The organism is Mangrovimonas aestuarii (assembly GCF_028767185.1).
In the GTDB taxonomy this organism is placed as follows: domain Bacteria; phylum Bacteroidota; class Bacteroidia; order Flavobacteriales; family Flavobacteriaceae; genus Mangrovimonas_B; species Mangrovimonas_B aestuarii.
Map to the genome: position 1 here is coordinate 171,027 of NZ_JARACK010000002.1, position 57,671 is coordinate 228,697.

Here is a 57,671-nt window from a genome sequence, read left to right on the forward strand (position 1 = left end):
TTTTCATTGTAAGCGGTAAAATTTTGAACATAACGTCCCATGTCCATAACTTGATAGGTTCCTGGAGCTGTAGCTGCAAACTGGAAAATGTTGTTTTGAGCTGTCAGGGATGGTGGGGTGACCTCAACTTTGTAAGTGTCGTTACTTCTATCGGTTAAGTTTACTTCGAAGCTTACTGATGGAATAACTTTCTCTGTTGTTTTAGTTGATGTAGTTTCTTTCGTGGGACTACAAGAAAAACAAATAAAAGCTACTAATAGTAGTGAAAACTTGTAAAGGAATTTCATGATTTTTGATTAGTTTATTGGAAATAATAAATTTAGGTATAGAACTTCATTTTAGTCGTTAATATAGTCTTAAAAAGTTAAATAGGGTATCTAGTTGATAATATTCAAAAATTTCAGCCCAAAAATAATAGCATCGTTTTTATACCCGCTTTGGTAGGATCTAACATAGTCCAGTCTTAAGAATCTAAATTTGCCTAAACCTACATTATTCAGTCCTACCGTAAACTCGTAATAAGGATTGTAACTTTCTGAAGATAAAGCGTGGGCGCCGATTACCAAATTGTAGTTTAGTTGGTTTAATAGTGGAATCTTATTCATAATGTATCCTTTGAAATTATGTTCAAGATGGGCTTCAAAGTAAGATTTGTTTGTGCTTAGGCTATAGTAGGGTAAATTGTTGAATACGTTATTGTAGCTATCTGCTGTACCGATATGTGTTTGGTTTCCGTTAAAGTGTTGGTAGTCCATAAAGGCAATATCGTCAGCGTTGAAAAAGGTTCCGGTTCTAAGATTGTAGCTTAGTTGTCCTTTATTTCCTGTATTTAGGTTTTGTTTAAGTATTATTTTCAATTGGTCGAAATTATAGGAAGTATTAGATGCAGCAAATCCTTTTTCGTACCCTAGATAAAGAGTGGGATATTTTTCGTTTTGAATGTTGAACTTACCGTCTGGGTAACTCATGTATTTTTGCCCGAAATTGATCTGAGCCAGTAAATGGAGTTTAAATAAGTTATGGGTTGAAAACGGAGCGGTTCCATAGGCTGTAGGGTCTAGAGGGTTGTTACTTGTGTAAGTGTCATCATTTTCATTTATAAAGGTGTAATCTGTTGTGTTGAATAATGGTTTTCTGCGTTGATAGTTAAGGCTTGCAAGACCTCTTAAGCCGTTAAATATTTCTTGGGAATATCTGGCCTCAACAAAACTTTTATCGTAAAGTTTCATATAGTTGTCCTCAAAAAACAATGAGCTTACAGCATTTATTAAAGGGGAGATAGGAGGGCTAGAGTTAAATTGTTCGACGGTAACTCCGCCAGAAAGGATCAGGTAAGGTTTTGTGATGTTGTTGAATTTATAAGTGTATTGCAGGTTTCCCCTTAATCGCCTATCGCTAAAACCATAATTCAATTTTGCGTTTATTCTGTAAAATTTGTTGAAATCATCAATGTTTTTTCTGAAGTGAGCATTAACCGAAGTATTGAATCCTTGAACTGTGTTGAAGCTTAAATCAGATAAAAGTGAGCTATAGCCAAGGTTCCATTTTTTGTGAGAATTGTTGTAGCTGTAGCCAAAAAGGATATCGCCTATCTTGAATTTGTTGTTCTTAGCGTCTATAGAATCTAGATAGGTTTTTGATTGACGAACAGTTTGTATACTGTCTTTTTTTGTGTAATCGGTACTTTCTTCTATAGTTAATGGAATGGGACGAATACTTTCCCAGTATAGAGAATCTTTTTTATTGGCTTCGTTTTCAAAGGATAAAACTTCATTGGTAAAGCTCTTTTTGGTGAATTCAGGGGCAAAGTTATAGTCACTATAAACAGCTATAAACCGTCCTTCACCGGTAATACCAAACATGCCATAAGAGAACTCAATGGTTTGGGATATTTTTGCCCAAAGGTTATACTTTTTTGAATAGGTGTAGCTCTGTTTAATACTAATACTGTTTGCGGCCGAAATCTGTGCTTGTTCTCCTGTAACAGTAAGTTCCAGACCATAAAAGGCCCAATCGTCTTCTATAATGTAAACATAACCTTCAAAAGTTCTGTCTTTTTTGCGTTTTGGTGATACTTTTATTTTGTTGATTAAATGTCCTTTATCATCGTAAAAAACTCCTTCTAAAGAATATCGGTAGTAACTAAAGGCGTAATCAGCTATTGGTGATACAATCTGACTACCGAGTTCAATCGTGTTGTTGTAAAAGTTAAAATCAGCACTTCCTGCGCTGTTAAAGCTAAATCCGTTATCATCACCACTAATTTTTGATGCAGTGATATGTTCTTTAAGGGGTAGGGGGTGTTTGTATTCTATATCTGAAATGGTTTCTGATAGATAAATAATTCCGCTTCGGGTTGAATCTAAGTTACCATCCAAATCGCCTATTTCCTGACCCATAAATTTTTCGGGAACATCTTTAATTTTTATAAGTCCACGGCTATAAAAATGAGCTTTGTAAGCATTGATTTTATCCAGAATGTTTTTCCTGTTGGCAATAGCTTTACGGATTATAGTGTTTGCAGGGTTGTCTTCTGAATTAATAACAACTTCCTTTAAACTGATATCTTCTTCTCCCATCTCGGCATTCAATGAAAAAGGAAATGCAGTTACCGTAATTTGTTTCTTTAAGGTTTTGTATCCTAAGTATTGAAATACTACAGTATATTCTCCTGTTTTGTTTAGGTTGAGTTCATATAGCCCATGTTCGTTGCTTGTGGTTCCTATGAAGGTGTTCTCAATATATATGTTTACAAACGGTAGTGGGGTATTGTTGTTAGAAGCGACTTTTCCGGTTATTTGTGCAGAAGCAAATAAAGAGCTTAAGAAAATTAGGGGTAGAAGTAAAGCTTTATACATGTTTGGTTGGTTTGTTGCACCAAACATAAATAAAAGAAACCTTACAATTGGTTAGAGGTTTCTTAAAGTTACCTAAAACTTTTTTTTATGCGATCTAAGCTTCGTTTGTTGTCTCTATCCTTGATGGTTTCTCGCTTATCGTATATTTTTTTACCTTTTGCTAGAGCGATATCCATTTTGGCGTAACCATTTTCGTTGATAAATAACCTTAAAGGGACTATGGTGAGTCCAACATTTTGAACCTCCTTTATAAGTTTTTTAAGTTCTTTTTTGTTTAGGAGTAGTTTTCTTTCGGCCTTAGGACGGTGGTTGTAATGCGTGCCATACTTGTACTCTTCAATAGTCATATTGATTACAAAAAGTTCTCCTTTATCGTTAAACTCGCAAAAACTTTCTGCGATAGAGGCTTTGCTTTGTCTTATGGATTTTATTTCTGTACCGGTTAAAACAATGCCAGCGGTATATTTGTCTAAGATCTCGTATAGGAACTTGGCCTTTTTGTTTTGTATGTTGATGGTTTTTTGCATGGTTGCCAAAGGTAACTAATTTAACAGTAAACAAACAAAAATTGTATGTAATTGAAAAGAGGCATGTGTATCCTTTTTATTGGTTCTTAAACCTGTGAGGCAACATCCAGGGCTATGCTAATCATATCCTTAAACGCTGTCTCTCGGGCCTTGCTTTCCATGCGTTCTCCAGTTACTAAAGAGTCGGAAATGGTAAGGAGGCTAAGAGCTTTTACTTTGTATTTAGCAGCTACAGTATATAATCCTGCAGTTTCCATTTCCACACAGAGCACTCCGTATTTAGACCAGGCTTTGTATGCTTCCCGATTATCGGCGTAGAATTCATCGCATGTCAATACGTTTCCTGCTTTTAAGGAAATGCCTTTGTTTTCTGCTGAAATGACTGCTTTTTTGAATAACTCGAAATTCGCTGTTGCAGCAAAATCGGCACCCCCAAAGCGTAGTTCATTGATTCCTGAAGTTGACGAGGCTGCCATGGCAATTACGATATCCATGATTTTGATGTCGGGTTGATAGGAGCCTGCGCTTCCGACACGTATTAGGTTTTTTACGCCAAACTCACGGATCAGTTCATGGGTGTAAATTGAAATACTAGGAATTCCCATGCCTGTGCCCATAACCGATAGACGTGCTCCTTTGTAGTGACCTGTATAGCCCAGCATGCCACGCAATTTGTTGAAACATTTAGGGGATTCCATATAATGTTCGGCAATCCATTTGGCTCGCAAAGGGTCGCCTGGTAGGAGTATGGTATCGGTAATATCGCCCTGTTTTGCTTCTATATGAACGCTCATGGTGTCGGGTTTAGGATGTGGTTTTGGAAGATAAGCCTTCAATGATTGCTATTCCGGATGATGTTCCTAGCCGGTCAGCGCCATGGTTAATAAAAGCTAATGCTGTGTTTGTATCCTTGATACCTCCGGAGGCCTTTAATTTAATGCAGTTTTTGGCAACGCTTGTCATTACTTTAAGGTCATTAAGGGTGGCGCCTCTTGGTCCAAAACCGGTTGATGTTTTAATGAAGTCGGCACCACTGTTTATGGCTAGTTCGCTGGCTTTAATGATTTCCAGATCGGAGAGGTAACAGGTTTCCAGAATAACCTTTAGTGTGTTATGTGGCATTACTTTTTTTACCGCTTCAATATCCATCCAAACTCCGTCGAAATCCATGCTTTTTAAAAGTCCGATATTCATTACCATATCTATTTCGTCAGCCCCATCTTGCAGTGCTTGTTGGGCTTCTTTAACTTTCGAAGCTGTATTGCTTGCTCCCAGTGGAAACCCTATAACGGTACAAATTTTAATATCACTATCCTTTAATTGGGATTTAGCTAAAGTTACATAGCAACTATTAACGCAAACGGAATGAAATCCATATGTTTTAGCTTCCTCACAAAGTTTGATGATATCGCTAAATGTTGCTGTTGGTGTTAATAACGTGTGGTCTATGTATTGGTTGAGATGCATGTTTTAAATCTAAGGTTTACTTAAAGTTACAACAATGATTGATATCATAAAAAAAAAGCAACGCTATCTTTACATTAAAGAATTGCGTTGCTTTTCAAACTAACCAACCAAAAATTAAGATTTTGTTATATAACGGAATTTCAAAGTTTTTCTTGTACTTCCTTTTCTTGATTTCTAAATACCAGTTCATTGTCAAAGGCATCTAAAAGAATAATACTGTCGGTTGTTACTTTACCGCTAAGTATTTCTTTACTTAAAGCATTAAGGACTTCTTTTTGAATAACCCGTTTTACTGGTCTGGCTCCGTACTCAGGGTTATATCCTTTTTCTGCTAGATACTCAATGGCTTGTTGGGTGGCATCAAAGGTTATGCCTTGTTGGGCAATCATTTTGGCTACACCCTTCAGCTGAATTTTTACGATATCTAAAATGTTCTTTTTGCTTAAAGGTGTAAACATTATGGTTTCATCTATTCTGTTTAAGAATTCTGGACGAACACTTTGCTTTAACAGTGCTAATACTTCCACTTTAGCACCTTCTATGGCTGAATTAATATCTTTTGTTGCCTCAAAGCGTTCTTGGATGATTTGACTTCCTATATTTGATGTCATGATGATAATCGTGTTTTTGAAATCGGCTACACGTCCTTTATTGTCTGTTAATCGACCTTCGTCCAATACTTGTAATAGTATGTTGAAAGTGTCTGGGTGTGCCTTTTCAATTTCATCCAATAGCACTACCGAGTAAGGTTTGCGTCTTACCGCTTCGGTAAGCTGACCGCCTTCATCATAACCTACATACCCTGGAGGGGCACCTACCAATCGGCTAACAGCGTGGCGTTCTTGGTACTCACTCATATCGATACGGGTTATTGCGTTTTCGTCATCGAACAGGTATTCTGCCAAAGCTTTTGCTAACTCGGTTTTACCAACACCTGTAGTTCCCAGAAACAAAAATGTACCTATAGGCTTTTGAGGGTTTTGAAGCCCTGCACGGCTACGTCTTACGGCATCACTAACCGCTTGAATGGCTTCTTCTTGCCCAACCACTCGTTTGTGTAGTTCGTCTTCAAGTTTTAAAAGTTTTTCACGTTCGCTTTGAATCATCTTAGTTACAGGAATGCCTGTCCATTTGGCAACCACTTCAGCAATGTCTTCATAGGTGACTTCTTCTTTAATTAATGAGTTTTCCTGTTGTTCTTGAAGTTGGTTTTGATACACTTCAAGTTGCTCTTGAGCATTTTTTATTTTACCATATCTTATTTCTGCAACTTTACCGTAATCTCCATCACGTTCGGCACGCTCGGCTTCCAGTTTAAAGTTCTCAATATCCGATTTTGTATTTTGAATATTATCTACCAGTTCCTTTTCGCTTTTCCATTTGGCGTTAATCTCATTGCGTTCTTCTTTGAGGTTTGCCAAATCACTTCTCAGAGCTTGCAGTTTGGTTTCGTCTTTTTCACGCTTAATGGCCTCGATCTCGATTTCCAACTGCATTATCTTACGATCCAGCACATCCAGTTCTTCTGGTTTAGAGTTAATTTCCATGCGTAGCTTAGAGGCTGCTTCGTCCATTAAGTCAATGGCTTTGTCGGGTAAAAAGCGGTTAGTAATGTAGCGGTTGGATAATTCCACAGCTCCAATAATCGCTTCGTCTTTAATACGTACTTTGTGATGTGTTTCATATTTTTCCTTAATACCGCGTAGAATTGAGATAGCACTTTCTGTGTCAGGCTCGTCTACCATTACTTTTTGGAAACGACGCTCTAAGGCTTTATCTTTTTCGAAATATTTTTGGTACTCATCTAAAGTAGTTGCACCAATAGCCCTTAATTCACCACGCGCTAAAGCTGGTTTAAGAATGTTCGCGGCATCCATAGCGCCCTGACCCCCACCGGCACCAACCAATGTATGAATCTCATCGATGAACATGACGATGTCTCCTTCGCTATCTGTCACTTCCTTGATCACAGCTTTAAGGCGCTCTTCAAATTCCCCTTTATATTTAGCGCCAGCTATAAGGGCACCCATATCCAATGCGAAAATTTGTTTGTCCTTCAGGTTTTCTGGTATATCGCCATCAACAATTCTATGGGCTAAACCTTCTGCAATTGCTGTTTTACCAGTGCCTGGTTCACCGACCAAAATTGGGTTGTTTTTGGTTCGTCGAGAAAGAATCTGAAGAATCCGTCTTATTTCTTCATCGCGCCCAATTACAGGGTCTAACTTCCCGTCGCGAGCCAATTGGTTTAGGTTTTTGGCGTATTTGTTCAGGGCGTTGTAAGTTTCCTCTTGACTTTGAGAGGTTACACGTTCTCCTTTACGTATTTCTGTAATTGCAGCTTCAAGAGCTTTTTCGGTGACACCTTGATCCTTTAGCATTTGAGCAATCTTGCTTTTCGATTTGAAGATGGCTAAGATTAAATGTTCAATGGAGATGAAATCGTCTTTCATCTTTTTGGCAAAGATGGCAGCTTCATTAAGTGTTTTTCCCAGTTCTCGAGATAGCATTATTTCGCCTCCCGAAACCTTAGGGTAGCTCTCTAATTGTTTATCTAAAGCTTGTTGTAAAACAGAGATGTTTACATTTAGCTTTTTAAGTATAAACGGTAATACGTTTTCATCAACTTCGAAAATAGCTTTAAAAAGATGCTCATTTTCTATTTGTTGATGACCGAAACCTTGTGCAATCTGTTGGGAGAGTTGCACGGCTTCTTGTGATTTGATGGTATAATTGTTAAGGTTCATATGTTTAAAATCGTTTTCTTAGTTTTGTAGCCTTAAGTCAATAACCTTTCCAATCAGAATTAACTGACTAATTGTCTTGTTTTTCTGATTTTAAACTGTCGTTTAGTCAGTATTAAGTTTTGAGTTGGAGATAACGAAGGAAATATTATAATAGAAGATGGGACTGTTAGAAAAACTGTTTAAAGATACTAAAGCAACAGAAGAAAAGAAAACGCTTTTATGGATTCCCCTGATACAAGAGTCTCAATTAAAGCGTATTAGTGATGCGTCGTTTAAAAAGCCACAATTGTTATTCAAACATTCAACACGTTGCGGAATTAGCCGAATGGTATTAAACCAGTTTGAGCGTGAAAATATAGGTCATGATATGAATTATGATATGTATTTTTTGGATTTATTGAACTACAGAGGGATTTCTCAAGAAATTGTTACTCAATTTAGTGTGGTACATGAATCACCTCAGATGTTGGTGATAAAGAATGGTGAAGTAGTTTCTGATGCATCACATGGGGCAATTAATGAAGTGGACCTGGCTAAGTTTATCTAGTAATGATAAATAGTAATAAACAAAAAGGCTTCCATTTGGAAGCCTTTTATTATATCTGAGGTGAAAAACTTTTTATAATTTGTTTAAGTCGTAATTTCAGATTTTCCCCTGTGTCGTAAACCATTTGCTCGTTTGAAGGGAATGGAACGGGCCTGCCATTAATAAGTCTGCGATCTTCATCAGTGAGGGCTCTAGAGTCTCCTTGATAACTAGCGTATATATTCTCGAAGATAAATTCGCTTGCTAAAGGAAAGTTGTCCAAAGGCTGTCGAGATTTCAAGTCTTGATAAATTACTCTACCTTTAACTTGAGAGGATTTAAATTGGCTAACTTCAATAATGTTGCATTGTACGCGTACAATTTTATCAATCTTAATATCATTTCCAAGACTGTCCTTAACTACGTTTCCGTTCCTGTCCAATAAGTATTCCCAACCATCAACTACTTCTTTTTCTCTATTGTAGGAGCGCTCGCGAATTTGCTCAGGAGATATGTTGATGTTCTTAAGTTGAAGTTCCATGCTATAGTCGTAGTCAACATCAGAAGACGGCTGCGCATGATAAGCGGTCCAGAAGTCGTTGAGATTATAGGTGTTCATATTCAACAGATCCTGCTCTAAACGTTTAGGGATAACTTGCTGAGTTTGATTGCTTACAGAAACAATTACAAAGTTAGTACCTAAGAAATGTGCCTCTTGCATAAGTTGCTTAACATCTTTATAATTAGGATTGATTCTCTGAATATAATTGAAGGTATTGTATGCTTCACGACTATCGAACTTGCTGTTACTGTTCAGCAATTCTAGGCCTTTATTGTAAAGGTAGTTGGAGGCTTCGTTTTTAGCTTGAACGATTTGAGATGTGTAGTCGTTAAATTCAAACTTAACCATTCTGCCATTAACGTAAAGCGGAAGCAATGGTTTTATGGCTTCTTGACGTGCGTTTAAATCGGCATAGATTTCAAAAATAGATTTGTAAAATTCTGGATTACCGTCCTGTTTAAGCTGATTTATTCTATTAAGGTCACGATTTGTTGCTTTTTTGTAAGCCGCTTGAAGCATTACAATAAAGTCTTCTTTACTTTTTTTGTCCTTGTTAGTTGCCAGTTTTTTTAGAGCAGTACTAATGGCATGATCATAATTACCGCTGTTAAGGGCTTTTTCCATTTGCTTTCGGCTGCTGCATGATATTGCCATTACTATCAGAGCAACTAAGAGTAGCATTCGTTTCATAAGCTAAGGTTTTTTAGGGTTGGTTTTGTCTAAGGTTCAAATTTGGTGCCAAACAGAACAAACCCTTAACACGAGAGGTGTTAAGGGCTGTAGAATTATCGGTTAGATTTTAAAATCAATTATTTTTTAGGCTGATATACAGGTAAAAGCTGAGTTCTTACTTCACCAAAACCAATGCGAGTACCATCATTTTCACAATAACCACGCATAATTACAGTGTCGTAATCGTTTATAAACTTACGCTCAGAGCCATCTTTCATTTTAAGAGGCTTGCTTCCTCTCCAAGTTAACTCTAACATAGATCCATAAGAATCTGGTGTTGGCCCGGAAATGGTACCACTACCCATAAGGTCGCCTGAGTTTACAGGGCAACCGTTTACTGTGTGGTGTGCCAATTGTTGGGCCATATTCCAGTACATGTACTTGAAGTTAGAACGACAGATTACGGTTTCTTTAGCTTTTTCTGGTTGAAGGGAAACCTCTAGGTTAATGTCGAAACTCTTTTTTCCTTTGTATTGTAAATATGGTAATTGTTCTTTGATAGGTTTTGGTCCATCTACTCTATATGGTTCCAAGGCATCTAAAGTCACAATCCATGGAGACATTGAAGATGCAAAGTTTTTCGCTAAGAAAGGCCCTAGTGGAACATACTCCCATTTTTGGATATCACGAGCACTCCAGTCGTTGAACAATACCAATCCGAAGATATATTCTTCAGCTTCATCTACAGGTATTGGTTCACCAAGATCGTTAGCATCGGTAGTGATAAAAGCCATTTCCAATTCAAAGTCTACCAGTTTAGATGGTCCGAATACAGGGACGTCAGAATCGGCAGGAAGTGTTTGTCCTTGTGGACGATGAACAGGAATTCCCGATGGAATAATAGACGAGCTACGTCCGTGGTATCCAACCGGTATGTGCAACCAGTTTGGTAATAATGCGTTGTTTGGGTCGCGGAACATAGTTCCTACGTTGGTAGCGTGCTCCATGCTTGAGTAAAAGTCGGTATAGTCCCCAACTTGTACTGGCAATTGCATTTCAATTTCGTCCAAACGGAACAGGACGATATCTTTATGTTGTTTGTTGTCTTTTAATTCTGGGTTCTCAGCATCGAAAATCTCTGCGATACGGTTTCTTACAGCTCTCCATGTTTTACGACCATCTGCAATAAAATCGTTAAGTGAGTCTTGAAGAAAAATATCGTCAGTTAGAGCGATACCATCAAAATACCCGAGTTGATGCAAGGCGCCCAGATCGATTGCTGTATCTCCTATTCGAGTACCAATGGTAATCACATCGTCGCGAGTAAGGAATACCCCAAACGGAATGTTTTGAATTGGGAAATCGGAGTTTTTGTCTACATGCAACCAGGACTTTCTATCTGGATTGTTTGCTGATATTGGCATAACTTGAGTGTTGATTTAGTATTTGAAAATTATTTTCAAATATATGTTTTTTGTGCTATTTAACTAATCAATTTCCTATTTTTGACGGATATTTAACGATAAACATTTGCTATGCAACGTGACGAACAAATCTTTGAATTAATAGATGCCGAGAAAGACAGACAGTTACACGGTTTAGAGCTTATCGCTTCTGAGAACTTTGTTAGTGATCAGGTGATGGAAGCAGCCGGGTCTGTATTAACCAATAAATATGCTGAAGGCTATCCAGGAAAACGCTACTATGGGGGGTGCGAGGTAGTTGATGAAGTAGAACAGATTGCTATTGACCGAGCCAAGACTTTATTTGGTGCTAGCTGGGCCAATGTACAACCTCACTCTGGAAGCCAGGCTAATACGGCTGTGTTTGCTGCTTGTTTAAAACCCGGAGATACTATTTTAGGCTTCGATCTTTCGCATGGAGGTCACTTAACCCATGGTTCGCCGGTTAACTTTTCAGGAAAGCTTTACAATCCGGTATTCTATGGTGTTGACAAAGAAACTGGTTTGATTGATTATAATCACGTAGCGGAAGTTGCTGAGAAGGAACGTCCGAAGTTGATTATTGCCGGAGCTTCTGCTTACTCGAGGGATATGGATTTTAAGCGATTCAGAGAAATAGCAGATAGTGTAGGAGCATTGTTAATGGCCGATATTTCACATCCAGCGGGATTGATAGCAAAGGGAATTTTAACCGATCCAATCCCACATTGTCACGTAGTAACAACAACTACACATAAAACCTTAAGAGGTCCAAGAGGAGGAATGATTATGATGGGGCAGGATTTTGACAATCCATTTGGATTAAAGTTAAAGAACGGAAACCTTCGAACGATGTCGTCTTTGTTTGATTCTTCAGTGTTCCCAGGAAATCAAGGAGGACCATTAGAGCATATTATCGCAGCAAAGGCAGTTGCTTTTGGAGAAGCCTTGACAGACGATTTTATGTATTATATGCTTCAGGTAAAGAAGAATGCTCAGGCAATGGCAAAGGCATTTGTAGATAGAGGCTATAACATTATCTCTGGAGGAACAGATAACCATATGATGTTAATCGATTTGAGAAATAAGGATATTACTGGGAAGGATGCTGAGCAAGCGCTTGTAAAGGCAGATATTACGGTAAACAAAAATATGGTACCATTTGATGATAAATCGCCATTTGTTACTTCTGGTATTCGTGTTGGTACACCAGCTATTACCACCAGAGGTTTAAAAGAAGATGATATGGAAACTATAGTAGGTCTTATTGATGAGGTTATTACCAATTATCAGGATGAAGACAAACTTGAAGCCATTGCTGGCAAAGTAAACAATATGATGGAAGGTTTACCTTTATTTATGTAATTAATTATTTAACTAAATAACAAAGCGGTCTACTTAAGTGGATCGCTTTTTTTATGTAAAGACTTTTTGAATTTTAACATTGTTGAAATTTTGGCTTTTTAACACTAACAAAAGCTCTAACTTGGTCAATTTTTAAAGGGTTCATAATAGAAAAACAGGAAAATGAAAATAATAGATTTATCAAAACCGATTCAATATAACAAGCAAGATCCGTGGTTTATGCGGGTTAGGATAAAGCACAAATCCCATAAAAAAGCGAAGTGGCTTATCAGATTACTGGGGTTACCCTTTAAGCTGTTTCCTAAAGGTTTTAATGGTTGGGCAGACGATACCATTGAAAAAATGGGTGTACATGCCACCACTCATATCGATGCGCCTTGGCATTACTCACCAACCACTAATGGAAAAAAGTCCAAAACCATTGACGAGGTTCCTTTAGAATGGTGTTTTGGTGAAGGCTTGGTGATTGATATGAAACATAAAGTAGATTTTGACCCGATTACTATATCAGATATTGAAACTTTTCTTAATGAGAATAATTTATCCGTTAAGTCTGGAATGATTGTTTTGATAAAGACCGGCCGTGACAAGCTTAACGGAACTAAGGATTTTCATAAAAAAGGAACAGGAATGAGTGCTGAGGCTACCTCGTGGCTTATCGATAAAGGCATTAAAGTTATGGGGATTGACGCTTGGGGATGGGACTTACCTTTGCCGTATATGATGGAAAAGGCAAAAGAAACCAATAACCCCGAATTATTTTGGGAAGCACATTTAGTTGGGAGAGATAAAGAGTACTGCCATATGGAGCAATTGGTAAATCTTGATGCACTGCCTTATCAAGGGTTTAAAGTTGCTGTTTTCCCATTGAAAATTGTTGGAGCTTCGGCGGCTCCGGCTAGAGTGGTGGCTTTATTGGACGATTAACTGCTAGATTGGTTGACATGAAAATCTCAAATATTTAAGGTTTAGTTATTTGCGAAATTGTAAGAGAAATATCTATAGAAAGGATAGGTTGTAAAAGGGTGTTGTGCTATTTTCGCACGCTAAACTAACAAAACATCCAGCGATTATAATGAAATCTTTTTTTTCAATACTTTTTATCTTCTTTTCTTTTATTAGTTATTCTCAAATCACCTTTCAAGAGGGGTATTTGGTAACTAAAAAAGGTGAAAAGATAGAATGTTTAATTCAGAATAATAAGTGGTTATATAGCCCTGATAATATACATTACAAACTTAACGAGACAAGTGAAGTGCTTGAAGCTAATGTTAAGGAGTTTAAGGAGTTTTATATATACAATACAGAGTTTAAGTATGTTCAAGCCACTGTAAAAGTGAATTTAGGACTGCAGAATGAGCATTTGGAGTGGCGTAATGCATTTGTAAAATGTATTTTAAAGGGAGAAGCCTCTTTGTTTGAATTTAGAAGCAGGCAATACTGGTTATTCTATTTAAGAATTGGAAATGGGGATTTTATTCCATTAATGAATAATACAGATGTAGATGGGGAATCTGATATACACAATGTAGGTAGGTTCAAGCAACAGATTTTCAATGCTTTGAAGTGTTCTGGGGTAAAGCTGCAGAACATTAAGAGGCTAAAGTATAACCAAAATGATTTAAAAGATATAGTTGGAGATTATAACGATTGTATTGGAAGCAAATATGAAATTTTTGAAACTGAAAGAGCAAAGGGCAAATACTATGTTTCAGCTTTCGCAGGAGGGTCATTGTTCTCTTTTGGAAATGAGGATGTTTCTATGGGTAATCAAAAGGTTTCTATGGCTTCTAGTGCTACCATTACTATTGGAGGTGAATTGGAATACCGTTTCCCTATCCCAAGGAATAAGTGGGCCGCCTTTGGTAGGGTCAATTTTTCAAAATTGACAGCTAATGGTAGATACTCAAACATGACGAGTGATAATCGTGGAGAATATTTTAAATTCAATACAGAATTCAACACTGTTAATATTCCAATCGGAGGAAGATATTATGCCTTTATCAATGGTAAAAATTCAGTTTTTTTTGATGCAGGGTTGTCCTATGGAATATTATTACAGTCTTCTATCAATCTTGAATTCGCCACTGCAATGAATGATATTTTATTAGAGGTTTCAGAATTTGAAAACAGTTTAGGGTATTGCTTAGGTGTTGGTTACAAATTCGATAAGAGAATTGGGGCACGTGTTCAAATAGTCAGTAACCGGTTTTTACAAATTCGAGATATGAAAGGTGCTAGTAACTTAATAACATTTAGTTTAGAGTACTCGATTTGATTCTATTATAAGTATGTTGATTTTTAAAAGGAATTTATAGATTTCAAAATGTAAAAGTGCACTTTAAAAGATTAAACTTACAAAACGATTCTATCTGATGTAGTTTTTGAAAACTCCCTTAATTCCTCAAAAAAATCAGTGAATTCTGTTTCAAAATCGCTGTAATAGGTTTTTAGTTCGTACACGGCCAAATCCATTTTAGAGCGGTTTTGAGTACGGCGGTTCATCCCCTTTAAAACTGTACCAATTCCATCAATAGTAGCGTAACTAACAAGCCAGTTATCAGCTATCATATAGGGCATAAGGTGTTTTGTTCGATCTGTCAATAACTCGTAATGCCTTTCCAAGGAATTGTAAAAACGCTCTGCATATTCCTCTAATGGTGTTGAGCAATATGAGCTCCAATTTTTGGCTAAAAAATGGTCATACAGAATATCTACAATAACTCCGGAATAATGCCCATAGGGTTCATGTAAACGTTTGGTACTTAGCCTGACTGTTGGATGTTGATCTGTAAAGGTGTCAATCTCCCTATGCAGCAATATGCCTTTTTGTATATCCTTTGGATGGTTTTTATAGGATTTCCCTTTTACACTGTCTGCCATAAAATTACCGATACGAACCAATTCGTTGTTTCCGGAAAGATAAATATGCGCGAGAAAATTCATAAGTGGAATTTACAAATTCATAATTTAAGTTTCGAGATACGAGTAGTATATTTGTGGAAATTCAAGAAACACTATGACACTTATAAAATCCATTTCAGGAATTCGAGGAACCATTGGAGGCGCCATTGGTGATAATTTAACCCCAATCGATGCAGTGACTTTTGCAGCGGCTTATGGAACTTGGTTGAAACAACAGCGTGATAAAGACAATTACCGTGTTGTTGTAGGGCGTGATGCTCGCATATCTGGCGAAATGATACAGAATTTGGTAATGAACACTCTGGTAGGTCTAGGTATCCATGTCATCGATTTAGGACTGTCTACTACTCCAACGGTTGAGGTTGCAGTACCAATGGAACATGCAGATGGAGGGATCATCCTAACAGCAAGCCATAACCCCAAACAATGGAACGCTCTGAAGTTGTTGAATGCAAATGGTGAGTTTCTGAGCGCAGATGATGGAGCAACTATTTTAAAGATTGCCGAAGAAAATAATATGACTTTCATTGAGGTGGACAAACTGGGAGAAATATCTATTAACGATGCCTATATCGACATCCATATCGATGAGGTTTTGAAAATGGATTTGGTTAATCCAGATGCTATTAAATCGGCAAAGTTACGCGTGGTAGTCGACGGTGTAAATTCTACTGGAGGAATTGCCGTTCCGCGTTTATTAGAGCGTTTAGGTGTTGATGTTACAGAACTTTACTGTGAGCCTAGCGGACATTTTCCTCATAACCCAGAGCCATTGAAAGAGCATCTTACAGACTTGGCTCAATATGTAGTGAAAGAAGGTGCTGATTTAGGAATTGTAGTCGATCCCGATGTTGATCGTTTGGCCTTTATGGATGAAAAAGGTGAGATGTTTGGAGAGGAGTACACTTTGGTGGCCTGTGCCGATTATGTGTTGGAGAAAGAAAAGGGAAATACCGTAAGTAATATGAGTTCTTCACGCGCCTTAAGGGATGTTACCGAAAAGCACGGAGGCTCGTACCAAGCTAGTGCAGTAGGCGAAGTAAATGTAGTTGAATTGATGAAGGAAACCAATGCGGTTATTGGAGGAGAAGGTAATGGAGGTATTATATACCCAGAATTGCACTACGGTCGTGATGCCCTTGTTGGAATAGCACTGTTCTTAAGTTTGTTAGCCGAGCGAAAAGTTTCTGTAAGTGAACTTAAAGCAAGCTATCCGCAATATTTTATGAGCAAGAAAAAGATAGAACTAACTCCAGGATTGGATGTTGATGGAATCTTGAAGACCATGGAAGAGCGCTATGCTTCAGAGCAGATAACTACTAACGATGGGGTAAAAATAGACTTCCCTGAAAACTGGGTGCATTTGCGCAAAAGTAATACCGAACCAATCATTAGGATATATACCGAGGCTAAAAGCCAAGAAGCAGCCGATGACTTAGCTGTTAAATTTATTGAAGAAATTAAGTCAATAGCAAACATTTAAGTATTTTAGCGGCCCAATAAGAAACTGGAATTATGACGATAAAGGAAGCCACTGTATCAAGACAGTCTCAATTAGAGCAATATTTTAAAACGTTTAGAAAGCATATCGTTGGAGTAAATCAAGAGTTTGACACTCCTTATGGTACCAAGAAAATGGTTTATACCGATTGGACTGCTTCAGGACGTTTGTACCGCCCAATTGAGGAAAAGTTATTAAATGACTTCGGTCCTTTTGTTGCTAATACCCATACGGAAACTACTGCATCTGGTACAGCTATGACTATGGCTTATCACGAAGCTAGACACATTATTAAAAAGCATGTTAACAGTAACCAAGATGATGTGTTAATTGTTGACGGGACTGGTATGACGGGGGTTGTGAATAAATTCCAGCGTATTCTAGGCTTGAAAGTACCAGAAAATTTAAGAGCGTACACCAATGTACCTGACGAATTACGTCCAGTAGTGTTTATCACTCATATGGAGCACCACAGTAACCAAACCTCTTGGTTGGAAACCATTGCTAAGGTAGAAGTGATTCCACCAGCACAAGATGGTTTGTTCTGTATGGAAGAGTTTGAGAAATTATTGGAACAGTATAAAGATTGTCCTTTAAAAATAGCTTCGGTGTCTGGAGGGTCGAATGTAACAGGGCTTGAAACACCATATCACGCTATTGCTAAAAAGATCCATCAGCATGGAGGTGTTTGTTTTGTGGATTTCGCTTGTACCGCACCATATGTAGACATCAATATGCATCCTGAGGATGAAGAAGAAGCGTTAGATGCTATTTTCTTTTCTCCACACAAATTCTTGGGAGGGCCAGCGACATCGGGTGTCTTGTTGTTCAACAAGAAGCTTTACAAGAATATGATTCCAGATTGTCCAGGTGGAGGTACCGTAAGTTGGACCAACCCTTGGGGGGAGCATAAATACATCGATAATATAGAAGATCGTGAAGACGGAGGTACACCTGGTTTCCTTCAAACCATTAAAACTGCTTTATGTATTAAGTTAAAGGAGCAAATGGGAGTAGAGAAGATGTTGAAGCGTGAGCATGAGTTGTTACATCAAGTTTTCAATAGATTGGGTAATGTACCTAATATTAATATTTTGGCGCCACAACACCAAGAGCGTTTGGGGGTAGTATCATTTTACATTGATGATTTGCACTATAATTTGGGTGTTAAATTACTTAACGATCGTTTTGGAATCCAAACAAGAGGAGGGTGTAGTTGTGCTGGAACTTATGGACACTTTTTGTTGCATGTAGATCAGGATTTATCCCGTGAACTAACCTCTGAAATTAGTTTAGGGGAATTGAGCAGAAAACCGGGTTGGATTCGTATGTCTATTCATCCAACTACTACATGTGAAGAAATAGATTTTGTATGCGATAGTATTATTGCATTGGCAGAAAACCATAATGAATGGGCTGATGATTATAGTTATAATAAATCCAATAACGAGTTTATCCACCACAGCTTTAAAAGTCAAGCTAAAACTCAAGTAGAAGCGTGGTTTGAGTTGTAATAGGATAAGTAACTAAAAATAAAAAAAGGGTGGTTTTAAAACCACCCTTTTTTTATTGAAATTCTTTAGGAACTTTATTTCTGTGCTTCCAGCGTTTATGTGTCCATAAATAATATTCTGGAGCTTCGTAAATCTGGGCCTCCACCTTTTTAAGGAACATATCTGTGATTTCGTAATTCTCAAATTCTTTTGGGTTTTCAGCAAGTGTCTCGAAAGTAGTTTCGTAAAAACCGCGTTTTAATCGTTTCACTCTAAAAAATACAACTGACATGTCTATTCGTTTGGCCAACATTTCAGCACCTGTATGTACCGGAACTTTTATGTTCATAAATTCGGTCCAATGAAAAGCTCTATTTGCTTTTGGTGACTGATCGGAAACAAACCCACAAATGGTTAGGTCGCCTTTAGCCCTAGCTCGTAGTAAAGTTGGAATGGTTTCTTTTGTAGTAATAAGGTAACTGTTGTATTTTGCACGGATTCTTTTAACCAAGCGGTCAAAGTACTTGTTTGCTAAACGTTTGTAAACCGCGTAGCCTTTCACTTCAACGTAGGATTGTAAAACAAATATCCATTCCCAACTTCCATAATGGGCGCACATAAGTGCAATATTCTTATCTCGATCTACCAAATCGTTTATAAGCTCGACGTTTTTAAATGTGAAACGCTTTTTCATTTCCTTTTCAGATATGGTTAGTGACTTAATGGCCTCAACTATCATATCACAAAGATGGTGGTAGAACCGAATTGTAATTCTTTTGATTTCCTTTTCGGATTTTTCAGGAAATACTAGTTCAAGATTAGCCCTAACCGTTTTCTTTCTATAGCCAATTATGTAATAAAGAAGGACAAATAAACCATCAGAAAACGCATATAGTAGTCTGAAAGGAAGAATGGAAATAATCCACAAGAGTGGATAAATTAAAAGGTAAGCAATAAATTGCATTATTATGTTTTAGTTTTGCGAGAGCAAATATATAGTATATTTAAAGAAAGTTTTACTTTATGGGTTTACAATTAGTGACGCTTATAATAATAGCTGCCAATGTGATTATTTCGTATAAGGGATTTGGCGATTATGGGTTCTTTGAAAAGTATAAGTTTAATATTAGAGGTATTCGCCGAGGAGAACAAATAAGGATGTTGAGCAGTGGCTTTTTGCATGTCAACACTTCTCATTTACTATTTAATATGCTCACGCTTTACTTTTTTGCAAATATTGTCATACATTTTCTTGGAACTTTTCATTTTCTAATTGTGTATTTGGGAAGTCTGTTAATAGGTAACCTATTGTCTCTTTATTTCCATAAAGATGAATACCATTATAGTGCTGTAGGGGCTAGTGGAGCGGTTACGGGAATTGTTTATTCGGCTATTTTGCTACAGCCAGATATGAGTTTGTACCTCTTTTTTATACCTATTCCAATTCCTGCTTACATATTTGGGATTGGGTATCTGCTGTATTCTATTTACGGGATGAAAAAGCAGTTAGGCAATATAGGTCATGATGCTCATTTTGGGGGAGCTATTGGTGGCTACCTGCTAACCTTATTATTTGCTAGTTGGTTGTTTGAAGAACATTTAATGATGATAATATTGCTGGCTTTGCCAATCTTGTTATTGTTTGTTTTAAGGCGGGTAGGAAAGTTATAAAAAGAAAAGGCTTCGGTACTCCGAAGCCTTTTCTTTTTATGGTATAAAACAGAAAGATTAGTTCAATAATTCAGCAATTTTATCTTCAAGCGCTTGACCTCTTAAGTTTTTAGCGATGATAACACCGTTTTCATCTATGATGAATGTAGCAGGGATAGACTTGATGTTATATTCCTTAGCGATAGGGTCGTTAAAGTAATTAAGATTAGATACATGATGCCATGTTAGGTTGTCCTTTTCAATAGCTTCTAACCATGCATTTTTAGCATCTTTTTGACGCGGAGAACCATCTAAAGAAACCCCTACGATTTCCAACCCTTTATCATGGTATTTTTCATAAACTTTAACAACATTTGGGTTTTCACGACGACATGGTCCACACCAAGAGGCCCAAAAATCGATAATTGTTACTTTTCCTTTAACGTCACTCAACGTAATTTCCTTACCATCAGGCGTTGGAGCAGTAAAATCTGGAGCCTTGCTTCCTTCAGCTGTAGCCAAAGCGGCATGAAGTGAAGTACCAATGCCTTTTCCTGGGCGCGTTTCTTTCATCTTTTCTGGCATGCTTTGGTAAATGTCGTTGATTTCCTTTGCTGTCCCTTTTTTTCTGTTTAAAAGGCTTTCAAGGATTAACATTGCTACAAAAGAATCTTTGTTTTCTTTTACAAAGTTCATTTCGTAATTTTCACTATCCGTCATTAATTGTTTATAGGATTCAGTGGCTTCAGCAAGCTTTGCCGAATCGTTCTCAGTTTGAGCCAAACGCATTTCGTTACGAATTTCAAAATTCTTTTTGCTCAAATTAAGATTGTGCTTTTGGTACTGTCTTAACAGATTATTTTCTTTAGATCCCTGAGCTAGAGATTTATTTAAACTGTCTTTGTAAATGATAAGGTCAATGTTATCGTTCTCAAGAACAAAAGGTAGGTTATAAGTCAGGTTTTCTACCGAAACAAAGTGGACATCCAAATTGTCGGAGTTTCCAACAAAAGAAAAGCTGTTGTTGTTTACTTCGGTGGTATCAACATCAACTAGTTTATTGTCTTTAACTGTTTTTAAAAATACTTTGGTGCCATTATCAATACCGGCAATATCACCATTAATGGTGTAACCGTTTGAAGAAGTTTCGTTGTTACAGGCAGTAAGGGCTAACAATCCAACTCCAGTTAATAAAGCGTGTCGTAACATAAGTTTTGCAAATTTAAGTTTAGGCAAATATAATAGGATAAACTATAAAAGCTAAATTATTACGGTGTACAAGTTTAAAGATTACAAATCTGTTAACATTTTACTACTTTTGTGACATGAAACAAAACGATACCATTATTGCTTTGGCATCGCCTTCTGGAGCAGGTGCAATAGCCGTTTTAAGGTTGTCCGGACCAAAGGCTATAACCATTGCCGACAGCGCATTTAAATCGGTTCATGATAAGCTCTTACAGGACCAAAAAACGCATACCATTCATTTGGGACATATTGTAGACGATGGGCGTGTAATTGATGAGGTTTTGATATCGGTTTTCAAAAACCCGAAATCGTATACAGGAGAGGATGTGATTGAGGTATCGTGCCATGGTTCTACTTACATCCAGCAAGAAATTATTCAACTATTTTTAAGGAAGGGTTGCCGTATGGCCAGCGCAGGAGAGTTTACCCTTCGTGCTTTTTTAAACGGAAAATTGGATTTAAGCCAAGCCGAAGCTGTTGCCGATTTGATTGCCAGCGATTCTGCAGCTTCTCACCAATTGGCAATGCAGCAAATGCGCGGAGGCTTTTCTTCGGAAATAGAAAAACTAAGACAGGAACTGTTAAACTTTGCTTCGTTGATTGAATTAGAGCTTGACTTTGCCGAAGAGGATGTGGAATTCGCCGATAGGACTCAGTTTAAGGAATTGTTGGAGCGCATTGTTTTTGTGTTGAAACGTTTGATAGATTCTTTTGCTGTTGGTAATGTGATTAAAAATGGAATTCCGGTAGCTATTGTTGGAGAGCCTAATGTTGGTAAATCTACGTTGCTTAACGCCTTGCTTAATGAAGAGCGTGCTATTGTAAGTGAAATAGCAGGAACGACACGAGATACCATTGAGGATGAAATCATTATTAAGGGTATTGGATTTCGATTTATTGATACAGCCGGAATCAGGGATACCAAAGACGTAGTTGAGAGTATCGGGATCAAAAAAACCTTTGAGAAGATAGAGCAAGCTCAAGTGGTAGTTTTCTTGGCAGATGCTTTCAATTTAATTGAAAATGGATTGGTTGGCTCTTTTAAGATTGAAATAGAGCGCATCAAGAATAAATATCCACAAAAGCCATTGGTGATTATTGCCAATAAAGTAGATCGATTAAGTGAGGAAGCGATTCAACTTCTTACCAACGAGATTCCCGAACTTCATTTATTATCAGCTAAAACAGGAGTAGGGGTAGAAGAGCTTAAAGATAAGCTACTGGATTTTGTGAATACCGGAGCTTTACGAAATAACGAGACCATTGTTACCAATACGCGTCACTACGATTCTTTATTGAAGGCTTTAGAGGAAATCCAAAAGGTGAAATACGGACTGGAAACAGGGCTTTCTGGTGACCTTATGGCTATAGATATTCGTGAGGCATTGTATCACTTTGGAGAGATAACCGGGCAAGTTACCAATGATGAATTACTGGGTAATATTTTTGCCAATTTTTGCATCGGTAAATAATAGACTGCATCGGGGAGTCTCTTTTAGATAGGTTTCATCCCATATTAATTGTGTATTTGATGCTTAAAAATTCTATAAGCTGTTTTTGTTTTTTTGAGTTTTGGCTTCCTTCATCATCTCTATTAAAACCTGTTTTTGTTGTTTTTTAAATTCCGGTTCAGACCAAAGCCTATGATTTCCTTCTGCATATGCTTTAGCATTTTCATAATACATCAAGGAAAGAAATCGGTTCTTTATTGTTTGTTCCAAAGCTTTATCACTGCTAATATTTTTTACAGTCTCTCCTTCTCTAATGACAGTGCCCGCCTCTATAACACAACCGTCTTCAACCACGGCCCCATCCAAAATCATTGCTCCAGATCCAATAATACAATCATTACCAATAGATGCTCCATGAATTAATACTTTGTGACCAATGGTGCAATTTTTTCCGATGATCACGGGATGCCTATAGCCTACATGAATGATGGTTCCATCTTGGATGTTAGTTCCTTCATTAACCTGAATGAAGTGGTCTTCAGCTCTCATGACCACAAATGGCCAGACTGAAACTTTTGATTCTAGTTTATACTCACCATAAAGGCATGAGCTAGGATGAACAAATACATTGTTTTCTTTTTTTATCATCTTTATGATTATTTGGTAAGGTAATGAGCTGATGTTGAGTTTCTTGAGGAATCAAAACTTTCAGGTCTGAAACTTCCATGAAGGATATTACCGTCAAATAGTATGGCATCTCCCTTTTTTAATTCTGGACCAAATCTACTTGATTTAATCTTCTCAAGTATTAATTCAAGGGTTTCTTTCCCTTCTTTGTAAATGCAAAGCATTTGGCTGCTATTTTGCGATTCATAGTTCTCTTGTTTCATGGAAGATAGTATTCGGTATTTGCCAAAAAGGGTGTCAATTTCCTCCGAAAAATACCCAGGTTGCAGGAGTTTGTGTGTTCTAGGATAAACAAAGAAACCGCCATTTTTAGGAGAGATGTCTTCGAGGGCTACCCAAACGCCAAGCATACGCTGTTGCTGTTTAAATATCAATGAATCAAAATGTTGTTCCGTACCCCTGTTGCTCTCAAAATACATGGTTTTATAAAGCTCAAATTCTCTGTTGTCAAAGCTTGAAATAAAACTTTTGGCTTTATTAGAGTTAAACAACTTTAAAAAGGGATCTGAAATATTTGTATCGTTTTCCAGATGTAGGTTCATAAGAGGATTAACGACAAATCCACTTTTTGTAAATCGATTTTGTTCGGGGCTATTGCTTTTTATTCTATAAAACTCTTTTTCGCTGTATTTGATGCTGTCTTGAAAAGCTGTTATTATCGCTTCACATTCATTATCAGTAAAAAAATTATTAATAACTAGAAAGCCTTGCTGATCAAATAAAATTCTTTCTTTGGATGTCGCTTTCCTGTTTTTATCAAATTCACAATAAAGTTCAGTCATATACTCATTTGGTAATTTCTCAAACAAATATAAACAGGTTTACCTTTAATTAATTGAACTTATTAACTGAAGTATTAAAATCTAAATTCAATTTTAATTACGTAAGAAGTGTATTTCATCAGAATAAAAGTCAGATAGTCCAAATTATTTGAATGGGGTAAAATCATTTTATAGGTTAGCATTCTTAAAATCAATTATTTGATTTTGTGTTAAACTCCCTATTCAATCCTAAAATGAAAAAATATATTTTAGCTGCGCTTGCCCTAGTATTGACTTTATCTTGTTCAAATAATGATGATATTGTAAAACCACCACAAGAATTAATTAAAGGAAATTGGGTGGAATTTTTACCATATTCACCAGTTTCATGTGAAATGAATACTCTAAATTTTTTTAATGATGAGGTTACCATGAAGACTATGACAAGAAGTAACCCATGTACTTATGAGAACACCACATATTCCTATGGTTTGGAAAATTCAACCCTAACATTTTATGAAACATATGAAAATGGGGAGATAGGAGTTATTCAACAATTTCATGTCGCAGAGCTCGGGGAACAACTTCTTACCTTTTATCCTATTTCTCAACCAAACACTTCCGAAGAAAAAGGTGAATTTATATACTTGAAAGAGTAATTTAAATTGGTACTTAGTTTTGACATATATCTTTACATCTTCACATTAAGAGTAGGATAAGGAAACATAAAATCCCTTGGTTTTTACTTCACCAGACATTTCTTTGAACATATTGTTTCTCCCTTTTTTAAGACAATACGTAAAAGACCATTTTTACCCATCATTATTAGTACTGAAAACTATTATCTAAAGAGATTAACAAAGCTTTTGGTCTCTTTGAAACCTCTGTAATTTAATGGCTCTATTTTAATTTTATTTTATTGACAGTTCATTTTGGGAGCCCTTACATTTGCTGACAGTAAAAAAATATCAGTTTTACTGAAAGTTTTAAATACCTAAAGCGTCAAAGCCCTAATACAAAGAAAAAATTATGCACATAAAAATATGGTCCGATATACGCTGTCCATTCTGTTATATTGGAAAAAAACACTTCGAAACTGCTTTAAACAATTTCCCTCATAAAAATAAAATCACCATAGAATGGAAAAGTTTTGAGTTGGACCCTAATTTGCAAACAAACCCAGATACAGATGCATTATCTCATTTTGTAGAAAGTAAAGGGATTGAAAAGGAACAAGCTATACACATGTTTGATAATGTAACAGCAATGGCTGCAAACACTGGTCTGGAATTTAATTTAGAGCAATCTATTCCTGCAAATTCCCTTAACGCTCATAGACTTTTACACTTTGCTAAACAACAAGGCTTAGTAGATCAAACAAAGGAAACTCTCCTTTTTACTCATTTAAGTGCTGGTAAGAATATTGATGATATCAATGTCTTAACAGAATTAGCCAAATCTTTAGGAATGGATGAGCTTAAAGTAAAGCAAATGCTAGAATCAGATGATTTTGTATACGATGTAAGACAAGACGAAATGGAGGCCAGAAACCTAGGGATTAATTCGGTGCCGTTTTTTGTTTTAGATAACAAATATGGCATTTCAGGTGCACAACCTGTTGAGGTTTTTACTCAGTCACTACAAGAAATTTGGGAGAAACATCAAAGTAACTTAGAGGTTTTAGTAGGTAACAACGCTTGTGATGTTGAGGGTAATTGTAATTAATAGTGAATCCTATAATGGTATTCATTAGAGCTTTGGTAATGTAACCTTTTCTTTTTTGAGGAATATTTTAATTATATGATATCAACTACTAGTGTGAGAGTTTGCTATACTTTTCAGAAACTTAAATACAAAATAAACAGAATAGCGACTTGAGTTTTAACTCAAGTCGCTATACCTAATTCAAGTAGTTTTTATTTTAGTTTTTTTAATAATAATTCTGCAACTAGTTCTGAAGATGATGGGTTTTGTCCAGTTATTAATAAACCGTCTTCAATTGCATAAGGATTCCAATCAGCTTTTTTTGAGTAAATCCCCCCATTATTTTTAAGCATGTCTTCTACTAAAAAAGGCACAACTTTAGTTAATTGAACAGCTTCTTCTTCTGTGTTTGAAAATGCGGTGACTTTCTTTCCTTTTACCAACGGTTCTCCATCAGTGTTTTTTGTATGCTTGAATATAGCAGGTGCGTGACAAACCGCAGCAACAGGTTTACCGTTATTATAAAAATCTTCAATTAAATTAATTGAGTTATTATCTTCAGCTAAATCCCATAATGGTCCGTGACCTCCTGGGTAAAATACTGCATCATAATCTGCTTGATTTACTATTTCTAATTTCAATGTTTTAGATAAAGCTTCTTGAGTTTCTTTATCTTCGTTAAACCTTACGGTTGCAGGAGTTTGAAAATCTGGAGAAGAACTTTTGGGATCTATTGGAGGTTGACCTCCTTTTGGAGAAGCTAACGTTATTTTTACTCCATTATCTTTTAATAAATAGTAAGGAGCCGCAAACTCTTCTACCCAAAAACCAGTTTTCTCTCCCGTACTTCCTAATTCTTCGTGACTTGTCAATACAAATAATACTTTTTTCATTGTTGTATCTTTTTGTGTGTTATTACCTAGCTTTTGTTCTTTAACTTTGCTTTTATTTGTGTTATTACCACAAGATGAAAGTAGAACTAAAGCGATTATCATTGTTGTTAATCTTTTCATATGATATCTAATTTATTAATAACTACAAAATTATAGTATGAAGCTATTTTAAAAATTGATGTATGATAATTAAATCAATCTTGAGCTATTTCTCTCCTTATTCTGCTGAGGCTTTCTGTAGTTATTCCTAAAAAAGAGGCTATATGATAGTTTTTTACACTTTTTTCGATGTTTGGGTAGGTGTTTAAAAAAGACAGATATCTTTCCTTTGCAGACTGAGCTAAACTCGCTAAAATTCTTCTTTGAAAACTAGTAAAGGCCTTTTCCATTTTTTTTCTAAAAAAGGATTCTAATTGAGGTACATCCGAAAACAATTCCTCCATATCTTTTCTGGAAATTTTATACAAGATGGCATCTTGAATAGTTTCAATATTCATTATGGCTTTGGTTGTAGTGAAGAATGCTGTATAGTCACTTATCCACCAATCATTAATTGCAAATTGTAAGGTGTGTTCTTTACCTAATTTATCGATAAAATAGGTTCTTAAGCATCCGTTGCTTACATAATATTGGTTATAAACAGTCTCATCAGCTTTTAAAATCACAACACCTTTTTTTAAATTGAGTTTTTCAAGTTTACTTTCAATAAGATATTGTTCTTTTTCAGAAAGAGAAATGTCTTTAAATATTTTTGATACTATTGAGTTTTCGGAGTTCATTTAAATTACTCAAACAGTTTGTGTATGATTTTGTTATTTAAGTGTAAAGTTAAAGTTTTGTAGAAAACCATAGTATAGCCGTAAGGACTTTCCTCGGGAAAGTCCCTAGCCATTAATTCTACGGTGCCCTAAAAGTTTATTTTTTAATTACCCGTTTTGGAAAGTAGTAATATATAATGATAAAGGCTGTCTTTTTAGGACAGCCTTCAAATTAGTTTCAATCGATATAAAAAGTTATATAATTACAACTTTCTTGATCGTACTGCTTCCTTGTTCATTGGTTATTTTTAAGATGTAAACCTCATTCTCATTTAAATTTTCATTGTTGATTTTCACACCTTTTAGGTTGTAAATAGATAACTCAATTTTTTCATCGGTTAGTACTGTAATTTTAGAGTCGTGAACTTCAATAACGTAATCGTTAATTATAGAGAAATCATCTGCAGAAAGTACGATTGAAGAATTTTCATAAACCTTAACATGCCCTGAGTCCAATCCATTGCCATCATTACCAGGGGCACCTACAGCTAAAATTGATCCATCACCAGATAAACAAACTGCATCACCAAAATAGTCTTCACTAGCTTCCCCGTCGATATCTTGACCAATTTGAACCCAAGTCCCTGATTGGTTTTCAAATACTCTTACATGGCCAGAATCACTTCCATTACCATCATTAGAGTCTGCTCCTATAGCAATAATACTACCATCTCCAGATAAACAAACAGACCAACCAAAATAGTCTTCACCAGCTTCCCCGTCGATATCTTGACCAATTTGAACCCAGGTCCCTGATTGGTTTTCAAATACTCTTACATGGCCTGAGTTGGTACCATTATCGTCGTTTTCAATCGCTCCGACTGCAACTATACTACCATCATCAGACAAACTTACAGAGAAACCAAAATAGTCCTCACTAGCTTCCCCGTCGATATCTTGACCAATTTGAACCCAAGTCCCTAATTGGTTTTCAAAAACTCTTACATGGCCAGAGTCGAATCCATTGCCATCGTTTGAATCAGCTCCTATAGCGACTATATTTCCACTAGCAGATAAACTTACCGTCGAGCCAAAATAATCGTCACTGGCTTCACCATCGATATCTTGTCCTATTTGAACCCAAGTTCCAGCTTGGTTTTCGTACACTCTTACCTGACCAGAATCAACTCCATTTCCATTGTTAAAAGGTGCTCCAATAGCAACAATGTCACCATCATCCGATAGGCTAACTGAGTAACCAGAATGGTCGTCACTGTTTTCTCCAATTATATCCTGTCCAATTTGAACCCAATTGCCAGATTGATTTTTAAAAACTTTAACCTTACCCAAGTTTGAATTATTAATACTTATGCTGTACCAATATGAACCAATAGCAACAATATCCCCATCAGCAGATAAACTTACAGACACACCAGAGTAATTAAAACCAGTATCACCGTCAATATCCTGCCCTATTTGAACCCAATTACCCAATTGATTTTCATACACTCGAACATGTCCAGAGTAAGTCCCATTGTCACTGTTATAGTCTGCACCAATGGCCATTATTGAACCGTCATCAGAGAGGGATACTGATACTCCAGAGCCATCTCCAGAATCCTCTCCGTTAATGTTTTGACCAATCTGTGTCCATTGCCCAAAGCTATAAAGAGAGTTAAAAAACATCGCTATTAAAAGAAAGTAAAGTTTAGTCATATTTGTCAGTTTAAAGTTGAAAGTTTACCCCGTTAAAAATAGACTTAATTCCTACAAAAACAATTGTTTTTACAAAATTTGAAAGAGCGCGTTTTTAAAGTTATAGCTTTTTCTGAAAACCCCAATAATTGAAAATATGGTTATAAATTTTTTAAAAGGCTTCTCCTATTCTAAAATAAAATCCCCAGTCGCCTTTACCTACAGCAGCATCAAGTCCAATATTGAATTTTACGTTTTTAAATGCTCTGTATCTGTAACCCACACCAATACCGGGATAAAGCCCCCAATCGAAATCTTCGGTATCAGAACCATAGATCGTTGAAAGGCCGGCAAACCCCACCAACCCCATTTTGGGGTTAAAATTATAGCGATATTCACCTTGCAGTGCCATTTGTCCGTCACCTCTGTATTTACCTTCCGAATATCCACGAATGTCTTTGCCTCCAATAGTAACCTGTTGTTCAAAGGGGATGTTACCAAGCCCAAAACTTCCAAAAAATCGTGCTGCAATCACATCAGTCTTATTACGTAAACTGTAGTATTGGTTTAGAATTGTAACAAATCGATTTGCAGTGTTATTATTCCCAACCCATTTGGGGTAGGTTATCAAACGGAGTCTTAACTTTCGCCCATAATAGGGGTAATATACATCTGATCGGGTATCCCAAAGTGCATTTAATTCCAGCCCATGGGTTCGGGTAATAGAGGAGGGTTGAACCTCATCTTCATAATCTGTATCATAATACGAAAAGGTATAGGTTAAACCTCCATATAGGTGTTCAACAATACGTTTTTGAACTCCTGCACTAATGATACTTGTTTTGGTACCATAGTCATAAAAGCCCGGAGCTTCAAAATCGTCTAGATAGAATTGAGAATTATGGTTACCGGTCACTGCAAATAAATTTATTCTCCACCGATCTTCATTGAGGTATAGTTTGTTGAATAAAGCTATGAAATAAGAGCTATTTGTAGTATAAACTGCAGAAGCGCCAGAAAGAGATTTGGGAGAAATAGTGTCGTTTTTAATAGGGTGGTACATTACCATTGGAATAGCACCAAACATAAATTTCAAATTCCGGTTGTAGTTAATGAACGGCATTACCGTAAAGTCTATTTTCTTTTCTTTTTTTACTTTAAGAAGGGAATCGGTTTTATGTTGTGCTATTGAAGAAACAGAAAAACCAAGGGTAAGAATCCAAAATGCAGAAGTAATTATGGTTACTGATATTAACTTCATTTATTAATTTTTTTAAAGGAATGCTGCCAAACGTTTATCGGTTTATCTAAAATAAATAAAATAAACGTATGTGTTAGTAAATCAGTCGGTTAAGTTTGTTTGAGAGGGGGAGTAATCGATAGTATCTGGAACATTTATCGGGAAATAAATCTCATAAAAGTAACAACCTGAATACTTTAAGTGAATTTTTCTATCTATTTACTCTATTCGTTAGCTTTTATTTAAAAGATAAACATTATGTTTTATCACTATTGGCCTGAAAACTTAACATTGCTATTAGGTTAGTTCAATGTATTTTTGCAAACTGAAATAAACTAGCTAACTATGAAAACTTTGGATTCAGGACTTTTAAACGTTATTACATCAAAAATCTGTAATTTTAAGAAATTAGACAATATCCAGTTTTTGGAGCAGGAGAGTAATGAGGATTACAAATGTTTCAAATTGTCTTATTACACAGAATTTGAGGGATTTCATGTTTGCAGAGTGGAAATTGACTTAAAAAAAGAAAAGCTTTCCATAGGTTTAGATGGTGATTCGTTTTTGGGAACATTTAAATTTTCTAACTCCAATTTAAGTAGCGACAGTTTTGAAGCCTGTACTTGCGAAACCCAAGAACCGAGTTTGTTTTGCTAATAATTAACAGGGAGTTTATTTTATACAAAAAGCCGCTTAATTTTAGCGGTTTTTTGATTTAAAATCGATGATTGAAGGAAAGAATATAATAAAGTGGTTCTTTGGTTTATTTCAGCTTCAATAAAGTGATTTTGGATTGAAATACGGATAGGTAACTATTTACTTTAAACAAGAACGTTTTCTGAATCTGAATCGGCACAAAAAACAGCTGAAACTCGTGATTGGTTAACGATTTCAACCATTTGTTCCACGGTCATTCCTGCTTCAATATTAAATATGTTTAAATCGGTGTTTTGCTCCTTGTTTACATTGTCGATCAGATAGCCTTGCTTTATTGAAATGGAAGTGCTTTTGGGGAATCTTACCATAGTTTTTAGATCCTCTATATCTTTGTCCATAAATATCAAGGATGGATTGTTGTTTAGAATATTTACATCGACACTTCCTTTCCAATTACGGCAAATCAACAGAGCTATAAGAGTTGATAAATCATTGTTCTTAACACTGAATGTTTCCTTCCAGTCATCGGGGACATTGGTCATCCATAGATTGATGTTTTTTTCCAAAGCCAAACTGGCTGTAGAAAATGGAATATAAACTATCAGCCCAAAATTATTCTTTTTAGTATCCAGAATAAGGTTGTCATAATAGGCCAAATTTGAGGAAGCAGGATCAATGCTCGAAAAAATGGTATTGGGTTTAAAAAAGGCGGCTTTCAATGATTGCATACTCAAATTCACTGTTGTATTAAAATCAGTATTATCTATAACTGTAAAAGAAGCCGATAATTCACTTTCCTTAAATTTAGTGACGGCATTTTCAAGAAAGTTTTCCATATATCGCTGTTCCATATCATCCTCATTTCTGAAAGCCAGTATTTTTACCGAACCTTTAGGGTAAATTATAGAATGTATTAGTTTAAAAGAACTTCTGAGTTCTTTTTGCATGGCTACTGGCATTAGCAAATCTGGCCGCCACGATCTAACTTCCCTTTCTTGCCGTAAACTGCTTGTTTTTTTTGTAGCCCATTCTGCTAAGGCGGTAAAGAGACCACTTCTTGAGTCTCCAACTGCAGATTTAATATTCTTTTTAACGAGATAAAGATAAAAGAGAACAATGAAAACGATAGAAAACAGAGCAACCATAACGTTTATTACAAACATTATGGCAATTGAGCCCAAAGCACCAATAGCGGGAACAATGGTAGGGATTTTTAGGGTAGGCCTATAACTCGGTAAACCCAATGTTTGTTCAACTAAAGCGACAACATTTACCATGGCATAAGTAATCATAAAGAACATAGTGAGTATTGGAGCTATCGTGTTTAGGTTTCTCAGAGTAATACCAATAAGCACAATTATTGCGGTTATTAGCATAGCATTAACCGGTTCTCCTTTTTTAGAAAGTGTTGCTATGAGCTTACTTTTAGGGATGATGTTTTTCTCTCCTAAGGCTAGCAATATGCGTGGTGCTCCAACAAATGAACCAAGTGCAGATGAAAGGGTAGCTCCCAACAATCCCGCAAGAACCATGGGGCCATACAATGCTTTGTCTATAAAAATGGTGTAATTTTTTACCAGTTCGTCGGGAGTAGCTATAACCGAGGCTACAAATATTAGACTCAGATAAATAACTGTTGTGATAAGTACAGAACTAATTGTTCCCAAAGGGATGCTTTTTCGTGGATTGGTAAGGTCTCCAGACATATTTGCTCCTGCCATTACTCCCGTTACTGCAGGAAAAAATACTGCGAAAACCGTCCAAAAAGAGGAACCCTTAAAATTGTTTTCAACAGAACCTGGGTACTTTCCATACCATTCAATGTCAAAATTTAATTCGTTTACAAATAAAGCTCCGTATATAGATACTAACGATAAAAAAATTATACCCAGAATTACATATTGTATCTTAAAGGCAAAACTAGTGCTTACAAAGGCAATTATCATAACAATGGCAAAAATGACCATATCCATGAGAAATGGATTTATTGTAGGTAAAAGGGTTTGCAGGCCCTCTCGAAATCCAAAAATGTACATAGTAACAGCGATGGCTTGGGCAAAGTAAAAAGGAATCCCTATGGCTCCACCTATTTCCAATCCAAGGGATTGAGAAATCAAGCTAAATGCACCTCCACTGCCAATTCTTACATTGGTAGTAATAGATGATAAGCTTAGCGCTGTTGTAAGCGTAATAGCTATAGCCAAAAGTACAATAGCTAAGGCACCTATAACTCCCGCGTTACCAACAACCCATGGTTGTCTGATATACATAATCACGCCGAGGATAGTTAGCGTTGTTGGTGTAAATACCCCTGTAAATGTACCAAAGGTTTTCTTCTGTATTGGTTTTGTACCCATTTCTTAACCCTTAAAAATAGTGTCAATTAATCTTAAACCATGGTCTTAACTGTTAAGTCAATTGCATTTGGGGGAATTAATATTTTTACTAGAAAGTGTGGGGCAATGTGGGCTTATATTCTTCTAAAATTAATAAAATTGAATTTTATACCGGAATAATTTTAAAGTGGGAGGCATATTAATGAGATAGTTTCTAAAAAATTGATCAACTTTAGTTTAGGTCAGTCATTATTTTAGGGTTGAAACTCATCAAATTTAATATCCTGAAAAATAAAACTCCCTAGACCAACAAAAAGTTTAAAAAATGAGTTGAAATATCAAATCTGCAAAATGATAGCACTATTGATAATTAGTTTTCGATTTTTACTTTAATCTGGTCTAAAAAATACTAGGGGCTGATGTTTTTAATGGGTGGTGTGATTGCTTTCAGTATTTATTATGAAACTAAGGGTTTACTGAGTTTTGTTCACTTTTTTATTAAACCTTAATTATTTGTTGTAATGTTTAATTTATCAACCCATATTTCTCGGTTGTTAACAACAAAATCTGCATGGGTATCATTATAAAACCTTAATCGAATTCCGTTATCAACGATCCCTCCGGTTTTATGTTCGGAAACATCTTTCATTTCTGGTAAGTCGATTGATTTGTTGAGTTTTTTTAGGTTGAAATTATGGGATTGGAAAATCAAACGTTTATTGGTTAAGTATAACTTCCCGCCAAAAGCATTCCATTTGTTTTTAAAGTAATTAGCCGCATCTTCAAAAATAATGGTTTCGCCCACCATTAACTTTGGAGCTTTTACACTTTTAAGAAATAGAGGCTTCATCAATTTTAATAATGCAGGGAAACCGAATCCCATAAATACACCAAATAGTATTGCTTGAACAACAATGGATACAATTGTTTTAGAAGAGAAATCATCTGCTAAAATGAAATAGTTAATTAGATAAATTAGGATGCCATATACAATGATATAATATATGGTCAATAACAAGTTGTATTTAAGTTTTACTTGAGGCATTGTTTTTACTTTTAAATAAAAAGCGAAAGATAAAGATATAAGTGGTTTGAAAACAATTTTACTGAAATTTAAAAATCCACTCCAACTGAAAAATAAAAGGTGTTGGCATTAATTAATTTACGTTTCACATTGTTCTTTTCCATTTTATTAAGGTCCGATTGTCCTTTATAACCTATACCAAATGAAAAACAGTCGCTAATTTTCATTTTCATGCCTAGTTGTGTTGATAATCCAAAATTCCACCCAAGTCCTTTTTCTTTTGTGTTGCCTGAAGTAGTTTCCAACTCCTGCTTTAGTAAGTGGTTGGCATACCCTCCAAACCCGAAAATAATCTTGAAATTTTCACTTTGCCCTTTAAATGAACTGGGCAGTAGGTTCCAATTTAGACTTACGGGAATCTGTAAATAAGTATTCTGTATATTGGCGTTTTCACCGTTGCTAAAAGTATTGGCATCAAATTCCATTAAACCAATACCTGTTCCTATTTTTGTGTTTTTTGCAATTTTCATAGAAAACAAAAACTCACCACTATTGATAAAACCATTGAGTTTGGGCTGGCCAGTTTGTTCCAGTTTGGCAAAACCAAGATTGCCATTGGCAGTAATGTCAAATTTGGTTTCCTCCTTTGGAGGAGTGGTTTCATCGTTTTGGGTAAAAGCAGAAAATGACGAAATTAGTAAGGCAAGCGAAAAGATTTGTTTTTTCATTTAGGTTTTTTCTGTTAAAGGATGTACGAAAATAAATAACGGTAAATGCCGTGAAATATTACTTTTTTGTTTGTCCAGTATTTTGAAATAATGAAGTAGCGAATATGTATTATTATTATTATTATTATTATTCCAAATGTTTGTGGATTATATTTTTGTGATATTTTTAGAAAGTAATAATTAAACGATGAAAACAACAATTCTAACAGTAGCAGCTTTATACGGCGGACTGTCTGTTTTATTTGGAGCTTTTGGGGCTCATGCTCTTAAAAAAATATTTACCGAAGACCAACAGAAAAGTTTTGAAACAGGGGTAAAATATCAAATGTACCACGCCATAGTATTGTTGGTAATAGGTTTTCAATTTTCTTTCCAAACAAGTTTAGAACGTATTATGGGATGGTGTTTTGTAGTGGGGGTATTTCTATTTTCCTTTAGTATTTATGGACTTTGTATAAGTTCAGCCAAAGGAAGTAAAATGAAGTTTCTTGGTCCAATTACACCATTAGGTGGTTTGTTGTTGTTATTAGGTTGGGCGATATTATTGGTACAATTTATCCTTTAAAAAAACAAAAGAACCCAACTGTTGCAGTTGGTTTCTTTTGTTGGAAAAAATCTTAGATGTATTAGCTAATCTCTTGAGACTTTAATGCTCGATGTTCTATCATTCCAATCGTCATCACTTAGGCAGCTTACATCATCATAATATGTTTTACTACGTCCCTCGAAATTACTTTCTCTGTAAAGGGTTATTTTATAACCTCGTGGAACTCTAATAGAAGATAAATTATCGTTACCAATACCTAGTTCATCATAGTTATAGCGTCCAACACCTAGTTTATTGCTACCTCCTTTGAAACCGCAATCTTTATATAGGGTAACCCCATGATCGCTATTATAATGACGTCCTGAATGATAGTTGTCATCACGACGATCATTATGAGAACTTCCTTGGCAAAGGGAGGTAGATGTTTTTGTTACAGAAGTAACTCTGTCATTTTTTACAAACATAATAAGACAACGATTATCTCTGCTACGATACCAATACAGCGACGTTAAATTGGAATTTCCACCAGTTTTTGTGACTCTGTAGTTTTTGTCCTGTAACATAGATGAAGCTCTGGATTCAGACATCCCACTGAGATCTGATAAGCGCACATCGTCTCCATATCCATGTGAGTTATGAGAACTAGATCGATCTTTGTCACAGTCAAAGTCAGGTGATTTAACAACAGATCGTACTCTACCGTCAACTAGCTTCACGGTTACACATTCATTTCTCCTGCTATTCCACCAATTTTGATAAATTCCTGAGGTGGATTTGTCTACTTTTTCTAAGCGATAGCCTTTGTCTTTCAGTACTTCTTCCGCAGATCCACCGCGCATGTCTACTATTTCGTCCAGATTATAGGCTCGCTGTTGGCCAAAAGTCGAGGTGCTCAATAAAATAAAAGCAATTACAGCGATAAGTTTGTTAGTGCTCATGAGATAAGAAATTATGGTTAAAAAAATATTTGCAACTCAAAAGGCAAATACATAACATTTTATTTACACCGAGAGGTGTGAAAATATTCTTTAGTCAAGTGCAGGTTTTTTTGGGGTAATTTTTTGTTTTCGTAAAGTTTTGTTTGTGAGGGGTGTATGATATAAATATAGTGAAATAAATTCAGTTTATATTATGGTTTTTTATAGAATATATTGATGTAATAATTTGATTTTAAATGCACTACATGTAAATACTCGGTTTTGTAATAGTCGCTCTATTTGATTATTAACCTGTAGTCTAAAAAGACTTAGGACATATATCGTTATAATGAGTTTTCGTAATAAAAAAAGAGACTGCTTAAAGTCTCTTTTTTATGTCCTAGCCAAAGGCTTTATTTGTGATTTAACAATAATACTTTTGTCATTATTTATTCATCATTATCATCGGCTCGTTTTAGTATTGCCTCAGGCAATTCTTTTTTAGCTTTAGCTCCCATTTTTTTGAGTTTTTGAACACTGTTAACCAAATTGCCTCGACCTTCAACAAGTTTGTTCATAGCGGCCGAGTAATCTGTTTTGGCGGCATCCAGTTTTTTGCCCACTCCCATCAAGTCTTTTACCAGTCCTTCAAATTTATCGTAAAGAGCACCAGCTTGGCGAGCAATTTCAAGGGCATTGCGCTGCTGTTTTTCATTATTCCACATGGTGTCTATGGTGCGTAATGTGGCTAATAGGGTGGAAGGGGTAACGATTACGATGTTCTTTTCGAAGGCCTTGTTGTAAAGCGTAGGCTCTTCGTTAAGTGCAACCGCAAATGCAGGTTCTATAGGGATGAACATTAATACAAAATCTGGAGACTCGATATCATATAAATCCTGATAGTTTTTGGCTGAAAGTTGATCGACGTGTTTTTTTATGGAGTTGACATGCGCCTTTAGGAATACTTCCTTTTCACCATCTTCAGAATTGATGTATCGGTTGTAGTCGGTAATTGAAACCTTAGAGTCGATAATCATTTTTTTATTATCCGGAAGGTGAAGAACAACATCGGGCATCACTCTAGAGCCATCTTCACGCGAAAAACTTTGCTGTACAAAATACTCGCGATCTTTTTCCAGGCCAGACTTTTCAAGAACACGTTCCAAGACCAATTCACCCCAGTTACCTTGCATTTTACTGTCTCCTTTAAGTGCCTTTGTTAAGTTGGTAGCTTCCTTGGTCATTTGCATATTCAAGTCCTTTAGCCCCAACAACTGTTCTTTAAGCGCCGAATGCATGGAAATACTTTCCTTTTGATTGTCCTCAACTTTTCTCTCAAACACCTGAATCTTTTCCTGAAGTGGACTTAAAAGCTGCTTGATATGATTCTTGTTTTGCTCTGCAAATTCTTTGTTTTGTTCTGTGAACTTGCTCGATTTCTCATCAAGTATTTTATTGGCCAACAACTCAAAGTCCTTGCGTAATTGTTCTTGTTGCTTTGCCAATTCTTCATCACGTTTGATGTTTTGTTGCTGAAGATTGTCGAATTCAGTATTTTTGCGAGCCAATTCAGCATTTAAAAAATCCTTTTCACGACGAATATCTTCACGTTCAGCCTCTACTTTTTCAAGGCTTTCCTTTAATTGTGAGATGTTTTGATTAAGCTGATATTGGCGTTCCTCCAGCGTGCTTTTTTCGCCTTTACTTTTTAATTTGCTAATGGTTAAACCAATGTAGGCACCAATTCCACCAGAAAGGAGAATGGCTAAAACAAGGATAAGATTGTCGTTCATATGAATACTGGGAATTTGGGTAAAGATACTTATTTTTTCAGTCTAAGAGTGATTGGTTTTGTCTCATGGAAATACCTGAAGTAAGACTACTTTTTAATTCTAAAACTCCCCGTTTTATCATCAAATTCGATTAAATCTTTAGGAAAAAGTTTCTCAAAACTACCTTTAGTTATAAGGTTACAAGGTGAATCCGTTTCTACTTCTCCTTTAGTCATGATAATAATCTTATTGCAAAGTTGGTTTGCTAAATCGATTTCATGGGATGAAAAAAGGATGGTTTTATTGGTTTCCTTGGCCAGCTTTTGCAATAGTTTTAAAATGTATGCTTTGTGGTACATGTCCAAGTGGGTAGTAGGCTCATCAAGAATAATCAGGTCGGTGTCTTGTGCCAAAGCACGAGATATCATGGCTTTTTGTAATTGTCCATCGCTTAGCTCATAACACTTTTTGTATTTTAGATCTTCAATATGTGTAAGTTCAAGGGCTTGGTTGACTTTTGTTTTGTCTTCTTGGGTAAGATTACCAACCCAATTGGTATAGGGTTGTCTCCCCAAAGCAACCAATTCTGCTACCGATAAGTTTTTAGAAGCTACTTGTTCAGTGAGTACAATACTCAAAGATTTGGCTAAATCTATACTGTTATAATTTGTAATGGATTTTCCATTTATATTAATATCACCACTTAGAGGTTGTTGTACTTTGGTTAGCGTCCGTAACAGCGTAGATTTTCCTATACCATTGGCTCCAATCAACCCTACAAGTTCCCCTTTTTGAAGAGTAATATTTATACCTGAGGCAATGGTGGTTTCACCTACTTTAGTATGGTATCCTATTTTGAGATTTTTGGTTTCTAAAACGATATGTAATTTGTCTTCCGTCACGATTTATTTTTTAAAATACCATACTTCGTTTTCTCACCAATAGCCAAATTACAATCGGAGCACCAAACATAGAGGTAATTGCATTTATAGGTAAAGTATAATCACTCGCTGGTAACTGGGAGATACTATCGCATATTAACATAATAATAGAACCAAATAGAAATACAGCAGGGATAAGGATTTTGTGGTTTGAAGTGTTGAAAACCAATCGCGTTAAATGTGGAATGGCCAAACCGACAAAAGCAATTGGACCCGCAAAAGCCGTAATGGTTCCAGCTAAAAGGCTTGTAGCAATGATGATGGTCATTCTAGCTTTTTTTATATTGAGTCCTAGACTACGGGCATAATTTTCCCCAAGTAATAGGGTATTGAGAAATTTTATTCCCAAAATGCAGAACACTAATCCAATAGCGTAAATGATGGATAATATGATGAGTTCGTTCCAACTCAAATTGCCTACACTACCAAATCCCCAGAAAATATATTGTTGCAGCTGTTCAGCAGAACTGAAATAACTCAGTACGCTAACAATGGCAGCAGTAATACTGGCAAACATTAATCCAATAATCAGTATAGCCATTGTATCTCTAACCTTTGCAGATACCAACATGACAGCCAATAGAACCAAGAAACTACCTAAACTAGCTGCAATAACGACGCTCCATTTGGAAGCCAATATAGCCGAGAATACACTACCGAAGATAGATGTTCCCAAAATAACCAAAGCAACGCCTAAACTCGCTCCAGAACTTATGCCCAGAACAAAAGGTCCCGCTAAAGGGTTTCTAAACAAGGTTTGCATTAACAATCCGGAAATTCCGAGTCCAGAGCCTACAATTATTGCTGTAAAAGCCTTTGGTAAACGGTAATTTAATATGATATATTCCCAAGAGGAGTTGTCTACAGAGCCAAAGAGACTTTCGAAAACAGCTTTAACAGGAATCAACACAGAGCCTAGACATACATTGGCAAAAAAACAAATAACCATTATTAGGCTTAAAATGATAAAAGGCTTTTTGTAGTTGGATTCCATAAAACAGTTGTCGTAGTTTAAACGAATTTAGTAAAACCCTTTTTAATTCAGTTTTTTAAAGAAAAAAGGCTCATAATCAGGAAGAAGGTTAGGGTGGCAAATTTTTATTAAATCCTTCAATACAATATCGGGACGAGCCATTCCCAGCTCATAATACAAAACTCCATCTGTTGCTCCAATTGTATTGGTAAATGCATAGACCTCTCCGGTTTTAAACGCTTTAAATTGCGTGTAATGAGGATTGGCATTTTGAATTTCTTCGAGACTTCTGTAATGTGATGGACTTAACCAGATATCGGCCTCCTGTGCTTGGCTTAATACGGTTTCGAAGTTTAAGGATAAACTACCACCACCATGTGTGTCTTGCCATAAATAATTGGTGTTGGCATCTTTTAAAAGCTGCCCTTCGGCGCTGCTGCCTTTAGGTAAATGCCAAACATCCTTGGTCATGGCGCCACTTAAAATAGAAGGTTTTGTTTTAACCTCATTTGCTATTTTTTTTGCTTCTAAATAATCGTTTTCAATGTTGTTGAAAACCTTGTTTGCTAAATCGGATTTGTTGAAAAGTGCACCAAAAAACTTAATCCATTCGGCTTTGGCTAGGGGGGAAGCTTCCATCCAGTCACCATTGTAAATCACAGGGATATTTGATTTTCTTATGGTTTCAAAGGTTTTATTGTTACCATCAATTCCGAATCCAACTACCACATCGGGTTGTAGTGTTAAAAGAATTTCGGTGTTGATACCTTCGTTTTTTCCAAGTTCCTTAACCAATTCGTTATCAATTCTGGTTCTTATCGATTCAGAAGAAATGTAATCGGTTCCAGGAAAACCTACCAAAGTTTCACTAGAGTTAAGTAAATCCAAAGCAGGGATATGGGTTGTCGATGTGACTACAATTCGTTCAACGGGAATTGTAATAATACCGTCAAAACCATTGGGTTCATTCTTAAATTTTTTGTTTTTATTTACCAAAAGGTATTTATAATTCTTTTCTGCATCCGGCCAAGGATTTTTTATTTCCAAAACTTTATGGTCACCATAGTCGGTGACACTAAATCCGGTAGCGTAAGTCAGCATCATTGAAACACCTTTATTTTCATTATCAGAATGGGTGTTTTTTTTGTTTTTACAGCCTGTAAAAACTAGGTTAAAAAGGAGAATGATGGCTATTAGCTTTTGCATTTTGAAAGGGTATTTGAGAGCCCAAAATTAAGATTATTTCCATTTTTGATGCTGTTGATGATGAAATTCTTTACTTTTGCGCCACGTTTGGTTCGTTTTGGAAAATGTTTCCAAAAGGATTAAAAGGGAATCAGGTGAAACGAAATACAATTGTTAATTCCTGAACTGTTCCCGCAACTGTAATCTTAGTTCCATTTTTGGAATGCTTGCTGGCACTACTTCATACCACTGATTTGTTTTCAAATTGGGAAGGTCGCCAACAGGACGAGAGTCAGGAGACCTGCCAAGCGCTAATGATTTTTTAAAAGACTTTCGGGTAAAAGGTCTTGGCGTATGAAACATCTTTTATTAATACTAGCACTAATTTGCTGTTTTTCAGTACAGGCACAAACCGATTCCATTCAGGAGTTGGACGAGGTCATATTGAGTGATGTTAAGCTAAAACGTTACACTTCTGGATTTAAGGTTGAAGTGCTTAACGATTCGGTTTTAGCTTCCAACACAGTCTCAATGACTGATTTGTTGAGCTTCAATTCCAATATATATTTCAAGGAAAACGGAAAGGGGATGGTATCGTCACCTTCATTCAGGGGAACTAATGCATCACATACGGCTGTAATTTGGAACGGTATCAATATCAATTCCCAGTTAAATGGTCAGGTTGATTTCAATACCATTGCAGTATTTGGCTATGATAATATTACTATTCGAAGTGGAGGAGGTAGTGTGCAATATGGAAGCGGAGCCATAGGAGGTAGTGTGCACCTAAATAACGATTTGGAATTTGGTAAGCATTTTAATAATACACTTAGTTTGAGTTATGGAAGTTTTAATACCAGGTTACTGCAATATAGATTGAAGGCTGGAGAAAAACAATGGACAGCCGATTTTGGTTTTTCTTGGAATACATCAGATAATGATTATCCTTATTTAGGTACTGAAAAGTTTAACCAAAATGGAGAGTACAAGAATCTTGGAGTGTTTGCTAATTTTGGCTACGCTATAAATAAAAGACATAGTATAAAACTTCATAACCAATCGTTTATCGGTGATAGGAATTTCTCTGGCTCATTGGTGTCACCTTCCCGAAGTAAGTATACAGACAATAACTATAGAACACTTTTGCAATGGGTTTTTGTGAGCGATAAATTGGCATCTACTCTAAGTACTGCATATTTGGTAGAATCATTTAAGTATTTTGAGAACAAAAACTCTGACAACTATAGCTCTGGAGAGGTATTTAACAGTTTAGTAAAGCATAATTTGGATTATAAGTTTTCCAACCGTTTACGTTTCAGTAGCATTTTGGAATACAATAACTTTAGAGGTTCAGGTAGTAGTTTTGGAGATCCTGAACGGGACGCTTTATCAGCTACTGTATTGGCAAAGCATCAGTTGACAAACAGATTTGTTTACGGTGTTAATTTACGAAAGGATTTCACATCTGGATTTAAAAGTCCGTTTGTGGCATCTGTAGACGCTGCCTACCTGGTTTCTCAAGAATACAAACTGAAACTAAATGCTTCCAAAAATTTCAGGGTACCAACGTTTAATGATCTCTATTGGCAACCAGGGGGTAATCCCAATTTAAAGCCAGAATCGTCATATCAAGTTGATTTAGGGCATGACTTCACTTGGAATCACTTTAATTTTTTACTGAACACTTTCTATATCGACACTAATGATATGATCCAATGGAAACCTATTAATGGAAATACATGGAGCCCAATAAACATTAATGAGGTTGAGCAATACGGTTTAGAGCTAAAAGTGGCCTATAAACAAAAGTTCGATAGACATTCTCTAAATGTTGAAGCGCATTACAGTTATACGGTGTCTCAAGATAAACAGACCAAGCGGCAGCTTATTTATGTGCCATTGAATAAGGGAGGACTTAATTTAGGTTATGCCTACTCTCAATTTGGGTTGTATTATCAACAGTTGTTTAATGGGGAGGTTTCTGTAATAGGCGGCGATTTGGAAGGATATAATGTAGCGAATGCAGGGGTTCGGTTCCAATCGAGATCTAATAGGAATGTAGGTTACTCATTAGACCTTAAAATAAATAATATATACAATGCCTATTACGAAGTGGTGCCAGTAAGACCTATGCCTGGACGGTACTATAATGTAAAACTAACTTTAAATTTATAAGACTATGAAACTAAGAAAAATGACTGCATTAGTACTTGTTGCTAGTGTATTTTTTAACTCCTGTAGCAGTGACGACGATTCAGCACAATCAGTACCTTTGGGTGATTATGAAAATGGAATACTTGTTGTAAATGAAGGTGGATATGGAAATGGTAACGCCTCAATCTCCTATGTGACTGATAATATGGTTGATGTTGAAAATGGCGTATACCAAAACGTAAATGGAACATTATTGGGAGATACTGCTCAAAGTTTAGCGTTTTATGGTAATTTGGCTTATATAGTTGTAAATAATTCTCAAAAGATAGAAGTTGTTAATCGTTACACCTTTGAATCGGTTGCCAGTATTGATTCAGGGCTTTTTAATCCACGTTTTATTACTTTTTCAAATGGAAAAGGATATGTGACAAATTGGGGAGATGGGTTTAACGCCGATGATGACTTTATTGCAGTGATTGATCCAATCAATAATTCTGTTGAAACAATCATTCCTGTTCAGGAAGGTCCAGACAAGCTTTTGGCAAATGGTGGCAACCTATATGTTTCTCACGGAGGAGGCTATAATACCAACAATATAGTTTCAGTGATTAATACTAGTACCAATAGCGTTATTACAACAATTTTTGTGGACGATAAGCCAGATGAAATGATTACAAATAGTCAAGGTCAACTGGTTATAATGTGTGAGGGAGGAATACAATACGATCAGGATTGGAATATTGTTGGGCATACTCAGGCATCATTTATAACTATAGATACTGTTACAAATGAGGTAATCGCAGCTATAGATTTTCCAGCAGAAAAACACCCTTCATTAATGACCTACAGTGCAGGAGAAATATACTATTATCTTGAAGGAGGTATCTATAATGTAAATGAAAATGCTAATGAATTACCAGTAAGTTCAATAATAAATCAACCATTATATGGAGATTTAAAGGTGTACAATGATATGGTTTTAGGAACTAATACAGATTTTGTTAATGGTACCGGTGAATTGGTGATTTTCGATCTTGGTACAAATTCTTTGATTGATAATAAAGAATTAAGAGTAGGAGCTTCACAAATCTACCTTAATTAAGAAAGATAAAAGTGCATAAAAAAACGCTTTCAAATTGTTGAAAGCGTTTTTTTTATGTTTTTAAGTTAGTTCTAAATCGCAAAACCAAAAGCCCATGGCTTCGGAAGTATCATTTGGTGCTGGATATTCACGGTATACTTTTTCTCCTATTTTAAATGGAATTGGATGTTTGAAAATTGGTCCATCAAAACAGAAGGTATGGAATTCTCCATTTTCACCGCAAGGGTCTACACTTTCAGGCAAGTCGTTTAAAAAGTTTTCATCCAAGGGATGGCCAACGGCATCTTTTCCAAAGTATTTGGCATTAGCACAAATTACTACCGCTTTAAAACCCAATTCGATGAACTCTCTCATTAGTTCTTTAGTGTCCCTTTTCCATAGCGGGAATACCGTTCTCATATTCAGTTTTGCCAAGTGTTCTTCACGATACCTTTTAAGGTCTTCCAAAAAAATATCACCAAAAGCAGCACATTCAAATCTATCTTGTTTTAATGCAGAGACCGTATCGTACATAATCTGATTATAAACTTTTATAGTTGCTTCTTTAGGAAGGGATATGATGTCAGCCGGTATGTTAATCGATTGCGTTTGAGCTTTAAGTAAGTCCCTATGTAGACCATGCATAGTGACACGGTTTTGTTCTTCACTAATAGTAGTTACAAGCTTTTCAATAGAGTATTCTTCATTTTGAAGAAGTTTATACAAAGCCAAAGCAGAATCCTTTCCGCTACTCCAGTTAAAGTAGGTTTTTGTTTTGGTCATTAGATCTATTAAAGGGTTACTCTTCCAAAGTGTTGTTAAAGATAAAACTAGGAAGGGCTTTGTCTATTTGCATATCCTCTTCAAATTTGATGAAGTCATTACTGTCTGCTACAGGTTTTAACCGTTTTAAATTTTGATGAGGTGAAAATCGACCTGTCCCAGCTATATTGGCCAAAGCTAATGCTAGCATTGGCTCATTTTGATTTCCTAGAACACCAAGATTTTTGTAATCTTCGACAATATTGATATCTGGGACTAAACCATCGTGAGGAACAACTTGATCGTTTACATTTTTTGTTATAGCAACTAAAGGCTGCATAGCATAAGTATGTGTAGGGTTAACACCTTCTCTTGTGAAATCTGGAGAATCGTAAATGGTAATAGAGGCTTGCGATTTACCCACAGTATTTACACCCACCTGAACTACATCTATATAGGCTTTCAAACTGTTAATAATCATTTCACTGGCAGAAGCTGTTCTATCTGTAGTTATTACATAAAGTTGATCAAGATTAAGACTGTTAATAGAGTTGCCATTAAAACTGCTGGTAAAACGGTACAATAAGTTTTCCGGATTTGAGATTTGGGACATGATGTCTTCATTATACTCCTGTTTGGCAAATATTTCACCATTTAGTCCTCCTGTAACCATACTTCCAAGTAAGGTGGCAGAATTTACAGAGCCTCCAGGGTTGTATCTTAAATCCAAAACTAAGTGTTGAACACTGGCGTTTTGCAGTTCGCCAAAAGCATTGTTTAACTGACTGTTGAAATCTGAAGTAAATCCATTATACATGATGTAACCAACATTTTCTCCATTAACCTCAAAGACTTCAGTGAGGTACACAGGATTCTCTGTATATGGAACTTTAGAAATAGATACACTCTCGTCCGTAGGTTCTATGCTATCATCGGTATCGTCCTCGGGAGTTCCGTTGTCATTATAAATGGCAAGGCTTAAATTATAAGATTGATTTTGCAGTAATGAAAGGTAGTTGTTCTCGGTTAGGGATGTTTCGTTTACTGCATAAAAGATGTCGCCTCTTTTTAACCCAGCATTGCTAGCCTCACTATTAGGCAAAACGAGTCTAACTACACCAATGATATCATTTGTAGAGTTTGGAGCGTAATATAACGAGAATTCCATGCCATTACTTGTAGTCGTTCCATTAAATTGTTGCTCAAGTGCAATATAGTCGTCAGTAATCCAACTAAAACGATCAATGGCTTGTCTTTCATAGATTAAGTTTTCAAAAAGTTCTTCAGGGCCTCCAAAGCTTTCCAAGTAATCACGATATTCCTGGTCACTGGTAAAACGGTTATTGGCTAAGTCTGGTTTTTCACTTTTATAAAGATATACAGCATTCATACCTTGCCAAACAAAATCCTTAATATCAAGTGAAGACGACAAATTGTCGTCCATATCATCAAAGCAAGAGGTTAAAAAGCTGAAGCAAAGTGTAGCAATAAATAGGTGTTTTAGGGTCTTCATTATCGTCTAATCTATAATCAAATTATAATCTTAAAAGCACTAAATTTAAGACATTATTTGGCAATAAAAATTTTTTGTAACAAAACACAGGCTCGTTCGTCGTAATAACAAATCGCAGCATAAAGCGAAAAATTAACCATCAGAAAAGAAAATGACTCAATCAGAGTTTTTAAATATTGTAATGCCTTTTAAGGATAAGGTCTTTCGGTTAGCGAAACGTCTTTTGGTTTCTAAAGAAGAGGCAGAAGATGCTACACAGGAAGTACTTATCAAGCTATGGAATAATAAATCGAAGATGAGTGCTTACAAGAATATTGAGGCTTTTTCTATGACGATGACGAAAAATTTATGCCTTGATAAACTTAAATCGAAACAAGCTCAAAACCTTAAAATTGTTCACAGTAATTATAAAGATCATAATATCTCTGTTCAAAAGCAGGCTGAAATTGAGGATAGTTTGGATTGGGTGGCGAGGATCATTGAAAAACTCCCCGAGCAACAGCGACTTGTTGTACAATTAAGGGATATAGAACAATATGACTTTGATGAGATAGCTGCCGTATTAGACATGAAACCTACAGCTATACGTGTAGCATTGTCAAGAGCTAGAAAAACGATACGTACAGAATTAATGAAGACACATAATTATGGGATCTCAAATTAAACATATAGAAGCACTACTTGAAAAGTATGAGAATGGACAAACTAATCTAAAGGAAGAGCAAGAGTTAAAAAACTATTTTTCGCAAGTAACCATTGCTTCACATTTAGAAGTGTATAAACCATTGTTTAATTACTTCTCAATTAGTAGTAATGAACAATATACCAAAGACGTTCCATTAAAAACCAAAAGCTATTTTAATTACAAATGGATTTCTGTCGCAGTTGTAGTTGTTTTAATGTTTGGGGCTTATTTTGAGTTTGTTAAGTCACCACAACAAAATGATTTGGGAACCATTGAAGATCCTCAATTAGCCTACAATGAGGTGGTTAAGTCACTGGAATTGATGTCCAATCAATTTAACAAAGGTGCTTCAACTGTTGGCTATTTGGATGAAATTGAACAAACCCGAAAACTTATTTTTAAAGACTAAAACCCAAAATTATGAAAACATCATTTTTAAATAGTAAACCCAAAATCATGAACAGTAAATTGATATTATTTGTATTGGCACTTATAGTGCTGCCTTTTAAAGGGATATCTCAGAACGTATTCGATAAATACAGTGATAATCCAGATGTGACTTATGTGTCCATTAAGCCAAAAATGTTCCAAATGTTGGCTAAAATAGATATTAACACCGATGACCCTGAAGCCCAACAGTATTTAGATATGGTGAATAGTATTACCAGCTTTAAAACACTTGTTACCGATAATATGGAAATTGCAGGAGATATTGTAAAGTGGGTGCAATCCCGTACAGCTCAATTAGAGGAACTTATGGAGGTTAAGGATGAAGGCATAGTTGTGAAGTTTTATGTGAAAGAAGGCAGGGATGAGAACCATGTTGAAGAGCTCCTTATGTTTGTTAACGGTTTGTCTGAAGTAACAAAAAATGCAGATGTAAGCATTAACGGTCAAAAGAGAGAGGTAGAAACAGTAGTCATTTCAATGACAGGGGATATTGATTTAAATCAAATCTCTAAGCTTACCCAGCAGATGAATATCCCTGGAGGTGAACATTTGGAAAAGGATAAGAAAAAATAAGAGTAGTCATGAAAACCATAAAAAATACATTTTTAGCATTATTTGTGGCTATGATAGTGTTTAGTTGCAATAGCGGACCTACGTTACAGACTTATTTTGTAGATCATCAGGAAACTCCCGATTTTACTTCTGCAGATATTCCAACAAATATTGTAAAGTTTGACACAGCCAGTTTATCAGATCGACAACTTAATGCCTATAATTCTGTTGAACGTTTAAACTTTTTAGGGTTTAAGGTAAGTGAAACCAATAAAGAATTATACAACAAAGAGTTGGATAAGATTAAAGTCATACTTGAAGACAAGCGTTACAACGATCTTATAGAGTTTAATGACAGAGGAAAGAAGGTTGTTGTAAAATATATTGGCGACAACGATGCTGCCGATGAGTTAATAGTGTTTGGTAGTTCAGCAGATTTAGGCTTTGGTATAGTACGTGTCTTAGGAGACGATATGAAACCATCGGATATGGCTAGTTTAGTAAAAGCCTTAGATCATGCCGATGTAGATGGAGAGCAGTTACAAAGCATTGCAGATTTTTTCAAACAATAAAAGATTGAATTTTTAAAAACAAAAAAGGAACTGATATTCAGTTCCTTTTTTGTTTTTATTCTTCATTTATATCTTTATCCTTAAGATCATTTCCTCCATACAGCAGAACGTTTAAGGTGACTGTTAGAAAACCAATAATCAAAAGAATGGCAACTACTAAGTTGTCCAATATGTCAAACACTCCAGCAAGTACAAAACCTATCGAGACTGAGCTGGTAAGCCCTAATGATTGTTTGTCATTAAGCATATGTTAAATCCCTGTATAGTTGGCAGGGGTAATTTGTTTTAGTTCAGTTTTTATAGTTTCAGCTACCTCTAAGGTATCAATAAAATCTGAAATAGACACTTGAGTGATTTTCGAATTTGTTCTGGTTAATCCTTTTAGAGCTTCATATGGATTTGGATAGCCTTCACGACGCAAAATAGTTTGAATCGCCTCAGCAACAACTGCCCAGTTGTTTTCAAGGTCTTCTTCAAACTTAGCTTCGTTTAGTAATAACTTGTTAAGTCCTTTTAATGTAGATTTAAATCCAATCAAAGTATGTCCGAAAGGTACACCAACATTTCTCAAAACGGTACTATCTGTTAAATCGCGTTGTAAGCGAGATAAAGGAAGTTTAGCCGATAAATGTTCAAAAACGGCATTGGCGATACCAAGGTTTCCTTCACTGTTTTCAAAATCGATAGGATTTACTTTATGTGGCATAGCAGAGCTTCCTACTTCACCTTTTTTGATTTTTTGCTTAAAGTAATCCATTGATACATAAGTCCAAATATCACGGTCAAGGTCGATTAAGATCGTGTTGATACGTTTCAATCCGTCAAATAAAGCAGCCATATGATCGTAGTGCTCAATTTGGGTAGTAGGGAAAGAGTGGTGTAACCCTAGAGTGTTTTCAACGAATTTAGTACCAAAAGCTTTCCAATCTACATTAGGATATGCAACGTGGTGAGCATTGTAATTACCTGTGGCGCCACCAAATTTAGCAGCATTAGGAATATCTTTAAGTAAGTTAAACTGAGCTTCCAAACGGGTAATGAATACTTCCATTTCTTTACCTAAACGAGTAGGAGAGGCAGGCTGTCCGTGGGTTCTTGCCAACATGGAAACACTGCTCCAATCGTTTGCCAATCCTTTAAGGGTATCTACCAAAGTTTGGAACTCACCATTGTATACTTCTTCAACAGCTTCCTTTATACTTAAAGGAACTGCTGTGTTGTTAATGTCTTGAGAAGTCAATCCGAAGTGGATGAATTCTTTATATTGAGAAATATTTAAAGCATCAAAACGCTCTTTAATAAAGTATTCAACCGCTTTAACATCGTGGTTTGTTACTTTCTCTATGTCTTTTATAGCTTGAGCGTCACCAGCAGAAAAATTGGTGTAAATAGCTCTTAAGTCAGTAAAAAGGCTAGTGTTGAAATCTGCCAATTGTGGCAATGGAATTTCACAAAGAGCAATAAAATACTCGATTTCTACCCTAACACGGTACTTAATTAAAGCTTCTTCGGAAAAATAGGCTCCTAATTCGTCTACTTTGTTGCGATAGCGTCCATCTATAGGAGAGATGGCGTTAAGTGTATTTAAAGACATAGTTTGTTTAGTTTTTTTAAAGCTGCAAAGATAGTTATTTGAGTTGGGATTTGGGAATTAGCAAGTTGGAAGATTTTGTTAAGTTCTATCACAAAGTTTAGAGAGAGTATTGTGGCTAAAAATAAGTAACTTAGAAGAGCTTAAAATTTATTTGAAGAATGATATAGTTATGGAAACCATTGATCTTCTCAGTTTAAGGAAACAGTTTGCTTATTATAAGCTTTTGGGAGATAGAACTATGGCTCAGTTGAGTGATGAGCAATTATTGTGGCAATATAATGACGATAATAACAGTATTGGTGTAATTGTAAAGCACCTCTGGGGGAATATGTTGTCTAGGTAGACTGATTTTTTGACTTCTGATGGCGAAAAAACATGGCGTGAAAGAGATGCTGAATTTGAAGCGGATATTAAAACACGAACTGAATTGATGGAAAAATGGGAAGCCGGTTGGTCTTGTTTGTTTTCAGCTATAGATTCGTTAACTGTTGATGATTTAGATAAAGAGATATTCATTCGTAATCAAGGGCATAGTGTGATAGAGGCTTTGTTCTGCCAGTTGGCTCACTATTCCTATCATGTAGGACAAATGGTGTACATCGGGAAAATGTTATGTGATAAGGAGTGGCAATCATTATCCATTCCCAAAGGGGAGTCCAAAGCATATAATGCTCAAAAGTTTTCAGAAGAGAAATTCAAACAGCATTTCACTGACGAGTTTCTGAAAAAGAAGTAACTAAACAAAAAACTAAAATAGTATGTCTAGCCGTCGAAAAGCCCCTATAAATTTAGATGTTCAAGAGTTTAAAACGATAGGGTATAATTTAGTCGATGCGCTTTCGGAGCTTTTGGAGACCATCTATATAAAAAAAGTCACATTAGGAGAAACCCCAAAAGAGATAAAGGAAATTTTGGGTGATGAATCATTACCCGAGCATGGAATATCTGCCGAATTGATTCTATCAAGAGCTCAAGAAATGCTTTTGGAGCATTCTTTATTTAATGGGCATCCACGGTTTTTAGGCTATATAACATCTTCTCAAGCACCTATTGGAATATTAGCAGATTTATTGGCAAGTGGTGTTAATGCCAATTGTGGCGCCAACATTTTAAGCCCTATGGCGACTGCAATAGAAACTCAAACGGTAAACTGGTTGGCTGAACTTATAGGGCTTCCAAATACTTATGGAGGAGTTTTGGTGAGTGGTGGTAATATGGCAAATTTTACTGGTTTTCTTGCGGGAAGAACCCAAAAGGCATCCAAGTTGTTCAAATCATCAGGTTTAAAAAATGAATCTAAGGAAATGGTGCTTTATTGTTCTAAAACAACACATACTTGGGTGGAAAAGGCAGCTGTTCTTTTTGGGCATGGTAGTAATGCGATTCGGTGGGTGGACACTCATGAAAATAGAAAAATGAATATATCTATTCTTGAGAGGCTTATTAAAGAAGATATAGAAAACGGAAAAGTACCTTTTATGGTAGTAGGTACAGCAGGTGATGTAAGTACAGGTATAGTAGATGATTTGGGGTCAATCGGTAAAATATGTGAAAAGTACAAGCTTTGGTTTCATGTAGATGGAGCTTATGGTGTTCCCGCTGCAATTGTTCCTGAGGAAAAGGAGAAATTCAAAGGCTTGGAAATGGCCGACTCCATTGCCCTAGATCCGCATAAATGGTTATATAGTCCGCTTGAGGCTGGCTGTACTTTGGTGAAAAATTCAAAACATCTTAGCGATACTTTTAGCTCCCATCCTGAGTATTATAACTTTGATTCAGACGAAGCCGACCCTTCGGTGAATTATTATGAATATGGTTTACAAAACTCAAGGGGATTTAGGGCTTTAAAAGTATGGGCAGCTATAAAACAAGTTGGTAAACATGGTTATATTGATATGATCCGTGAGGATATCAATTTGGCAAAAATGTTTTTCGATCAGGCTAATGAACATCAAGAACTGGAAGCGATAAGCCATAATTTAAGTATAACGACTTTGCGTTATGTCCCATTAAACTTAGCTGAACAGTATAAAGCTACAGGTTTTTTAAATGACTTGAATCAAAAACTCTTAAACGTACTGCAGAAGGAAGGAGAAGTGTTTTTATCTAATGCCATAATTAACGGTACTTACTGTTTGCGCGGGTGTATTGTAAATTTTAGAACGTCAGAGGAAGACATATCAAATATTATTCAAATTATTGTCGAAAAAGGACAACGCGTATATTCGGATTTAAAATCCTAGATTAATGAAATCATTGGATTTGTAGTTGTAAAAAAATTAAAACCGACTGAAAAACGGGTGTTTTTAAAGCAGAATATTTATGAGTAAAACAATTAGTCTCAGGGAAGCAATGTCTGTTGGAATAGGAGGCATGGTTGGAGGTGGGATTTTTGCTGTATTAGGACTTGCTGTTGATTATGCACAGGGTGGTACGCCTATTGCATTTGTATTAGCTGGTATTTTAGCACTTATTACTAGCTACAGTTATGTAAAACTGTCATTGAAGTTTCCGGATAGAGGTGGTACAGTTAAGTTTATCAATAAAGGGTTTGGTATTGGTGTCTTTAGTGGGGGAGTAAATAATTTATTATGGGTAAGTTATATTATTATGTTGTCTCTATACGCTTCTGCATTTGGGGCGTATGCGCCTAATCTTTGGGAAATAACAGGAAACAAAACGTTTGATTTCCATATTTATGCTTCTGGAATTATTGTTTTGGCGACTTTGATAAATTATTACAGTATAAAGGTGGTGAGTGCAATTGAATCTTATGCTGTTATTATTAAATTGGTGATTTTATTGGGGTTTGTATGTGTTGGTATTTATGGTCTGAAGAGTAATGTGAATTTGGAGCAATTGAATTCAAGTTATTGGTCGGGACCTTTGAAGTTGATAACAGGAGGAATGTTGATATTTGTAGCTTACGAAGGGTTTGAGCTTATAGCCAATGCAGTCCCAGATATAGAGAATCCCTCTAAAAATATTCCTAAAGCTTATTATTATTCAGTACTATTTGTAATTTTTCTTTATATCATTATTGCTTGTGTAGCAGTAGGTTCGTTGCAGTTTGATTTGATTAAAAAAGCCGAAGATTATGTGTTGGCGGAAGCAGCTAAGCCTATTTTAGGACAAACAGGATTTGTGATTATTACGGTTGCGGCACTTATTTCTACTTTTTCAGCTATTAATGCGTCACTATATGGAGGGAGTCGCGTGAGCTATGAAATCGCAGAAGAAGATGAATTGCCTCATGAGTTGAGTAGTCAGTTTTGGAATCACCCTATAGGGTTATTGATTACTTCAATTTGTACTTTAATACTAGTGAATACTTTAAAACTTGAAAGTATATCTGTAGCAGGTAGCATTGGCTTCCTACTTATTTTTTCTATGGTTAACCTATCGGCATTTAAACTTCATAATTCAATTCAGGCAAATAAGACACTTCCGTTGGTTGGTTCAGTATTATGTATAATAGCAATGCTGGTTTTAATTTTGAGTCAGATAGGATCAGACCCCGTGGGGATAGTTGTTGCCTTAGGAGTTATTATTATATGTTTTGGAGGGGAATACGTTTATAAATTCAACAAGTAATTTGTAGGTAAAATCAGTTGAAATTTAAGAATTCATTTTTATAGGAATATTTATATTCGCACATTAAAATTTTATTTTTTTAAATTCATGGGAAGATTTATAGGTATTGCTTTTACGTTTTTTACAGTGTTTAATATGTGTGCCCAACATGGTTGGTTAAAAGGAGAAATACATCTGAAAAGCGGAGATACATTAAGTGGATTTGTCAAAATTCCACAGATTTCAAAAGATTTAGTTGCGACACCATTTAATAATCCTGATAGAGTTAAGTATAGAGATACTCGAAAATCAAAAACAAAAACGTTTGAAGATAATCAAGTAAACATGGTTGTTGTTGAGGATACCGAGGAAGGTACAGCATCCTATGAATTTATTCCATTATCCAGAAAAAGAAATGCATTGTTCAGAGTTATTGAAAAAGGGAGCGTAACTCTATATGGTCGTAGTGTAGGGGCTTCAACATCTATGGGGCCAACATTTTTTTCTCCAGCTGGAGGAAGTGCCGTACCTAATATCCCTACCCACTATTATTATAGTAGTTTTAATGAGTTTTATGTAATTAAAGAAGGTGAGAGTGAGGCTTTCCCTTTAATGAAACATGGGACATTAAGGTCATTTAAAAAACAAGCAATAAAATATTTTCATGACTGCCCTTCGGTAGTTGAGAAGCTAAAAAACAAGATGTACAAGGAAGAAGATGTAAAAGAAGTTGTTGAAGAATATAACGCTTGCATCTAAATTTTAATAAATTATCTTGAAAGCATAAGCGACCTAATTGGGTTGCTTATTTTTTATTTGCCCTATAATATGCCTAGCCCTTGCTTTATATCCAGAACTTTCATTGGGGTATTCCTGTTGTAAAATGGTTATTAGTTCGGGATGAATCCAGTCAAATTCTTTGCCAAGTAAATAAAGACTGTTCATGGCGTAGGCTTTAGGTGCGATTTTTTGTTCAGTAATCATCCAATCAAAACAAGCTTCGACAATCCGATCTTTATGGATGCTGGATATAGTTGTTTTTATGCGATTCTCTTTTTTTGAAAAATAAGCAATGACCAAAAGCTCACAGACCTTGGCGACTGGGCGTACGGTAGAGTCTAAATGAACCTGTTTCAAACCCTTTGTGAATTTATCCAATAAAGGAAGTATAGCCTCTAAATTTTCTTTACAGACAAATTCGAACACCCATGCTGCTCGCGATGATATTTTATCATCAACTTTAAACATAATATTCATAAGGGGCTCCATAAGGATTGGTTCATTTAAAACCATAAGAGCGTATTTCATTCTGTTTTCCCTCGATGCCTTAACGTATCTCAATTTATCGTACAATTCTGCTGGGCTCATTCAATATTTTCTATATTTTTAGACCCTTAAAAATACAGAAGATGAAACTTGTTAAAAAAATATTACTGGCTCTTTTAGTAATTTTTGTGATTGCTCAATTTTTTGGACCTGAAAAGAACGAAGGTGATTTAGCTTCGGTAGATACTTTTATAGCAGATACCACTCCACCGGAGTCAGTACAAGTAATTCTTAAGGAAACTTGTTATGATTGCCATAGTAGCTTTACACGTTACCCTTGGTATAACAATATTACACCGGTAAATTACTGGATGGACGAGCATATAGAACACGGAAGAAAACACCTTGATTTCTCAAGCTGGGAAGGGTATTCGGTGAAGAAAAAAGACCATAAAATGGAGGAACTGATTGAAATGGTTGAAGAAAAAGAAATGCCATTACCTTCATATACATGGACGCACGGCGATGCCAATCTTACCGATGAGCAAATTTCTGAAGTTATAAAATGGGCAGAACAAGTACGTTTTAAGTACAGTTTGGTGGAGAGACCACAGTAAATGACACTTAAAAACAAAAAAGTTCTCATAATTGGCTTTGTATGGCCCGAGCCTAAAAGCTCAGCGGCTGGGAGTCGTATGTTACAATTGATAGAACTCTTTAACGAGCATGGTTGCGATATTACTTATGTGAGCACTGCTATTCGTACAGAACAATCATTTTCTTTGGAGGATTGGGGAGTGTCAGTAGACAATATCCTATTAAACGATGCTTCTTTTGATGATTATATCTTAAAACTTCAACCAGATATTGTAATGTTCGATAGGTTTATGACCGAGGAGCAGTTTGGTTGGCGAGTTGCTAAGCATTGCCCTAATGCACTTCGTATTTTGGATACCGAAGATCTGCATAGTTTACGTTTTGGGCGTCAAAAGGCTTATAAGGATAATGTTCCTTTCGATAAAAGTTACTTGTTTAACGATATGGCCAAACGGGAATTAGCGAGCATTTACCGTAGTGATTTGAGTTTGATTATCTCAGAAGCTGAAATGAAACTTTTATTGAAGGAATTCAAGGTCGATAAAAACTTGATTTACTATTTGCCTTTTTTACAACCCAAGATTTTGTTTGAGCAGTTTCAGGAGCTGCCAGGGTTTGAAGTTAGAGAGCATTTTATGACTATTGGTAACTTTCTTCACGAACCTAATTACAATTCGGCTGTTCATATAAAAAATCATATTTGGCCCAATATAAGAAAGCAGTTGCCTAAAGCCGAAATGCATCTTTACGGTGCTTATGCTTCCCAAAAAGTATTACAACTCCATAATCCAAAAGAAGGGTTTTTGGTAAAGGGTTTTGCGGAAGATGTAAATATAGCCATACAGAAATACCGGGTTTGTCTAGCGCCATTACAATTTGGTGCAGGTTTAAAAGGGAAACTTATTGATGCGATGCACAACGGAACACCTTGTGTAATGAGTTCTATAGCTGCCGAAGGGATGTTTGGAGAGCTTGAACCTAACGGATATATAGAAGACAGCCCTGAAGAGTTCGCAGATAAAGCGGTTAATCTATATAACAGTCAAACGTTATGGAAAGACTTTATGTTCAATGGTGTAGAAATAATAAACAAACGCTTTAATGTTGAGAAGTTAAAACCAGAGTTTATTTCTGCCATAGAATCACTTCTTAATAATCTTCAACAACATCGTTTAAACAATTTTATGGGTACTATGCTACAACACCACACCATGCAGAGTACTAAGTTCATGGCTAAATGGATAGAAGCTAAAAATAAATTGTAGGATTCTTTCAGGATTTGCTAACTTAATGGCATGAACTGGATTATAATATTAGAGATTCTCTATTTCCTTTTCTTGCTGTTTGTATGTTATCGCATTATTGAGGATACACGCGACAGTGCCAAATCATTGGCGTACCTTCTATTTGTAATATTCGTCCCGGTAATTGGTATTATTATTTACTTCTCTTTCGGTATTAATTATCGCAAACGAAAAATCTATAACAAAAAGGTTTTTAAGAATGCCGAGCTTGAAAAAGAACTGGCCGAGGAGGTTATGGAGTTTTCCGAGTCCATCATGAGGGAAAACAAATTGGGAAAACACCGAAAATTGGTGAATCTACTTCTTAAAGAAGATA

General features: G+C 35.9%; 54 protein-coding genes, 1 pseudogene and 1 riboswitch (2 of these 56 cut by a window edge). Of the genes and pseudogenes, 25 read left to right on the forward strand and 30 right to left on the reverse strand.

Going from position 1 to position 57,671, the window contains the following annotated elements:
• From PWU04_RS03535 to clpB, 6 genes are all read right to left on the reverse strand, one after another.
• Nucleotides 1-287, reverse strand: partial view of a M61 family metallopeptidase gene (locus tag PWU04_RS03535; RefSeq protein WP_274474434.1) — the 5' end (the start) only. 1,267 nt of this gene lie to the left of the window's left edge; 287 of the gene's 1,554 nt are visible here — the first part of the coding sequence; it begins with the start codon at nt 285-287; its stop codon lies off the left edge, out of view.
• Nucleotides 288-377: 90 nt separating this feature from the next.
• A complete protein-coding gene (locus PWU04_RS03540; protein ID WP_274474435.1) occupies nt 378-2,858 on the reverse strand; it encodes a DUF5686 and carboxypeptidase regulatory-like domain-containing protein in 2,481 nt (826 codons plus the stop codon).
• Between the two features lie 68 nt (nt 2,859-2,926).
• Nucleotides 2,927-3,385, reverse strand: coding sequence for an SsrA-binding protein SmpB (gene smpB / locus PWU04_RS03545; protein ID WP_274474672.1), 459 nt, complete (start codon nt 3,383-3,385; stop codon nt 2,927-2,929).
• An 86-nt stretch (nt 3,386-3,471) separates the two neighbouring features.
• Complete coding sequence (gene deoD, locus PWU04_RS03550) at nt 3,472-4,179, reverse strand: purine-nucleoside phosphorylase (RefSeq protein WP_274474436.1); 708 nt, start codon at nt 4,177-4,179, stop codon at nt 3,472-3,474.
• 10 nt (nt 4,180-4,189) lie between these two features.
• Nucleotides 4,190-4,852 carry a deoxyribose-phosphate aldolase gene (gene deoC, locus PWU04_RS03555; RefSeq protein ID WP_274474437.1) on the reverse strand — a complete coding sequence of 221 codons (663 nt, stop codon included), beginning with the start codon at nt 4,850-4,852 and terminating at the stop codon, nt 4,190-4,192.
• Nucleotides 4,853-4,992: 140 nt separating this feature from the next.
• Entirely contained in the window at nt 4,993-7,599 is a 2,607-nt protein-coding gene (gene clpB, locus PWU04_RS03560) for an ATP-dependent chaperone ClpB (protein ID WP_274474438.1), read from the reverse strand.
• A 157-nt stretch (nt 7,600-7,756) separates the two neighbouring features.
• Between clpB and ytxJ the strand changes: the two genes are divergently transcribed.
• Nucleotides 7,757-8,146 (forward strand): bacillithiol system redox-active protein YtxJ, encoded by a 390-nt coding sequence (ytxJ, locus tag PWU04_RS03565; RefSeq protein WP_274474439.1) that lies wholly within the window; start codon nt 7,757-7,759, stop codon nt 8,144-8,146.
• Between the two features lie 49 nt (nt 8,147-8,195).
• Here the strand turns inward: ytxJ and PWU04_RS03570 are convergent, their stop codons facing one another.
• Both PWU04_RS03570 and fahA read right to left on the reverse strand, forming a co-directional pair.
• A complete protein-coding gene (locus PWU04_RS03570; RefSeq protein WP_274474440.1) occupies nt 8,196-9,377 on the reverse strand; it encodes a hypothetical protein in 1,182 nt (393 codons plus the stop codon).
• A 119-nt stretch (nt 9,378-9,496) separates the two neighbouring features.
• Nucleotides 9,497-10,783 carry a fumarylacetoacetase gene (fahA, locus tag PWU04_RS03575; RefSeq protein ID WP_274474441.1) on the reverse strand — a complete coding sequence of 429 codons (1,287 nt, stop codon included), beginning with the start codon at nt 10,781-10,783 and terminating at the stop codon, nt 9,497-9,499.
• Nucleotides 10,784-10,894: 111 nt separating this feature from the next.
• Between fahA and glyA the strand changes: the two genes are divergently transcribed.
• From glyA to PWU04_RS03590, 3 genes are all read left to right on the forward strand, one after another.
• On the forward strand, nt 10,895-12,166 hold the full coding sequence (glyA, locus tag PWU04_RS03580; protein WP_274474442.1) for a serine hydroxymethyltransferase: 1,272 nt from the start codon (nt 10,895-10,897) through the stop codon (nt 12,164-12,166).
• Nucleotides 12,167-12,328: 162 nt separating this feature from the next.
• The gene (locus tag PWU04_RS03585; RefSeq protein WP_274474443.1) at nt 12,329-13,093 is read left to right on the forward strand and encodes a cyclase family protein; all 765 of its coding nucleotides are present in this window, start codon (nt 12,329-12,331) and stop codon (nt 13,091-13,093) included.
• Between the two features lie 148 nt (nt 13,094-13,241).
• Complete coding sequence (locus tag PWU04_RS03590) at nt 13,242-14,444, forward strand: outer membrane beta-barrel protein (protein ID WP_274474444.1); 1,203 nt, start codon at nt 13,242-13,244, stop codon at nt 14,442-14,444.
• Between the two features lie 77 nt (nt 14,445-14,521).
• Here the strand turns inward: PWU04_RS03590 and PWU04_RS03595 are convergent, their stop codons facing one another.
• On the reverse strand, nt 14,522-15,112 hold the full coding sequence (locus PWU04_RS03595; protein WP_274474445.1) for an acyl carrier protein phosphodiesterase: 591 nt from the start codon (nt 15,110-15,112) through the stop codon (nt 14,522-14,524).
• Between the two features lie 73 nt (nt 15,113-15,185).
• On the opposite strand from PWU04_RS03595, the gene glmM reads away from it, so the two are divergent.
• Both glmM and PWU04_RS03605 read left to right on the forward strand, forming a co-directional pair.
• Nucleotides 15,186-16,574 carry a phosphoglucosamine mutase gene (gene glmM / locus PWU04_RS03600; protein ID WP_274474446.1) on the forward strand — a complete coding sequence of 463 codons (1,389 nt, stop codon included), beginning with the start codon at nt 15,186-15,188 and terminating at the stop codon, nt 16,572-16,574.
• A 32-nt stretch (nt 16,575-16,606) separates the two neighbouring features.
• Nucleotides 16,607-18,106 carry an aminotransferase class V-fold PLP-dependent enzyme gene (locus PWU04_RS03605; protein WP_274474447.1) on the forward strand — a complete coding sequence of 500 codons (1,500 nt, stop codon included), beginning with the start codon at nt 16,607-16,609 and terminating at the stop codon, nt 18,104-18,106.
• Between the two features lie 52 nt (nt 18,107-18,158).
• Here PWU04_RS03605 and PWU04_RS03610 read toward each other — a convergent pair whose 3' ends face one another.
• Nucleotides 18,159-19,049, reverse strand: coding sequence for a lysophospholipid acyltransferase family protein (locus PWU04_RS03610; protein ID WP_274474448.1), 891 nt, complete (start codon nt 19,047-19,049; stop codon nt 18,159-18,161).
• A gap of 59 nt (nt 19,050-19,108) precedes the next feature.
• Between PWU04_RS03610 and PWU04_RS03615 the strand changes: the two genes are divergently transcribed.
• Nucleotides 19,109-19,756 (forward strand): rhomboid family intramembrane serine protease, encoded by a 648-nt coding sequence (locus PWU04_RS03615; protein ID WP_274474449.1) that lies wholly within the window; start codon nt 19,109-19,111, stop codon nt 19,754-19,756.
• Nucleotides 19,757-19,813: 57 nt separating this feature from the next.
• Here PWU04_RS03615 and PWU04_RS03620 read toward each other — a convergent pair whose 3' ends face one another.
• Nucleotides 19,814-20,944, reverse strand: coding sequence for a TlpA disulfide reductase family protein (locus PWU04_RS03620; protein WP_274474450.1), 1,131 nt, complete (start codon nt 20,942-20,944; stop codon nt 19,814-19,816).
• 116 nt (nt 20,945-21,060) lie between these two features.
• On the opposite strand from PWU04_RS03620, the gene mnmE reads away from it, so the two are divergent.
• Complete coding sequence (gene mnmE, locus PWU04_RS03625) at nt 21,061-22,455, forward strand: tRNA uridine-5-carboxymethylaminomethyl(34) synthesis GTPase MnmE (RefSeq protein ID WP_274474451.1); 1,395 nt, start codon at nt 21,061-21,063, stop codon at nt 22,453-22,455.
• Between the two features lie 72 nt (nt 22,456-22,527).
• Here mnmE and PWU04_RS03630 read toward each other — a convergent pair whose 3' ends face one another.
• Both PWU04_RS03630 and PWU04_RS03635 read right to left on the reverse strand, forming a co-directional pair.
• Nucleotides 22,528-23,082, reverse strand: a complete 555-nt coding sequence (locus tag PWU04_RS03630; protein WP_274474452.1) for a gamma carbonic anhydrase family protein — start codon at nt 23,080-23,082, stop codon at nt 22,528-22,530.
• Nucleotides 23,083-23,090: 8 nt separating this feature from the next.
• Entirely contained in the window at nt 23,091-23,930 is an 840-nt protein-coding gene (locus PWU04_RS03635) for a phytanoyl-CoA dioxygenase family protein (protein ID WP_274474453.1), read from the reverse strand.
• A gap of 206 nt (nt 23,931-24,136) precedes the next feature.
• Here PWU04_RS03635 and PWU04_RS03640 point away from each other — a divergent pair, with 206 nt between their 5' ends.
• Together PWU04_RS03640 and PWU04_RS03645 are read left to right on the forward strand one after the other, a co-directional pair.
• The gene (locus PWU04_RS03640) at nt 24,137-24,541 is read left to right on the forward strand and encodes a hypothetical protein (protein ID WP_274474454.1); all 405 of its coding nucleotides are present in this window, start codon (nt 24,137-24,139) and stop codon (nt 24,539-24,541) included.
• Nucleotides 24,542-24,911: 370 nt separating this feature from the next.
• Nucleotides 24,912-25,607, forward strand: a complete 696-nt coding sequence (locus PWU04_RS03645) for a DsbA family oxidoreductase (protein ID WP_274474455.1) — start codon at nt 24,912-24,914, stop codon at nt 25,605-25,607.
• A 191-nt stretch (nt 25,608-25,798) separates the two neighbouring features.
• On the opposite strand, the gene PWU04_RS03650 is transcribed toward PWU04_RS03645, so the two are convergent.
• From PWU04_RS03650 to PWU04_RS03665, 4 genes are all read right to left on the reverse strand, one after another.
• Nucleotides 25,799-26,599, reverse strand: coding sequence for a type 1 glutamine amidotransferase domain-containing protein (locus tag PWU04_RS03650; RefSeq protein ID WP_274474456.1), 801 nt, complete (start codon nt 26,597-26,599; stop codon nt 25,799-25,801).
• A 74-nt stretch (nt 26,600-26,673) separates the two neighbouring features.
• On the reverse strand, nt 26,674-27,258 hold the full coding sequence (locus tag PWU04_RS03655) for a Crp/Fnr family transcriptional regulator (RefSeq protein WP_274474457.1): 585 nt from the start codon (nt 27,256-27,258) through the stop codon (nt 26,674-26,676).
• A gap of 234 nt (nt 27,259-27,492) precedes the next feature.
• On the reverse strand, nt 27,493-28,953 hold the full coding sequence (locus PWU04_RS03660; RefSeq protein WP_274474458.1) for a WD40 repeat domain-containing protein: 1,461 nt from the start codon (nt 28,951-28,953) through the stop codon (nt 27,493-27,495).
• A gap of 151 nt (nt 28,954-29,104) precedes the next feature.
• Nucleotides 29,105-30,193: a BamA/TamA family outer membrane protein gene (locus PWU04_RS03665; RefSeq protein WP_274474459.1), complete on the reverse strand. Its 1,089-nt coding sequence runs from the start codon at nt 30,191-30,193 to the stop codon at nt 29,105-29,107.
• A gap of 324 nt (nt 30,194-30,517) precedes the next feature.
• Here PWU04_RS03665 and PWU04_RS03670 point away from each other — a divergent pair, with 324 nt between their 5' ends.
• A complete protein-coding gene (locus PWU04_RS03670) occupies nt 30,518-30,829 on the forward strand; it encodes a hypothetical protein (protein ID WP_274474460.1) in 312 nt (103 codons plus the stop codon).
• 164 nt (nt 30,830-30,993) lie between these two features.
• Here PWU04_RS03670 and PWU04_RS03675 read toward each other — a convergent pair whose 3' ends face one another.
• From PWU04_RS03675 to PWU04_RS03685, 3 genes are all read right to left on the reverse strand, one after another.
• Nucleotides 30,994-33,186 (reverse strand): amino acid permease, encoded by a 2,193-nt coding sequence (locus PWU04_RS03675; protein WP_274474461.1) that lies wholly within the window; start codon nt 33,184-33,186, stop codon nt 30,994-30,996.
• 484 nt (nt 33,187-33,670) lie between these two features.
• On the reverse strand, nt 33,671-34,210 hold the full coding sequence (locus tag PWU04_RS03680; protein ID WP_274474462.1) for a GRAM domain-containing protein: 540 nt from the start codon (nt 34,208-34,210) through the stop codon (nt 33,671-33,673).
• Nucleotides 34,211-34,278: 68 nt separating this feature from the next.
• Nucleotides 34,279-34,917, reverse strand: coding sequence for an outer membrane beta-barrel protein (locus tag PWU04_RS03685; protein ID WP_274474463.1), 639 nt, complete (start codon nt 34,915-34,917; stop codon nt 34,279-34,281).
• 187 nt (nt 34,918-35,104) lie between these two features.
• On the opposite strand from PWU04_RS03685, the gene PWU04_RS03690 reads away from it, so the two are divergent.
• Nucleotides 35,105-35,482, forward strand: a complete 378-nt coding sequence (locus PWU04_RS03690) for a DUF423 domain-containing protein (protein WP_274474464.1) — start codon at nt 35,105-35,107, stop codon at nt 35,480-35,482.
• 65 nt (nt 35,483-35,547) lie between these two features.
• On the opposite strand, the gene PWU04_RS03695 is transcribed toward PWU04_RS03690, so the two are convergent.
• From PWU04_RS03695 to PWU04_RS03715, 5 genes are all read right to left on the reverse strand, one after another.
• Nucleotides 35,548-36,402 (reverse strand): beta/gamma crystallin-related protein, encoded by an 855-nt coding sequence (locus PWU04_RS03695; protein ID WP_274474465.1) that lies wholly within the window; start codon nt 36,400-36,402, stop codon nt 35,548-35,550.
• A 428-nt stretch (nt 36,403-36,830) separates the two neighbouring features.
• Nucleotides 36,831-38,174: a DNA recombination protein RmuC gene (rmuC, locus tag PWU04_RS03700; RefSeq protein ID WP_274474466.1), complete on the reverse strand. Its 1,344-nt coding sequence runs from the start codon at nt 38,172-38,174 to the stop codon at nt 36,831-36,833.
• A gap of 86 nt (nt 38,175-38,260) precedes the next feature.
• Nucleotides 38,261-39,055 (reverse strand): ABC transporter ATP-binding protein, encoded by a 795-nt coding sequence (locus PWU04_RS03705; protein ID WP_274474467.1) that lies wholly within the window; start codon nt 39,053-39,055, stop codon nt 38,261-38,263.
• A 10-nt stretch (nt 39,056-39,065) separates the two neighbouring features.
• A complete protein-coding gene (locus PWU04_RS03710; RefSeq protein ID WP_274474468.1) occupies nt 39,066-40,088 on the reverse strand; it encodes a FecCD family ABC transporter permease in 1,023 nt (340 codons plus the stop codon).
• A 42-nt stretch (nt 40,089-40,130) separates the two neighbouring features.
• Nucleotides 40,131-41,273: an ABC transporter substrate-binding protein gene (locus tag PWU04_RS03715; RefSeq protein ID WP_274474469.1), complete on the reverse strand. Its 1,143-nt coding sequence runs from the start codon at nt 41,271-41,273 to the stop codon at nt 40,131-40,133.
• A gap of 71 nt (nt 41,274-41,344) precedes the next feature.
• Nucleotides 41,345-41,575: riboswitch (cobalamin riboswitch) on the forward strand.
• Between the two features lie 31 nt (nt 41,576-41,606).
• Between PWU04_RS03715 and PWU04_RS03720 the strand changes: the two genes are divergently transcribed.
• Together PWU04_RS03720 and PWU04_RS03725 are read left to right on the forward strand one after the other, a co-directional pair.
• Nucleotides 41,607-43,427: a TonB-dependent receptor plug domain-containing protein gene (locus tag PWU04_RS03720; protein WP_274474470.1), complete on the forward strand. Its 1,821-nt coding sequence runs from the start codon at nt 41,607-41,609 to the stop codon at nt 43,425-43,427.
• Nucleotides 43,428-43,431: 4 nt separating this feature from the next.
• A complete protein-coding gene (locus PWU04_RS03725; protein ID WP_274474471.1) occupies nt 43,432-44,508 on the forward strand; it encodes a YncE family protein in 1,077 nt (358 codons plus the stop codon).
• A gap of 60 nt (nt 44,509-44,568) precedes the next feature.
• On the opposite strand, the gene PWU04_RS03730 is transcribed toward PWU04_RS03725, so the two are convergent.
• Complete coding sequence (locus PWU04_RS03730) at nt 44,569-45,270, reverse strand: Dph6-related ATP pyrophosphatase (RefSeq protein ID WP_274474472.1); 702 nt, start codon at nt 45,268-45,270, stop codon at nt 44,569-44,571.
• Nucleotides 45,271-45,286: 16 nt separating this feature from the next.
• Complete coding sequence (locus PWU04_RS03735) at nt 45,287-46,762, reverse strand: S41 family peptidase (RefSeq protein WP_274474473.1); 1,476 nt, start codon at nt 46,760-46,762, stop codon at nt 45,287-45,289.
• A gap of 151 nt (nt 46,763-46,913) precedes the next feature.
• On the opposite strand from PWU04_RS03735, the gene PWU04_RS03740 reads away from it, so the two are divergent.
• The 4 genes from PWU04_RS03740 to PWU04_RS03755 are packed head-to-tail and all read left to right on the forward strand — an operon-like array spanning nt 46,914 to nt 49,021.
• Nucleotides 46,914-47,426, forward strand: a complete 513-nt coding sequence (locus tag PWU04_RS03740) for an RNA polymerase sigma factor (RefSeq protein ID WP_274474474.1) — start codon at nt 46,914-46,916, stop codon at nt 47,424-47,426.
• Nucleotides 47,410-47,856, forward strand: coding sequence for a hypothetical protein (locus tag PWU04_RS03745; RefSeq protein ID WP_274474475.1), 447 nt, complete (start codon nt 47,410-47,412; stop codon nt 47,854-47,856). The genes PWU04_RS03740 and PWU04_RS03745 overlap by 17 nt, the downstream gene beginning before the upstream one ends.
• Nucleotides 47,857-47,867: 11 nt before the next feature.
• Nucleotides 47,868-48,470 carry a DUF4252 domain-containing protein gene (locus PWU04_RS03750; protein ID WP_274474476.1) on the forward strand — a complete coding sequence of 201 codons (603 nt, stop codon included), beginning with the start codon at nt 47,868-47,870 and terminating at the stop codon, nt 48,468-48,470.
• 8 nt (nt 48,471-48,478) lie between these two features.
• Nucleotides 48,479-49,021 carry a DUF4252 domain-containing protein gene (locus PWU04_RS03755; RefSeq protein WP_274474477.1) on the forward strand — a complete coding sequence of 181 codons (543 nt, stop codon included), beginning with the start codon at nt 48,479-48,481 and terminating at the stop codon, nt 49,019-49,021.
• Between the two features lie 55 nt (nt 49,022-49,076).
• On the opposite strand, the gene PWU04_RS03760 is transcribed toward PWU04_RS03755, so the two are convergent.
• Nucleotides 49,077-49,268, reverse strand: a complete 192-nt coding sequence (locus PWU04_RS03760) for a hypothetical protein (RefSeq protein WP_274474478.1) — start codon at nt 49,266-49,268, stop codon at nt 49,077-49,079.
• A gap of 3 nt (nt 49,269-49,271) precedes the next feature.
• A complete protein-coding gene (gene purB, locus PWU04_RS03765) occupies nt 49,272-50,615 on the reverse strand; it encodes an adenylosuccinate lyase (protein WP_274474479.1) in 1,344 nt (447 codons plus the stop codon).
• 169 nt (nt 50,616-50,784) lie between these two features.
• On the opposite strand from purB, the pseudogene PWU04_RS03770 reads away from it, so the two are divergent.
• The 4 genes and pseudogenes from PWU04_RS03770 to PWU04_RS03785 all read left to right on the forward strand — a co-directional run bounded on the left by PWU04_RS03770 (nt 50,785) and on the right by PWU04_RS03785 (nt 54,947).
• A pseudogene (locus PWU04_RS03770) lies at nt 50,785-51,351 on the forward strand (DUF1572 family protein).
• Between the two features lie 22 nt (nt 51,352-51,373).
• A complete protein-coding gene (locus PWU04_RS03775; protein WP_274474480.1) occupies nt 51,374-52,858 on the forward strand; it encodes a pyridoxal phosphate-dependent decarboxylase family protein in 1,485 nt (494 codons plus the stop codon).
• A gap of 79 nt (nt 52,859-52,937) precedes the next feature.
• Nucleotides 52,938-54,209, forward strand: coding sequence for an APC family permease (locus PWU04_RS03780; protein WP_274474481.1), 1,272 nt, complete (start codon nt 52,938-52,940; stop codon nt 54,207-54,209).
• 87 nt (nt 54,210-54,296) lie between these two features.
• On the forward strand, nt 54,297-54,947 hold the full coding sequence (locus PWU04_RS03785) for a hypothetical protein (protein ID WP_274474482.1): 651 nt from the start codon (nt 54,297-54,299) through the stop codon (nt 54,945-54,947).
• A 33-nt stretch (nt 54,948-54,980) separates the two neighbouring features.
• Here the strand turns inward: PWU04_RS03785 and PWU04_RS03790 are convergent, their stop codons facing one another.
• The gene (locus tag PWU04_RS03790; protein ID WP_274474483.1) at nt 54,981-55,556 is read right to left on the reverse strand and encodes an adenylosuccinate lyase; all 576 of its coding nucleotides are present in this window, start codon (nt 55,554-55,556) and stop codon (nt 54,981-54,983) included.
• Between the two features lie 41 nt (nt 55,557-55,597).
• Between PWU04_RS03790 and PWU04_RS03795 the strand changes: the two genes are divergently transcribed.
• The 3 genes in view from PWU04_RS03795 to cls are tightly spaced (at most 30 nt apart) and all read left to right on the forward strand, a layout consistent with a single transcriptional unit that may run on beyond the window.
• Complete coding sequence (locus tag PWU04_RS03795) at nt 55,598-56,071, forward strand: heme-binding domain-containing protein (RefSeq protein WP_274474484.1); 474 nt, start codon at nt 55,598-55,600, stop codon at nt 56,069-56,071.
• Nucleotides 56,072-57,316 carry a glycosyltransferase gene (locus PWU04_RS03800; protein ID WP_274474485.1) on the forward strand — a complete coding sequence of 415 codons (1,245 nt, stop codon included), beginning with the start codon at nt 56,072-56,074 and terminating at the stop codon, nt 57,314-57,316.
• A 30-nt stretch (nt 57,317-57,346) separates the two neighbouring features.
• Nucleotides 57,347-57,671: the start of a cardiolipin synthase gene (gene cls / locus PWU04_RS03805; RefSeq protein WP_274474486.1), read on the forward strand. The gene runs 1,121 nt beyond the window's last position; 325 of the gene's 1,446 nt are visible here — the first part of the coding sequence; it begins with the start codon at nt 57,347-57,349; its stop codon lies beyond the right edge, outside the window.

Bases quoted from the DNA above. Each gene is read 5' to 3' on its own strand.
- PWU04_RS03540 (WP_274474435.1), bottom strand. From the start codon at position 2,858: ATGTATAAAGCTTTACTTCTACCCCTAATTTTCTTAAGCTCTTTATTT.
- smpB (WP_274474672.1), bottom strand. From the start codon at position 3,385: ATGCAAAAAACCATCAACATACAAAACAAAAAGGCCAAGTTCCTATAC.
- deoD (WP_274474436.1), bottom strand. From the start codon at position 4,179: ATGAGCGTTCATATAGAAGCAAAACAGGGCGATATTACCGATACCATA.
- deoC (WP_274474437.1), bottom strand. From the start codon at position 4,852: ATGCATCTCAACCAATACATAGACCACACGTTATTAACACCAACAGCA.
- clpB (WP_274474438.1), bottom strand. From the start codon at position 7,599: ATGAACCTTAACAATTATACCATCAAATCACAAGAAGCCGTGCAACTC.
- ytxJ (WP_274474439.1), top strand. From the start codon at position 7,757: ATGGGACTGTTAGAAAAACTGTTTAAAGATACTAAAGCAACAGAAGAA.
- PWU04_RS03570 (WP_274474440.1), bottom strand. From the start codon at position 9,377: ATGAAACGAATGCTACTCTTAGTTGCTCTGATAGTAATGGCAATATCA.
- fahA (WP_274474441.1), bottom strand. From the start codon at position 10,783: ATGCCAATATCAGCAAACAATCCAGATAGAAAGTCCTGGTTGCATGTA.
- glyA (WP_274474442.1), top strand. From the start codon at position 10,895: ATGCAACGTGACGAACAAATCTTTGAATTAATAGATGCCGAGAAAGAC.
- PWU04_RS03585 (WP_274474443.1), top strand. From the start codon at position 12,329: ATGAAAATAATAGATTTATCAAAACCGATTCAATATAACAAGCAAGAT.
- PWU04_RS03590 (WP_274474444.1), top strand. From the start codon at position 13,242: ATGAAATCTTTTTTTTCAATACTTTTTATCTTCTTTTCTTTTATTAGT.
- PWU04_RS03595 (WP_274474445.1), bottom strand. From the start codon at position 15,112: ATGAATTTTCTCGCGCATATTTATCTTTCCGGAAACAACGAATTGGTT.
- glmM (WP_274474446.1), top strand. From the start codon at position 15,186: ATGACACTTATAAAATCCATTTCAGGAATTCGAGGAACCATTGGAGGC.
- PWU04_RS03605 (WP_274474447.1), top strand. From the start codon at position 16,607: ATGACGATAAAGGAAGCCACTGTATCAAGACAGTCTCAATTAGAGCAA.
- PWU04_RS03610 (WP_274474448.1), bottom strand. From the start codon at position 19,049: ATGCAATTTATTGCTTACCTTTTAATTTATCCACTCTTGTGGATTATT.
- PWU04_RS03615 (WP_274474449.1), top strand. From the start codon at position 19,109: ATGGGTTTACAATTAGTGACGCTTATAATAATAGCTGCCAATGTGATT.
- PWU04_RS03620 (WP_274474450.1), bottom strand. From the start codon at position 20,944: ATGTTACGACACGCTTTATTAACTGGAGTTGGATTGTTAGCCCTTACT.
- mnmE (WP_274474451.1), top strand. From the start codon at position 21,061: ATGAAACAAAACGATACCATTATTGCTTTGGCATCGCCTTCTGGAGCA.
- PWU04_RS03630 (WP_274474452.1), bottom strand. From the start codon at position 23,082: ATGATAAAAAAAGAAAACAATGTATTTGTTCATCCTAGCTCATGCCTT.
- PWU04_RS03640 (WP_274474454.1), top strand. From the start codon at position 24,137: ATGAAAAAATATATTTTAGCTGCGCTTGCCCTAGTATTGACTTTATCT.
- PWU04_RS03645 (WP_274474455.1), top strand. From the start codon at position 24,912: ATGCACATAAAAATATGGTCCGATATACGCTGTCCATTCTGTTATATT.
- PWU04_RS03650 (WP_274474456.1), bottom strand. From the start codon at position 26,599: ATGAAAAGATTAACAACAATGATAATCGCTTTAGTTCTACTTTCATCT.
- PWU04_RS03655 (WP_274474457.1), bottom strand. From the start codon at position 27,258: ATGAACTCCGAAAACTCAATAGTATCAAAAATATTTAAAGACATTTCT.
- PWU04_RS03660 (WP_274474458.1), bottom strand. From the start codon at position 28,953: ATGACTAAACTTTACTTTCTTTTAATAGCGATGTTTTTTAACTCTCTT.
- PWU04_RS03665 (WP_274474459.1), bottom strand. From the start codon at position 30,193: ATGAAGTTAATATCAGTAACCATAATTACTTCTGCATTTTGGATTCTT.
- PWU04_RS03670 (WP_274474460.1), top strand. From the start codon at position 30,518: ATGAAAACTTTGGATTCAGGACTTTTAAACGTTATTACATCAAAAATC.
- PWU04_RS03675 (WP_274474461.1), bottom strand. From the start codon at position 33,186: ATGGGTACAAAACCAATACAGAAGAAAACCTTTGGTACATTTACAGGG.
- PWU04_RS03680 (WP_274474462.1), bottom strand. From the start codon at position 34,210: ATGCCTCAAGTAAAACTTAAATACAACTTGTTATTGACCATATATTAT.
- PWU04_RS03685 (WP_274474463.1), bottom strand. From the start codon at position 34,917: ATGAAAAAACAAATCTTTTCGCTTGCCTTACTAATTTCGTCATTTTCT.
- PWU04_RS03690 (WP_274474464.1), top strand. From the start codon at position 35,105: ATGAAAACAACAATTCTAACAGTAGCAGCTTTATACGGCGGACTGTCT.
- PWU04_RS03695 (WP_274474465.1), bottom strand. From the start codon at position 36,402: ATGAGCACTAACAAACTTATCGCTGTAATTGCTTTTATTTTATTGAGC.
- rmuC (WP_274474466.1), bottom strand. From the start codon at position 38,174: ATGAACGACAATCTTATCCTTGTTTTAGCCATTCTCCTTTCTGGTGGA.
- PWU04_RS03710 (WP_274474468.1), bottom strand. From the start codon at position 40,088: ATGGAATCCAACTACAAAAAGCCTTTTATCATTTTAAGCCTAATAATG.
- PWU04_RS03715 (WP_274474469.1), bottom strand. From the start codon at position 41,273: ATGCAAAAGCTAATAGCCATCATTCTCCTTTTTAACCTAGTTTTTACA.
- PWU04_RS03720 (WP_274474470.1), top strand. From the start codon at position 41,607: ATGAAACATCTTTTATTAATACTAGCACTAATTTGCTGTTTTTCAGTA.
- PWU04_RS03725 (WP_274474471.1), top strand. From the start codon at position 43,432: ATGAAACTAAGAAAAATGACTGCATTAGTACTTGTTGCTAGTGTATTT.
- PWU04_RS03730 (WP_274474472.1), bottom strand. From the start codon at position 45,270: ATGACCAAAACAAAAACCTACTTTAACTGGAGTAGCGGAAAGGATTCT.
- PWU04_RS03735 (WP_274474473.1), bottom strand. From the start codon at position 46,762: ATGAAGACCCTAAAACACCTATTTATTGCTACACTTTGCTTCAGCTTT.
- PWU04_RS03740 (WP_274474474.1), top strand. From the start codon at position 46,914: ATGACTCAATCAGAGTTTTTAAATATTGTAATGCCTTTTAAGGATAAG.
- PWU04_RS03745 (WP_274474475.1), top strand. From the start codon at position 47,410: ATGGGATCTCAAATTAAACATATAGAAGCACTACTTGAAAAGTATGAG.
- PWU04_RS03750 (WP_274474476.1), top strand. From the start codon at position 47,868: ATGAAAACATCATTTTTAAATAGTAAACCCAAAATCATGAACAGTAAA.
- PWU04_RS03755 (WP_274474477.1), top strand. From the start codon at position 48,479: ATGAAAACCATAAAAAATACATTTTTAGCATTATTTGTGGCTATGATA.
- PWU04_RS03760 (WP_274474478.1), bottom strand. From the start codon at position 49,268: ATGCTTAATGACAAACAATCATTAGGGCTTACCAGCTCAGTCTCGATA.
- purB (WP_274474479.1), bottom strand. From the start codon at position 50,615: ATGTCTTTAAATACACTTAACGCCATCTCTCCTATAGATGGACGCTAT.
- PWU04_RS03775 (WP_274474480.1), top strand. From the start codon at position 51,374: ATGTCTAGCCGTCGAAAAGCCCCTATAAATTTAGATGTTCAAGAGTTT.
- PWU04_RS03780 (WP_274474481.1), top strand. From the start codon at position 52,938: ATGAGTAAAACAATTAGTCTCAGGGAAGCAATGTCTGTTGGAATAGGA.
- PWU04_RS03785 (WP_274474482.1), top strand. From the start codon at position 54,297: ATGGGAAGATTTATAGGTATTGCTTTTACGTTTTTTACAGTGTTTAAT.
- PWU04_RS03790 (WP_274474483.1), bottom strand. From the start codon at position 55,556: ATGAGCCCAGCAGAATTGTACGATAAATTGAGATACGTTAAGGCATCG.
- PWU04_RS03795 (WP_274474484.1), top strand. From the start codon at position 55,598: ATGAAACTTGTTAAAAAAATATTACTGGCTCTTTTAGTAATTTTTGTG.
- PWU04_RS03800 (WP_274474485.1), top strand. From the start codon at position 56,072: ATGACACTTAAAAACAAAAAAGTTCTCATAATTGGCTTTGTATGGCCC.